This is a genomic window from Ferrimicrobium sp. (assembly GCF_027364955.1).
Classification (GTDB): domain Bacteria; phylum Actinomycetota; class Acidimicrobiia; order Acidimicrobiales; family Acidimicrobiaceae; genus Ferrimicrobium.
Genome location: NZ_DAHXOI010000006.1, coordinates 127,122 through 182,369, shown reverse-complemented (window position 1 = coordinate 182,369; position 55,248 = coordinate 127,122). Strand labels below are relative to the sequence as shown.

Genomic DNA, 55,248 nt, shown 5'->3' with positions numbered 1-55,248 from the left:
GGTTGCGGATCAGGGCGACTCTCGATGAGAACACCTACGCACCCGGAATCAAGGTCTCGGATGAGGAACTCGCCACGCTAGCGATAGAACGCAATGATTTCCACGGCGAATGGAACTACCGACTGAGACCGCGGAACCAGCAGCCTGCCCCATAACTGTTCAGGTTATTATTGCTTGCGTCCTAAGGTGCTGAAACAGTCGTAGGCAGCTCCCATGGATAGTCGCTATCACGAAACTGTCCCTCCAGCGACGGCGGAACCTTGAGAGGTCGTAGTTGTGACGTCAATGCGCGCAATGACCCATCTTGAGGTCTGTGTAGCAATATCTCCACAGGCGCCCCAAAAGTTACCCAACTTGGGGTCTGGTCAACAACGAGCACGCTCGGCATGCGAAGACCTTCACGTACAAACCAACGAAGACCCGTTGCCTCAAGACGATAGAGATCAATTGGGAGCACGATAACCGTTCCGGAGTGCCCAAGTACCCCTGCTCGCGCCGCCTCGTGAAGCGCGAAAGCTGGTCCGAGGCCTGCGTCGAGATACGCATCCCCGTGTGTCCACGTACCGCCCACTTCAATCACCCGAGGACCAACCACCTCCTTCACCAACAACGAGAGCCAGATCGCCTGTGTCGCGCAATCGCGATATAAGCCAGCCTTATCCTTCCCCATCCGACGCGAGTGTCCACCAGTCAGAAGGCATACAAGCGGCGTCATGTACCTAACCTCGAGGTTTCACCATTGCCCACTGTCACTACGCTACTAGAGTATGGATCCTCGAAAGCACTTGATAGATAGCTACGGTCGTGAGATTCGAGACCTTCGAATCTCTGTCACCGACCGGTGCAATTTCCGCTGCACGTATTGTTTGCCGGAGGAGGGGATCGAGTGGCTCCCGCGCAGTGAACTGTTGACCTTCGAGGAGATCACGGCGATCAGTCGAATTTTCGTAGAGCGCTTCTATATCGACTCCATCAGGCTCACTGGCGGGGAGCCAACGGTTCGAGCCCAGTTACCACGCCTTGTTGCAATGCTCGCTTCGTTAACCACCCACGAAGGGAACAAGGTCAACCTCTCCATGACGACCAATGGAGTGACGCTCCCGTTGGTCGCTGAACCGTTACGCGACGCCGGTCTTGACCGCATCAATATCTCCCTCGACACCCTTCGAGCGGATCGCTTTCTCCAAATCACCAAACGTCCCCAATTTGAACGAGTGCTCGAGGGGATCGAAGCCGCACAGTCTGCAGGCTTTCACCCACTGAAGGTCAATGTGGTCGCGATGAAGGGCATCAATGACGACGAGATCGTTGATTTCGCGGCCTTTGGTCGAGAACGCGACCTGCAAGTGCGATTTATTGAGTTCATGCCGCTCGACGGGGCAAATGCTTGGGAACGAACGGATGTGCTCTCTGCCGACGAGATTCTTGCCCAGATCGCGAGCGTCTACCCTGTCGATCCGATCGAGCGGACCCATGCTCCCGCTACAACCTACCGGTACAGAGATGGTAAGGGATCATTCGGAATCATTCCTTCCGTCACGAAACCCTTTTGCGGCGACTGCGACCGCGTGCGCTTAAGCGCTGAGGGAAAGATTCGAACCTGCCTCTTCGCCCTCGATGAGCACGATCTCCGAGGCCTTGTGCGAGAGAACGCCACCCCGGAACAACTCACCACCAAGATCGAGGCAATCATCGCCACCAAGTGGGCCGGACACTCCATTGGCAGGGTGAACTTCATCCGACCACAAAAATCCATGAGCCAAATCGGCGGGTAATCAAAAAACTGCCGCCACGCGGTGAGAGAGTCACCTAAAGTGTAGGGATGGCAGATCGAGAGTTCACCCACCTCGACCCACTGGGTCGGGCAAGAATGGTTGATGTCACCCCCAAAGAGCCAACACACCGGCGCGCACTTGCGCGCTGTAAGGTTTTTATGAAGCCAGAGACCACAGCGCTGGTGGCAAACAACGCCGTCAATAAAGGCGATGTGCTCGGAGCAGCTCGAATCGCCGGTATCCAGGCATCAAAACGCACGCCAGATCTCATACCGCTGTGTCATCCTCTTTTGATTGGATCGGTCTACATTAACTTCACCCTGGGGGACACCTTCGTTGAAGTCGAGGCCCAGGTTGAGACGGTGGATCGAACTGGTGTAGAGATGGAGGCTCTTACTGCAGCATCGATTGCCGCCTTAACGATCTACGATATGTGCAAGTCATACGATCGGTCGATGGTAATCGGTGAACTCGCACTGTGGGAGAAAACCGGCGGGAAGTCAGGTAGTTGGCGACGCGAAGAGGGGGAATGAGCGTATGCAGGCTGAAGTAGTGGCGATTCTCATCGTCGGTTGGTCCTTGGTGCTTATGCAACCTTTCTTCAGCGCTCGAAGGCGCAAAGACTATCTCCGGTCTATTGTGACCTTTCGCCAACAGCTGTGGGCGCTTGAGACCGGCATCCAGAGTCGGCCACTTGTTCAGCCAAGAAGCACGAATCGTCCGGCACGCTCCTCGACGGCAGCTTCATTGCCGCCGTACCGTCGCAGGCAGAGAACGCTTGCTTCTCTCGGTGGCTCACTACTCATTGGAATCTTGTTGATCGTCGTCGCAGCACCGATCGGGTTGCTGCTCACCACCATCAGCCTGGTTTCGATAACGGTTTTCCTCGCCCTTGCTCGAGCAAGCCACAATGCGACTCGTGCTCGTCCGACCTATGCCACGTCACGACAGGGCTTGGCGAGTTCTCGCGGCACCACATCAGAGCGAGCGATCGCCTGAGAACCGGATAGACTGGTTCACGCGGGGGTGTAGCTCAGCTGGTAGAGCGCTACGTTCGCAATGTAGAGGCCGAGGGTTCGAGTCCCTTCACCTCCACTCGTCGTGTCCGACCGAAATACTACGAGTAGCCCGCCTGCTTATCATCCTTTAGGCAAGATACGAACCTGCCGCCTGGTTGCATGCCACCGTTCTCGACACCGATTCTTTGCGCTCCGATTCGCCGCCGGCCAAGAGCAACCACCCCATAATGCCCGCGCAGGTGAGCCTAACGCCCGCCTGCATCGTCGTGGGGTCGGCGCCGACCGACTCAACGACGCGGCGGCCAACGTCGCTCTTTTGCCATGAAGGCACTTGCTAGGCAAACCTTTTCACCCATCACCGCACAATTGGAAACGTCGCCGGCATCACCCTCGCGAGGTCGTGGACCAGATCGTTCTGCTCACAAGTGGAGTGATCCACTGCTTTTCGAATACGTCGCCTTTTGGGACGTCAGTATTGTGGCACGAGATTCCCGCTCTGTTGCTGGTCTCGGGTCGCGGAATCGAACTCGCTGGTCTGTGGCTCGATTCCATGAATCCGGAAGAGATGATGGAGTTACAAGGACAGCCGCGCCTGATTCTCGAGTAAGGACGGTGGACCCGCAGTACCTACCATCGACCATCAGATTACTGGCGCAAACAGCGGCGAAGCTCAACGAGTGCCCGCACACCATCGACATCATGAGTTGTGAATTTGCCTCAGCGAAGTCGCAAGTAACAGGGTCCGAGCGAAGGAAGTTGTCCTGAATCAGGATAGGTCGTAGTCCTTTGCCTTAACGTCCTCACCGGATCGGTGAACCATCTCGGGTTTGTTACAGACTCCCACGGGGACGGGGTTGCTGTAGTACGGGCCAAACGCTAAAAACTTCACATCAGCTAGGCGCATGATAGAATCGTGCCTAGGTCAGTCAAACAATGGAAGTGATCTTCTTGGGAGGCCAACGGTGCGTACAAGCAATCAGGTAGACCGAGAGAAGCAGCTTGCAGCCGAGGCCGCCGCAGAGCTTGTCGAAGACGGCATGACCGTTGGTCTTGGGACGGGTTCAACCGTCGGCTTTCTCTTGCCGGCGCTTGCACGCCGCCATCGCAAAATCCGCTGCGTCGCTACCTCCCCTCATACCGCTGATCTCGCGCGACAGCTTGGTATCGATGTAGCGCCATTCACGAAGCTCGCCATCCTCGATCTAGCAATCGACGGCACCGATCAAATCACCCCAGATGGCTGGCTTATCAAAGGAGGAGGAGCCGCCCACACGCGCGAAAAACTCGTTGCCATCACTGCCAATCGCTTTATCGTGATCGCTGATTCGACGAAACCAGTTGCTGTGCTCAAAGGCCCAATCCCGATCGAGCTGCTCGCCTTTGGTCTTGGCTCGACTCTTCGCCGTTTAGGCGATGTCATCCTCAGAGCAGTGCCATCTAGCCCTGATGGCGGTATTATCGCCGATTACCATGGACCACTGATGAATCCAAGAGAGACAGCTGCTCGACTCTCTGGCACCCCTGGCCTCATCGAACACGGTCTCTTCCCCCCAGAGATGGTGACTACGGCGATCATCGGACGAGGAGACCAAGTTGAGGTGATCGATTACCAAGGCGGCAAGTGACCATCACAAGCCGTAGGGGACTTTTTAGCTAATCGAAGCAGTGTAAATCTGTTCAATCGCGATCTTGAGTTCCGCAGTAAACGCCTCGTCACTCATGTCGACGTGGAGGCCTTCGGTAAGTGCTCGTGAGAAACTCGCGATCATCTTGTGGTTGTGAACGAGTCGTTCGATCGCCTGTTGACGGGTGTACCCTCCAGAGAGCGCCACGACGCGCACCACCTTGGGATGCTCCATCAACGAGGCATAGTAATCATCACGCTCGGGTAGCGTAAGTTTGAGCATGACCAACTGATCATCATCCAATGCATCAAGTCCCTTGAGAAGGGCGTCTCGAAGCAGGCTCTCGGCAACTTGCTTGTCCGGGCTAGCGATATCGATCTCGGGTTCAAGAATGGGGATGAGGCCTTTGGCAAGGATGCTCCTGGCGATCTCGAATTGCTGGTCCACCACCGCCTGTACGCCAACGGGATCGGCTAGCTGGATAAAAGACCGCATCTTTGTACCGAAGACTCCCTTTGCGATCGCCTTGTCCAACAGGGCATCCAAGCCGGGCATCGGGTTCATGCAGCGGGCCCCGTTGGCCTCAGGGGCCAGACCCTTATCGACCTTCACGAAGGGAACCACCTGCTTGTGGCCCCACAGATAGGTCGCGGCATCGACCCCCGCAAACTGTCGATCGAGCGTGTCTTCAAAGAGGATAGCTCCGAGGACATGATCACCGCCAAAACTCGGATTGGTAACGATTCTCTCTCGCATGGCGTGCATCAGCGATAGCATCTGTTCGTCCGAATCGTAGGACTCGCGAGGAATACCATAGAGCTCGAGGGCGCCAGGTGTACTTCCACCACTTTGATCGAGCGCCGCAATAAAGCCAGCACCGCGGGTCATCTGTTCAAGCTGTTCCGTGTTCATACCTGTCTCCGATCTGATGAGATTCGTCAAGCTTGGATCCTTCCGCTAAGGCTAACACGGACCTAATTCAATCGATCCGCCCTCCCGTAATCGATCCCCTCACCGCATCAGCACAACGATCACAAGACACCTGGAATGAGCGCACTGATCGACCTCACCCATGGCTTGAGCCCACGTCACGGCACCGCAACGAGGTGACAACTGTGGGTGCAAGAGATTGCGGAGGAAAAGCCTGAGTGGCTTCGGACACTGCGAGCCATACATTTCTGACAGCACACTCCTTCCAGCACCGCCTTGGCTGATCTTGGGAGATGCGCGGTCGGACACCACCATTGACCACCCATGGTTCACGACAAGATCCATCTTGACCCCAGGATCTGAGTCCGCACCCATCTGGGACTCTCCCCAGCCATCTAGCACGAGCCTGTCAGGCATTGAGATGCTCCCATTTGGCGGCCCATGACACTGTCGTCTACAATCTGTTTGTCGCGACAATGACCGCTCTCTCTTGAGATACCCGAATAGACCGGTCTTGGCGATGGATCAACGAGTTGGCGAGGAGCGGACGTGACCACTGAAAGTAGAAGACGCATCACTGTGGCTCAGGGGGACGGAATCGGCCCCGAGATCATGGAGGCGACGCTGCGAATTCTCGCCGAGGCGGGGGCAGATCTCGAGATCGAACGGATCAAGGTTGGAGCACAGGTCTTTGACCAAGGGATTACCTCGGGAATCGAACCAAAGGCATGGGATTCGCTGCGGCGCACCAAGGTCCTCTTAAAGGCGCCGATCACAACTCCACAAGGTGGCGGATTCAAAAGCGTCAACGTCACCATTCGCAAAACTTTTGGCCTCTACGCCAACATTCGACCCTGTATCTCTTACTCTCCTTTCATACCCACCCAACACCCGGGGATGGATCTCGTCATCGTCCGTGAAAATGAAGAAGACCTCTATGGCGGCATCGAACATCGTCAGACCCAAGATGTGTTTCAAACCCTCAAACTTATCACCCGACCCGGCAGCGAACGCATCATTCGCTATGCCTTTGAATACGCACGCCGCTACCATCGCCACAAGGTGACAAGCTTCACCAAAGACAACATCATGAAACTCTCCGACGGCACCTTCCACAAGATCTTCGACGAGGTGGCGGCCGAGTATCCGGAGATAGAGGCCGAGCACTGGATCATCGATATTGGCACGGCGAAACTTGCCACCGCACCCGAGCAGTTCGATGTCCTCGTCCTGCCAAACCTCTACGGCGACATTTTATCTGACGTAGCCGCCGAGATCACCGGCTCCGTCGGGCTGGCCGGTAGCGCCAATATCGGCGATGAGATCGCCATGTTCGAGGCCATTCATGGCTCGGCACCCCCACTAGCTGGCCACAACATCGCCAACCCCTCTGGTCTCTTGATGGGCGCCGTCCTGATGCTGGTCCATCTGGGCCTCGGGTCGGTTGCGACTCGGGTCCATAACGCATGGCTCTGCACGATCGAAGACGGCATTCATACCCCTGACATCTATACCGATGGGGTATCAACAAAGAAGGTGGGCACCGACGCCTTCGCTGATGCCGTCATCGAGCGACTGGGCCGGACCCCGGAGCGACTCCTTGCTGCTCACTACCCAGCGTCAGAGGAGCCGATCATCGTCAAGCTCAAAGAACGTCCAATAGAGATCAAGACGCTTGAGGGAATCGATATCTTTCTCGAGTATCGGGGGGACGTGAACCAGCTTGGACAGCAGATCGAAGCGCACCTCAACCCGAACCTCACGTTGGTCATGATCAGCAATCGTGGGCAAAAAGTCTATCCAAATGGAGCTGCTGAGACGTTTTGCGTCGATCACTGGCGCTGCCGGTTCCAGGCACGTGTGCCTGGGGCTACTATCACTACTGCGGATCTGATCGACCAGCTGAATCGGCTCGACGCAGCAGGGCTCCCGTTCATCAAAACAGAGGGGCTCTACGCCTTTGACGGCGTACCTGGATATTCCCTGAGCCAAGGGCAATAGACACGCACAGGGCGTCGACTAGGAGGTCAGTGCTCGCGCACTCGTCAGATCGAAGCCAAGAGCACCGCCAGGAGACCCGTCAAGAAAATCCCATCGAAGGTCCCGGCACCGCCGATGGAGACGATGGATGCGCCGAGCGTCCTCGTCTTGTTGAGATTCGAGAGGTCAGCGCCGATGAGAACGCCCATCACACCGATGATGTAGGCCAGTGCTGCGAGGTAGTGAATCGTTAGCAACGAGGCCAGGATAACCGCCATCAGAGCCGGCAGGAGGATCGGCACTGCGATACCCACGCCACGGATAGGACGAGCAACCAATCGCACCACAACTGCTGCAATAACGACCCCGATGAGCGCCAGCAGCTCGAGGTGGTCGTGCACAGCTAAGTAGATTGAGAGAACCGTTGGGATCACCGCGCCGCCTACATTGACCGCAATCGAGGTCTCGCTTGGGCGAGGTGGGGTCGGGATAACATAGCGGATCCCAAGGAAACTGATCGAACGCTCCACCGGCTCCTCTATCGGGTTTTGCAGTCTCGCCACTGGAATGTTGATAAAACTCCCGACAATCGTCGCGACAAGAATGAGCAGCAACCAACCGGGCGCGATGCCAATCCGCTGATAGGCAAATCTGAGAAGATCGAGACCAAGGAGTGCGACTAGCACAACGAAGAGCAGAGCGAGGGCAAGATAGAACGGCCACGCCAAGGCCCAGTAGACGGATCGACGCATAACTTACAGTCCCTCCTCCCCCTTAACCTAACACCGTTACTGCACACACGCCTGGCATCGGTATCAAGTCTTCGAGATTTTGTGCCGAAGCACTACGGCAGACAGGCCCACCACAACCTCGAAGAACAAGTCCAGAACCCTTGAACGTGACGATCTCAGTCTAGAACGCGCTAAATTAGAGGGAGATCTACTCGACAAAGGAGTCGAAGTTGACACTTACAACGAAGAAGCTTGGGAAAAATCCGGTCTTTAGCGGATTGAAGGAACGTCTACGAGAACTTGAATCCCAATTGGGTTCGCCTGAGAAACGCAAAGCTTTTCTCGGATTCGCTCGTTCGTTCACCGCCCACATCGATCCCGAAGAAGAGACGGCCTTCTCTACCGATTTTGTTATCGCAGCCCTCACGGCCCAGCTCCACACCTTGGATACCGTTACGGCCGAGGACATGTGCGTGATGGAGATTGTCCGTGGGTCAGATGTCCTGCGCATACGCTGTCGACCCGAGGGTGTCTCTGAGCTCGAATCCGTCTTCTCAACGATGCGCGCCCCAGGCACCATGATCTCCATTGTCAGTAACGACATGGAGTTTCTTGTCGACACCTTCCTCCAGACCATCCGTGAGAAGTCGGATCGGCTTACCACGATTCACCCCATCCTCGAGCGCGCCGATCTCGCCCGTTGTGGGTGCAACGTTGCCTCAGCACAGTCAACCGAGCTCGTCTCATTTTTCGCCGCCCAGATCCCGATGACGGTAACCAAGGTCGAGGCCGAGCAACTCTTGCGCACGCTGGCCAAACGGTACCAACAACTCCACCACTTCAACAGAGACCGGGATCGTATGCTCTCTGATCTCCTTCACCTCATCGAGGAGCAGGAGTTTCCCATCAACGGCAAGACTGAGATTCCCATCAGCAGCTCTGCCTTTTCTCACTTTTTACCGTTTGCCGAGATTCGACGTCCAAAGAAAGGGCAACGGCTTGACCTCGGCATTACCCGTGAGGACGTCGCCATCGACCGGCACTGGCCACGTAATATTGGCACGAACTATCACATCCAGGTGCTTCCAGCACGATCCGAGATTCTTGACTTTTCGCAACTCCGTGCCGTCTCTTTCAAGGCACCTGAAGGAGAGGTTGACTTTGTCGGGATTTTCCGCCCCCAACGAACCGGGTCGATTGGACTCGCCGTCCCAGAGGTCGCCGATCGTCTCGAAACCGCCCGCAAGCGACTGAATCTACTCCCCACCAGTCACTCCTACCGTGTCCTGCAGGACTTTGTCACCTCGCTCAACATCGATACGGTGCTGGCGTTACCGATGAACGACTTTCTTGAACTCGCGCGAGCGGGCCTCTTGGTCGAAGAGGTCTCACGCACCCAGGTCTTTTTGAGCCAAACACCGACAGGTCCGCGCCGCCTTCTCGTCTTGGTTCCAGGTGACAGAGTCGAATTTGGCATTGAGGATCGAATCGACGACACACTCTCAAACTTCTGTGACGGTGTCCCGAAGCGAATTGGCCGGTTCTTCTCCGAACGCCGCCTCGTCTTAGAGTACATCCTTCTTGGCTCATTGACTCCCGAGGGGCTCGACAAGCTCGCCGAGGAGCTTGACCGTGTCACTACCCCGTGGAGAACAAGAATCCGCACGAAACTTCGCCAAGAGGTGGACCAAGACGTATTGCCACGCGTACTTGGTGCGTTAGACCTGGTCGCTGAATCCGTTGAGGAGAGCTATCAACAGGAAGAGAACGACGATTTCATCATCTCCGACCTCACCGCCATCGCTGAACTCTTAGAGTCCGATCGCCGACTGTCAACACGTCTCCTCGTCGATGTCAATGGAGAGCTACGACTCCATTTAATTCTGATCGGGAGTCGACTCTCGCTGTCGCAGATATTGCCGGTAATCGAGAATTTCGGGCTGAAGGTCTCGGATGAACAGCCGTACCGAGGCAGAACCGGGAACCGAGAGCTCTGGATCATCGACCTAGGTCTTGTCGTCGACGGCGATGAGGCGCTGCAACGTCTTGGTCATGGACGGGTCCGCGAGCGGGTAGAGCAGTCGTTGGCTGCTATTTGGCGCGGCGATGAGGAGAACGATCAGCTCAATCAGCTTGCCATTACCGCTGAACTCAAACCAGACGAGATCGCGGTCACAAGGGCGCTTGCGAGCTATATGAGGCTTACCAACTTGGGATATTCCGAAGCCTACTGCCAGCAGGCTTTGGTGAATCAACCAACGCTTGCTCGCACATTGGTGCGTCTGTTCTACACCCGCTTTGACCCCGAGATCTCCGAGCTTGACCGCGACGAGTCCACTGAACGTTTGATCGCATCACTAGAGGAAGAATTGAGCAATGTGAGTTCGCTCGATCAGGACAAAGTGCTACGGGGCATGGAGGAACTCATTCGTGCGATGCTTCGCACTAACCTCTTCCAAGCAGACCGCAAAGCGGTGGCCTTCAAGATCGACCCTCGAAACCTCAGCTTCCTTCCTGATCCAAAGCCACGCTACGAAATCTATCTACGGAACGAGACCACCGAGGCCGTTCACCTGCGCGGTGGCCCGGTCGCACGAGGCGGTATCAGATTTTCTGACCGGATGGAGGACTTTAGGACCGAGATTTTGGGCCTCATGAAGGCACAAACGGTAAAGAACGCCGTCATCGTGCCAGTCGGCTCCAAGGGTGGCTTTATCGTGAAAGACCTCGACCCGAAGAGTCGCAATGCGGCCAAAATCGAGCGTTCGTATCGCATCTTCATGGAGACGTTGCTTTCACTGACCGACAACCTCGTGGCCGGCAAAATCGTTCCTCCCCAGGACACGGTTTGCCACGATGGCCCTGATCACTACCTCGTCGTCGCTGCCGACAAGGGAACGGCGACCTTCTCCGATATCGCGAACGAAATCGCCGTAGCTCATGGTTACTGGCTTGGAGATGCCTTTGCCTCGGGAGGTTCCCATGGCTTTGACCACAAAGAGATGGGCATCACCGCCAAGGGCGCCTGGGTCTCGGTGGAGCATCTCTTTGACGCCGTCGGCATCGACATCGCACGGACTCCGATTCGAGTTGTAGGAATTGGCGATCTCTCTGGTGATGTCTTTGGCAACGGTACGTTACGATCCCACCAACTCAAACTCATCGCGGCATTCGACCACCGCCATATCTTCCTCGACCCGGATCCAGAGCCAGAGGTCTCGTGGCAGGCACGGTCCGCTATCTTTTCACGCGGGGCAGGCACAACGTGGGAGGACTACCCCGAATCTGCCATCTCCGCCGGTGGTGGTGTCTATCCGCGCAACGTCAAGGGTATCAAAATATCGTCCCAGGCTGCAGAGGCCCTTGGAATACCGGTAGCCATCTACGAGCCCAATCAGCTCATCAGGCATATTCTCCAAGCGCCGGTCGATCTCCTGTTTAACGGAGGCATCGGCACCTACGTCAAGGCCACATCGGAGGCCAATGTAGAGGTCGCTGACAAGGCCAATGATGCGGTTCGGGTCAACGGCAACGAGGTCCGTGCTCGAGTCATCGGTGAAGGCGGCAACCTCGGGATGACCCAGCTCGGTCGCATCGAATACTGTCTAAGCGGCGGCCGGTGCAACACCGACTCCATCGACAACTCCGCTGGCGTCGATACCTCCGACCACGAGGTAAATATCAAGATCGCTCTAGATGCGCTCGTGCATGAGGGTGCGCTCACCGTCGACCAGCGCAACGAGATACTAACCCAATGTGTCTCCGAAGTTGAGACACAGGTGCTTGCCGACAACGTCTATCAGAACTGGGCACTCTCGGCTGCGGAGGCGCGCTACGACCACTCGTGGGGAGAGATCACCCGGCTACTTGGCCATCTTGTACAGTACGCAGGCCTTGCCCCAGCCGTTGAACACTTACCCGATCCTTCAGTCGCCGCGGCCCATCCACCGGCGAGGAAGTTGACAAGGGCCGAGTTATCCATCATCATCTCGTACGTAAAGTTGGACCTCAATCAGCAACTCATGGAGAGTTCCCTGTTGGACCACCCGTTAACCGATGGGCTCTATGAGGAGTATTTCCCATTGCCGGTTCGCCAGCGTATCAAGCAGCTGTCACTTGGGCACCCGCTGCGCCGCGAACTGATCGCCACCACGATCGCTAACGTCATCGTCAACCATGTCGGAGTCTTTGGCGTCCAAGCCATCGCCGCGGCTGCAAACATCTCGATCGTAGAAGCCGCCGAATACGTCTACTTGGCACTCCTGCTCACGGATGCTCGTACGAGCGTACGCCGGCTACTTTGGTCCGCGGGGACCTCCTTTGACGCACGGATGTCCGCCTATCTCGGTTTCCAGGATCTGGTTTGCACCTCTGCCCTCGAACTACGACTCGTCATCGGCGAGCCAGAAGGTCTCTTGGATACCGATAATCTCAGTTCACTGGTCAGCAATGTCAAAACGGTCGCACACCAGTTAAGCCTGCGTGATGACCTGCCTACGAGTTGGCAAGAGCGAAGAGCGCGGATGTCCGAGGCGGAACTCGACACCCAAGCGGCCGATCTCCTTGTTCCTGGAAGGGCGCTGGCACTCTACCTCTCGCTGCTCGTGGACCAGGAACACAGGGTGGAGGACCTTGAGGAGTTCACCGATCGGCTGTATCGCCTTGAGCTCGAAAGTGGGATCATCAATACCCGCGAATTGCTCTCCGATATTGCTACCTCTGACCTCGCTTCTGTACTCGCGCAACAACAAGTACAAGATCGCTTGAACAACCTGTCGCGCAGTATTTTTCTGGGGCAGGCGCTCGATGCAACCATTACGGAGGCGGTGGCGCATGTCGCCGAGAACCTTGAGCGAGGGGAGATGCTTCAGGCCCTCTTGGAGAGTCTGAAGTTCTAACAGCCATGATGCCGTCATCGGTATCGCTGAGTGAATGATGGCTACGTCGATGGTACGAGCGTGCCCTTCGAACCATTTGCGTGTCAGTCGCCCCCATCTCGGGGTACCGCGGCAATACGTTCAGCACCTGACTGGCTGCCAAATCGATCGACATGCACGTAGGGCAAAAGGGGGCGCCGCGCCTGCCAATCCAGCCTCTCTAGGTCGGGGACCTGTTCAAAGTGCGTGACCGGACCAATACAGAGCCAAGCGATTGGCCGCACGCCGACAGGAAGCCCCACAAGATCGGCGAGAAACTCCTCGCGATAGAAGGAGACCCACCCGACGCCGATCTCCTCCGCGGTTGCAGCGAGCCAAAGGTTCTCAATCGCTAAGCACACGGAATAGAGTCCCGCATCAGCGATCGCATGACGACCAAGGACGTGAGGAGAGCCACGCTCTGGATCGTAGGTTACCACGATGCCGAGGCTGGCATCGAGGATTCCCTCGATCTTGATTCCACGGAAACGCGCTCGCGACTCGTCATCCAGACTGGCCGCGAAAACGGCTCGTTCATGCTCGACATGAGCATGGAAAGCTCGGCGGGTCTCACCCGCCTCGACCAAGACAAAATCCCAGGGTTGGGACATCCCAACGCTCGGTGCGCTATGGGCTGCCGTCAAGATCCGCCCGAGCACCTTGGGATCCATCGCCCCGCCATTGAATTGACCCCGGACGTCCCGACGCCCGAAGACTACTTCATAGAAGCTGTCCTTGTCCATGGATATCCCTTCTCTTCACAAACCTCGCTCAAGGCTACTAGCCTTTTTGGTGTGCAGACAATCAGACAACGCCAGTGAATACGATGCGCGGCCTTCGGAACAGGACTTCAAATCCTGTTTCAGTGAAGGACATCGACAGCAGAACACTCGGTCGAGCCTGGCAGGTGACCAAGGAGTTTCGCTTTGGTATCGTCGCCTACCTTGTGGCGATTTTGCTCGGAGCACTCTTCGGTTCCCTCACTCCTCTGCTCTTTAAGGACCTCATCAACAATGCCATTCCGCGAGGTTCACTTCACCTGTTGATCATCTACACGGTCATCCTCGGCATCCTCACGCTCGCCCAGACCGGAGTCGGTGTGTTCAGCCGCTACCTTCAGTCCGTAATCGGAGAGGGGATCATTTACCGGCTACGAATCCGTCTCTTTGAACACATGCAAACCCTCTCCCTCAGCTTCTTCACCCATTCGCAGACTGGCTCGATCATCTCGCGAGTCAACAACGATGTCGTTGCCTCGCAGCAGGTCGTTGGAACGCTCGGCTCGCTGGTCTCAGACGTCGCCACCCTCGTGTTTACGCTCTTTTTCATGTTCGAACTCTCCCCAGAGGTGACCGCTCTCGCATTGCTGATCGTGCCGGTACTGATCATCCTCGATCGCCTGCTCGGCAAGCGTCTTACCCAGTACGCTCGGGTCCAGATGCAGGCGAATGCGGAGATGACCGCCTTCGAACAGGAACGCTTCAACGTCTCTGGATCGTTGCTGGTCTCGTTGTTCGGCAACAGGAACCGGGAATCTCAGCAATTTCGAACCCAGGCAGCCGATGTCCGAGAGGCTGGCATCCGTTTTGCACTTTTTGGACGACTGTACTATAGCGCCTTGGCACTCATGGGTGGCATCGGGACGATAGCGGTGTACGCCATCGGTGGAGACGAGGCGCTCCACCACGCGCTCACACTTGGTGCCCTGGTAGCCCTGGCACAGTACGTGACGAAGCTCTTCGCGCCCCTCACCGATCTCTCCTCGGCCCGTGTCAACCTTCTTCAAGCTCTTGTGAGCTTCGACCGGGTCTACGAGGTGCTCGACCTCACGCCCGAGGTGCAGAACCCGACCCATCCCATCCACCTTGCCCATCCAAGGGGACGCATCGTCTTCGACCATGTCAGTTTTCGTTACCCAAGCGCAACCCCGTTGGCGAGTCTTGCCAAGAACCCGACACTGACCAAGGCTCCCACGGAGGAGTATGCGCTGTCTGACATCACCATCACCTTGGCCGAAGGGACGATGACAGCGCTCGTGGGACATTCAGGCGCTGGCAAAACCACCGTGACGAACCTGATCACTCGCCTCTATGACCCAATCGATGGGTCGATCACCCTCGACGGTGTTGATCTACGCCAGCTCGATCTGGAGGAGTTACGAGCACTCGTCGGTGTCGTCTCTCAGGATCCCTTTCTCTTCCATGACACCGTGAGGTCTAACCTCCTATATGCCAACATCCACGCGACCACCCAAGACCTCCTCCACGCGGTCGAAGCGAGTCAACTAGCCGAACTCATCGACCGCCTTCCCCAAGGGCTCGACACGCTGGTAGGCGAACGGGGTTACCGACTCTCAGGTGGTGAGAAGCAACGCCTGTCGATCGCCCGAGTCCTGTTGAAGGACCCGAGAGTCGTCGTCCTCGATGAAGCCACCTCGAGCTTGGACTCCACTAACGAGGCGCTCATCCAGGGGGCAATTCAACGTACCCTGCGAGGCCGGACGTCGCTCGTCATCGCCCACCGACTCTCCACGGTTTTGGACGCCGATACGATCGTGGTCCTCGATCACGGCCAGGTCGCTGAGGTCGGTTCGCACCAGGACTTGCTGATTCAGCAGGGACTCTACGCAAGCGTCTTCGAACGGCAGTTTCGATCACCAGGGGCTACCGACTTACCGGCACCTACCCCCGAAACGATCGACTAACGCCGATGAGCGCTGCTGACCTCTGCTGCAGCGCCTGGCATCTCGACCCGTAGCGGAGCTCATCGACGTGGAAACGTCACAAATTTAACAAAAATGTCGACCTGTCCCTGCGAATGGTACTAGGTTTAGCACAATCGAAGTCCACAATGGCTTCGACGGCTAATGACAAGGCCAGAGACAACAAAATGGGAAGTCAGGGGGACCTACTCAATGCAGATAAACAAAACTACCGAAGGGGGGCGCTTACGACGCGAGATGTCGTATATCGACCTCAGCTTCGCGGGCCTCGGTGCGATCATCGGGTCTGGGTGGCTCTTCGGTGTGCTCTACGCAGCAAACTACGCTGGTCCAGCCGCCATCTTGGCATGGATCATCGCAGCGATCATCGTCACCTTCATCGCGCTCGTCTACGCCGAGCTCTCCGGCATGTTGCCCGAGGCCGGTGGAATCACAAGATTTCCGCACTTCTCCCACGGTTCGCTCGTCGGCTTCATCATGAGCTGGGGTGCATTCCTGGGATACGCGGCAGTACCAGCTATCGAGGCAGAAGCGGTCGTCCAGTACGCCGAGCACTACATCACCTCGTTCCAGAACAACAAGACCTTAGACTTTGTGGTCGAGGCCATCATTCTCCTCATCTTCTACGCGATCAATATCTACGGGGTCAAGGTCTTTGCCAAGATCAACAGTGTGGTGACGTTCCTCAAGTTCGTCACGCCGACACTGACGATCATCGTGATTCTCTTCGTCGCCAAGCACTGGGGTAACTACACAGCGACCACGGCCCATGGATCGGGCTTCATGCCCTATGGCACCGCTGGCGTCTTCATTGCCATCTCCTCAGGAGGTATCATCTTCTCCTTGCTCGGCTTCCGGCAGGCGGTCGATATGGCTGGTGAGGCGAAGAACCCACAGCGCGATGTACCACGGGCCATCCTCACCGCGATCCTTCTTGGAGCGTTGGTCTACACCCTGGTTCAGGTCGTCTTCATCGCTGCGCTTCCACCAAATGCGATCGCCAAGGGTTGGGCTGCGTTGGCCTATACCTCACCATTCGCCCAAGTAGCGACCATCATCGGCCTAGGTTGGCTTGCATCGATCCTCTACGCCGATGCCGTCCTCTCGCCGTCAGGCACCGGACTGGTTTACCTCTCCTCTGGTGGGCGCGTCGTACTCGGCTCAGCTCGTAACAACTATCTCGGGAACAAGTTCCGGAGCGTCTCCGAACGTTTCGGCGTTCCAATCTGGGCCATGTCCATCACCGTGCTTTTCGCCATTATCTTCTTGCTCCCCTTCCCGAGCTGGCAGAGCCTAGTGGGGGTCATCTCCTCGGCGACGGCCTTCACCTATGTGATGGGTCCAGTCTCGCTCGCCGTCTTCCGCAAGTACCACAATGACAAGCACCGTCCCTTCCGGTTGGGTGGAGCCAAAGCCTTTGGCTTGCTGGCCTTCATCGGTGGCACGCTCATCATCTACTGGTCAGGTTGGGGAGTTGACTGGAAGCTCGTTGTCGGCATTCTCGGTGGAACCGCTATTTACCTCATCGCCTCTATGGCGGGAGCGCCTGTCGAAAAAATCACACGTGAGGACTGGAAGTCCGGCATCTGGCTACCGGTCTATCTCCTCTCCATGCTCGCCATCGCCTACTTTGGTGCGGCACGGTTTGGCGCTCCGTTCAACCATAACAAGGGGTTCATCCACTACCCCTATGACATCGTCGTCGATATCATCGTGGCCATTGTCTTCTACACCTGGGCCGTTGCCTCGGGTCGTAATAGTGAGGACACTGAGCAGGCCTTCGCCCGGGCAGCTGAGCTCCGTCGCGGAATCCAAAATGGTGAGGCAAGTCTCGCCGACTAGCCGGTCGGTAGGAGTCCTTGGCCTCCCAACGGGCCAAGGGCTTCGCGCCCACAACTGATCATGAGAAGAGGGCGGTGCTGTTGCACCGCCCTCTTCTACGTTCTTGTTCTCGCGAAAACCGTCCCGGTGCTTTTAGGCTTTACTGACCGAGGTAGTACTCGCTTAAGTACTTCTCACCCTCATCGCAGAGGACTGTGACGATCGTTCCAAACTCGGGATGGCGCTCCTTCAAGCGTCTGGCCGCCACTAGATTGGCACCAGAACTCGGACCAACCAAATAACCCCGCTGCGCAAGTGCATACATCTCCGTGATGGCATCCAAACTGGTCACCGCCACCAACTCGTTCACCTCATCATGGTGGCGCGCAAAGATGCCAGGAATAAAACCATCGGCGATACCCTCGATCTTGTGGTGATGAACCTCACCACAGAGGATTGTGCACGACTCATCGGGCTCCATGCCGACCACCCAACAGGATGGATTGGCGGCATGCAGGCATTGCCCGACTCCGATCAGGGTGCCACCCGTGCCAACACCCATGACAAAAGCGTCCGGTAGACGCCCATCACCGAGATCAGCAAGGATCTCAGGTCCAAAAACCTCCCGGTTCTCCTCTACATTGAGCTCAGAGTCGAACTGACCTGGGCAATAAAAACCCGGTTGTGCTCCAAGCAGTCGCGCCTCCTCGAGCGCATTGTTGACATGGAAATCCCCTATCTCACGGACCTGCGCTCCAAAAGCCCTGGATATCGCCACTCGTTCACTGCTGAGACCCTCTGGCATGATCACCAGCATCTTGTAGCCTTTGACCGCCGCCACCATACTGAGCGCGTTACCGGTATTCCCGCTCGAAGCCTCGACGATGGTCATCCCGGGTTCCAACAGGCCCTGTTCCTCTGCCCGCTCGATCATGTACTTCGCGATGCGCGCCTTGATCGAGCCCGATGGATTGAGATACTCGAGCTTGGCAAAAATTCCCTCCTCTACCTGCACCAGTGGAGTCGATCCAATGTGAGCGAGAAGATCAGAACCGAGTTGTGTCGCCATTGACCCTTACCCCCTTGTAATTACGCAGTCTTTACCAGAAAGAATAGCTCCGCCAAACGCCCATCCGCGAGACCCGCGGCAGCGGCTCCCATGGCGAGCCAGCCTCGAACCATCGTACGCATTCCCTCAGGATCGGGTAGTTGACTCTTGTGTTGTTCAATTGCCTCAAGCTTGGCATCAAAGGTATCGGTCACATCCACGTAGTGCGTCGGGTCAGGGTACGCCATCAGCGCCACATCGAGCACCGTATGCGCCTCAAGACCCTGTTCTAAGAGGTCGCGATGGGTAAAGGGATTGCGAGCATCCGGATAGACCGCGCAGAGCGCTGCTTCACCAGCCGCGAGATGATCGGGGTGCGACGAACCGATACGAGCAAAATTGCGCGTCGGAGATTGGCAGAGCACACGTTCGGGCCGGAACCGTCGGATCATCGCGGTGATATCGTGTCGCAACGGCATCGACACCTCGAGTGATCCATCGTGATAGCCGAGAAATTCAACCGTATCGACGCCGACCACCTTCGCGGCAGCCCGCTGTTCACGTCGACGAATCGCGGGTATCTCGGAACGCGCGATGCTCGGGTCGAAGCCACCCGCATCACCGTCGGTGACGATGCAGTAGGCAACCTCCGTGCCTTGCTTGCGCCATGCGGCAATCGTACCAGCGATGCCGAAATCCACATCGTCTGGATGGGCAGTGATGACCAATACCGACTTCGCCGGCTCAAGTAGCGTCAGGGACATAGCTAACCTCCGTTTGTTCTCCCTCTAGCCTACCTCCAGGGTGGAGGCTCCCCTGATCGAGGTGGGCTACCCACAGAGCCCCGACGAAGGCACTCGCTGGTGTGGGAGAAAAAAGTAGACGCGCCCGCGTGAGGTCAGCTACTCACCATCACGCCTGTTACGCGGTGAACAGACCTCCGACACCCATGCAGCTCGCGCGGCCGCCTGCAGTCATCGTGTCACGCCCTCGACGAGTACTCATCTGTTGCGCAACGCAAGCGCATACTCGTAGGATCTGATCAGCTTTGGCACTCTTCCTCTCGCGACCCCCGGAGAACTACGCCGACGCAACTGATGCCACGCCCACCGCCCGAGCACCCAAAGATAGGAGAACAACAGGCCCGCCAGCGGGCCGACGATCGCTAGCGTTCGGTCGCCATTGGATCCAGACAATACCAACATGAAGCCTAGCATTTCGACCCCAAGGACGACCATCATCACCGGCTGCATTCGCCGCAAAGACTCCAGTCGCATCTTCTCCGCGAGGAGAAAGGTTGTCGGCACTTCATCGATCGTCAACCCTGGCTGCGGCAGCGGCGCTGCATCGAGAACACCCTGGCGATGCAGTTCCTTCACCGTTTTGCGCCATCGACGTTGTTGAGCGGGGGGATACTCGCGCAAGACTTGGGCATAGCTCGTTCTCTTACGACGATTATCGATGACCAGGATCACAGCGAGGGCGAGCCCCACCATCACCATGCCGCTCACCCAGGAGACGAAGACCATGCTCGCGAGTATAACAGATTCTGACGAACGATGGACCAAGTACGGCATTGTGCACCTCGGTCAGTCGACATCGCTCATCTGCCTCACCGGATTACGAGACGCGTCACCACACCCGGCCCCCGACTACCGGAGTGGCTCGATATGCGCTAGCCTGGAGGGATGACCGACTCCGTGAGACTTGCCTCGGGCGACAAGGCACCGTCATTTTGCCTACCAAACCAGTACTCAACACAGCGATGCCTTGAGTCACTCGCTGGTAAGGTCAGCATCGTCTACTTTTACCCGAAGGACATGACGCCCGGATGCACGCTTGAGGCCACTGACCTCAATGAGATGGGTGATCGGCTGAGGGAGCTCAACATTGAGCTCGTCGGCATCTCTCCCGACACCGTTGAGAGCCACTTGAACTTTGCCGAACGCTTTCATCTAGGGTTTGATCTTCTTTCCGACCCCAGCAAGGGCGTCATGGCCGCTTGGGGTGCCTACGGAGAAAAGATGAACTACGGTCGCAAGGTCGTTGGCGTCATTCGATCCACCTTTATCCTCAACCCAGATCTTACGATCGCTCATGCCCTCTATGCGGTCAAGGCCACCGGGCATGCCACACGCATCCTGCGCCTCTGCGAGGCGATGGCCCCATCACGCTAGCTCCACGACGCCGATGACGATGGCTGCAACAGGCGTTTGCTACATCGGGGTCACTTTGGAGGTAGCCACCTAGCGTTGTACGTCAAAACAATCACCCAAAGGAGAATCGAAAATGTCAGAAGCCGTCATTGTTGCCGCTGTACGTACCCCTATTGGCAGGGCCTTTAAAGGTTCGTTGATCAACGAACGACCCGATGACCTCTCGGGTCTCGTGATCGCCGAGCTGATGCGAAGACTGCCATCACTTGATCCAAGTCGCATCGACGACGTAATCTGGGGCGCCGCCCTCCAACACGGAGAACAGAGCATGAACCTAGGACGCAACGTCGCCGGGCTTGGGGGTCTGCCCGAGAGCGTTCCAGGAACCACCGTCAACCGGTTCTGCGCCTCCTCGCTCCAGGCGATCCGGATGGCCTTCCACGCGATCAAAGCCGGGGAGGGAGACGTTTTTGTCGCCGGTGGTGTCGAGAGTACGACCCGGTGCTCACTCAAAGGGTTCGATCCCGAGGACATGAACCCGCGCTTCACCGATACGACCCGCGCCGACTACATCGACGAGATGTACATCCCCATGGGCCTCACCGCCGAGAACGTCGCAAAGCAATTTGGAGTCACTCGTGAGGCGATGGATGCGTACGCTAAGCTCTCTCAGGATCGCGCGAGTGCCGCCATCAACTCCGGCTTTTTCGCAAGAGAGATCCTACCGGTCACGCGAGCGGATCAGAGCGTGATCAGCCAGGACGACGGGCCACGACCGAATACGACCATCGAAAAACTCGCCGAACTCAAGCCCGTCTTCCTGCCAGAGGGAACCGTCACTGCCGGCAACTCGTGTCCCCTTAACGACGGCGCTGCCGGCGTGGTGGTGATGTCAGACCGACTCGCCAATGAGCTCGGGCTCACTCCGCTTGCTCGCATCGTTGGGAGTGCGGTAACGGGAATCGCACCCGAGATCATGGGTGTTGGACCCATCGAGGCCATCAACAAAGTCCTCGCGCTCACCGGTCTCACGATCGAGCAGATGGACATCGTCGAACTGAACGAGGCCTTCGCCGCCCAGGTGCTGCCGGTGGCGCGCGAGACCCATATCTCGATTGAGGATCAACTCAACCCACACGGTGGGGCGATCGCGCTCGGTCACCCATTCGGCATGACCGGCGCTCGCATCATGACGACCCTCCTGAATGGCCTCGCCAGCACGAAGGGCCGCTATGGCCTCGAGACCATGTGCGTCGGAGGCGGGCAGGGCATGGCGATGATCGTCGAAAGGCTCTAGGAACCTGGCTACCACCCCCACTCGACTCATTCTGGTCCGCCACGGCACCACCCCGACCACCGGCAAAATCCTCCCCGGCAGGGCCGAGGGTCTCCACCTGTCCACGCGCGGGCTCCAACAGGCAACGGCGGTCGGCGAACAACTCGGCCCAAGGTACGGAACGGTTGATGTCGTTCTCGCATCACCACTCGAACGAGCTCGCGAGACGGCAGAACCACTGATCAGACGCCTCGACCAACCACTCGTCGTCGAGGAACGGCTGATCGAATGCGACTTCGGCGAGTGGACGGGAGCGACGCTGACCAAGCTCTACCGCAAACCCGCCTGGCGTGACCTCATGGCCCAAGCCGGGAACTTTCGCTTCCCCGGCGGCGAATCCATCCGGGAGGTCCTCGACCGCATGCTCGATCTCGTGAACGAGATCCGCCACCAACACAGCGGAGAGACCGTGGTTGGATTCACCCATGCGGATCCCATCAAGATTTTGGCCACAGAGGCCTTGGGCATCCATCTCGACCAGATGCATCGCATCTCCGTCGCTACCGCATCAATGACGGTCTTTGTTATCGGTGAATCGGGCATAAACTTGGACTCTCTCAACACCGGAGTGATGATTGGAGGAGCACCAGTTTGAGCGAATTGATCGATTTTGGTTCAGTGACCCACTTCACTGTCGGAACCCAAGGTGAGCCCGGCCATCGCGTCTTCCTCCTACAGGTCGGCTCAGGCCTCTTCCTGCTGACGGTCAAGGTCGAGAAGACGCAGGTGCTCGCGCTTGTTCAAGGGCTCACCACCGCGCTTGAGGAGCTCTCGCGTCCCCACGAACTCAGTGGTGACCAGTCACTCCTGGGCGACCTGACCCCAGCGTGGGCCGTCGGTTCCATCGAGATCGAGGTCGATGCGACCACCGAGCTGATCGAGATCGAGCTGCAAGAGCTCGCCGCCGAAGGCGCCGAGTCCGCGTCGGCACGTTTCATCATCACCCGAGAACAAGCGGCACAGTTCGCGATCACCGCCACCAGGCTGGTGGAGCAGGGACGCCCACCATGTCCACTGTGCGGTTACCCACTCGATCCACAAGGACACGCATGCCCGAGAACCAACGGCCATCGAGCTCCGAGCCTCTAGCAACCGAAGCGGAACTCACAACCGGCGAGGTAACCATCCTCGGAAGAATCGAGGCGAGTTCGAATGGAGCGCTCCTCGTCGAACTCGAGAGCGGCCACCTTGGGGTCTACAAACCTGCATCCCTAGAGCGACCGCTGTGGGACTTCACCGCTGGGCTTTTTCGACGAGAACGAGCAAGTTATGTGCTCGCTCGCCAGCTCGGGCTCGATTTCATTCCACCGATTGTCATCCGCGATGATCTCCCACTCGGGAGAGGATCGCTCCAGAGTTTCATCGATGCCAATTTTGACCTGCACTACTTTGAGCTCTACGGCGAGCCTGACCTACGTGACCGGTTCATCGAGATCGCCGCCTTTGACCTCGTCGCCAACAACGCTGATCGCAAGGCTGGCCATCTTCTACTTGATCAAGGTCGACACCTCTGGGGCATCGACAACGCCCTCTGCTTCCATGCTGAGCCCAAGCTGCGGACCGTGATTTGGGAGTTTGGTGGCGCTCCAATCACCCAGGAACTGCTCGATGCCATGACCCATGCAGCAGACAACCTGAACTCCGAGTTCACCCAGCTCCTCAGCCAGCGCGAGCGAAGAACGCTGGTTCATCGGCTACGCGTCGTGGCATCGATGCGCGAACTCATCGATCTCGACGTCGACGAACGCCCCTACCCATGGCCACTGATCTGAAAACCGTGACGGCATCTCATGAGCGATCTCATCCGTTGACCCCCCAGAATGCCACGGGTATCGTCTCATAGTCGCCGGACCGGCGGGTTTCGGTTACCCTACCGGCGTTGCGACGACGGCGGTCCCGTAGGCGCAGATCTCCGTCCAATCACCACCCATCTCCGAGGTGTCAAATCGGAAGGCAACCACGGCATTCGCTCCCAGTTCGGTAGCTCTCTCCTGCATTCGCTCAATAACCTGCGCTCGTGAGTTCTCAAGGTTCTTTGTCATGCCTTTGAGTTCACCACCAAACATTGCCTTGAGTCCCGCGCCAGCCTGGGAAAAGGCATTCCTCGATCGGACGGTCAGGCCAAAAACTGGCCCAACCACCCGATCGATACGATAACCGGGCAGCTCGCACGTGGTCGATACGATCATCACAACTCCTTGTCTTCGTTGCTGTTGCGATCCTATCACCATGTCACCGACTCTGTCGGACACGATCTTCGAAAACTCCGATGGCGGCCGATCTTCTGTGTTAGGCGCCGACCCTTTGGCGAATCGCCTCGATCAATCGCGGCAACAACTTCTGCGCATCACCGACCACGCCAAGATCGGCGATCTGGAGGATAGGAGCGTCCTTATCCTTGTTGATAGCGATGATGTTTTTTGCCCCCTTCATGCCGACCATATGCTGGGTCGCGCCTGAGATACCGATGGCAAGATAGAGGTTAGGCTTCACCGTCTTGCCGGTCTGCCCTACCTGATAGGCATACGGAACCCAGCCCGCGTCGACGATCGCGCGAGAGGCTCCAGTCGCTCCGTGCAACAATCCCGCCAGCTCCTCCACATAGCGGTAGTTCTCCGCGCTTCCAAGCCCCCTGCCGCCGGAGACCACTATCTCGGCTTCGTCTAGCTTCGGTCCCTGTCGCTCCTCCACATGGCTCGACACGATCACGGCCCGGTTTGCCTTGGTGTTCGAGCTAACCGATGCGTCGGTGACGGCTGGATTAGCGGGCACCGCAGCCGCCTCGCTGGCGATACTCTTGGGGCGAATCGCTAGCAACTGAACCGGGGCAGTGATCTTCGAAGATACCACCTTTTCGCCACCAAAGACCAGGTTATCCGCGACGACAGCACCATCGACCTCCCGGACCATCACCGCGTTGGTGAGCACCGGAGCGTCGAGCAGGACCGAAAGCCTGGCGAGGACGTCTCGTCCTGTGTACGATTGGGCGACCAAAACCGCCTGGGCGCCCACGGTGCTGACCACCTCACGCATCGCATCAGCGACAGGGACGCCAGGCAGATGCGAATCGGTGGATCCGAGTGAGATGATCGCGGTGACCCCGTAGGATCCAAGCGTCTTCGCAGCCTCCTGAGCGTCGACGTCATAGATGACCGCCGTCACCTGCTCAGACAGGCTCCGGGCCAAGGTGGCGAGCTCAAGAGCAACCGGCGCTACTGCCCCTCCTTGGGGCTCAGCGAGAATCACGCAGTTTGTTAACATTTCTTCTCCTTAGAGTACTTTGATCTGAGCAAGGTAATTGATAATCTCGGTCTCAGCGGATCCGTCGTCTTCGACAATTTGGCCAGCAGCGCGAGCCTCTGCGTCCTCGACGGCCACTACCTGTTCGCGGATCTCCACCGAGAGGCCTAAATCGGCGAGTGTGAGCTGTTCAACGGGCTTTGATTTCGCACTCATAATTCCCTTAAACGATGGGTACCGAGGCTCGACAACCCCTGCCGTCACACTCACCACTGCAGGAAGATCCGCCTCCACCACGTCGTAGCCATCTTCGGTCTGGCGCTGGATCGATACCGCTGCCCCGCGCAGCTCGATCTGCTTGGCAAAGGTCAATGCTGGCCAATCGAGGAGAGCAGCGATCTGAGCGGGAACGGTACCCGTATACCCATCCGTCGACTCAGTTGCCGCGATCACCAGATCGGCACCGACGCGCTGTGCCGCCGAAGCGAGCACCTTCGCCGTCGTCAACGCATCCGCACCCGCAAGTGCTGGGTCGCTGATCACAACGGCACTCGTCGCTCCCATGGCGAGCCCGGTCCTGACCCCCTGGACCTCCTGATTGGGTGCCATTGAGACCAGGATCACCTCCGCACCTCCAGCCGCCTCCGCGAGTCGTAACGCAATCTCAACGCCATAGGCGTCAGAATCGTCCAAAATTGCCTTGGCAGCCCGAGTCAGGCGCATCGAAGCCGGATCGATCCTCTGTGGCTCCGACGGATCTGAAATCTGCTTAACGCACACCGCAACCTTCATGCGCGTACCTACCCTTCTGCAACGCACTTTTCCAACGCTTACAAGGTACTAGCCTATCGCTCGTTCGCAGATTGGTGGAATCAGGAACGGGAGTTTGTCAACACCGGTATACGAAGACGAACGAGCGCACCACCCCGTCGTGAATGATCGAAGGTGATCGTACCATCAAGCTGGGTGGTGACAAGGTCGCGAACGATGGCAAGCCCGAGCGACTTTGCGCTCGCCCCAACGAGATCCTCCGGGAAACCGACGCCATCATCACTGATCTCCACCCACAGATCCTTTGGGTGCCGTTCGAGGATTACTCGAACGCTGAGTGCCTTTCGATCATCGCCATAGCCATGCTCAAGCGAGTTCTGAATCAACTCCGCGAGCACGATCGCCAACGGCGTTACCCGCTGGGCATCGATCCGTTCGGCCGAACCCTCCAGGACAACATCGAGTTCTCGCCCTGGCAACTTCGACTCACGCGCGAGCCGAATCAGCGCCTCAATCACCTCATCGATCTCCACCTCTTCGGAGATGTCCCGCGAAAGAAACTCATGCACCACAGCAATGGACCGGATGCGGCGTTCCGCCTCGCCAAGCGCCGTTTTGGCCTCGTTATTGGTGAGGCGCCGAGCTTGAAGACTGAGGAGGCTCGAGATGGTCTGCAGGTTATTCTTCACGCGGTGATGTACTTCGCGAATCGTCGCATCCTTCGAAGCCAAAAGGCGATCACGTTGACGGAGGTCGGTCACATCGCGCAATAGCAGTACATACCCATTTCCGACGTCACCGCGATACAGCGGGAGACAGTAGAAGGTGACCGTCACCCCGCGAGACTTTTCGACCTCCTCAAAGACTGGTGCTCCAAGTATGTCGGCGCGCTGCAGCGCCTGAATACGGAGTCCTAGTTCCTCGAGATTCATTCCTACCCGCACACTTGGACACCCGAGTCGGTGCAGCGCGCTCAGCGCGTTCGGTGAGAGGAACCGGATCCGTTCATGCGCATCGAGCACGCACACCCCATCACCAACCCGGGGGGCCTCCTCAACCTCGCTCGGTGGGTAAGGGAATCGACCATTGATCAACATCGCCATGAACTGATCGAACAGGTTCAGGTAGGTCGATTCCAGCTCTCCTGGATTGCGATGTCGCTCACTGAGTTGGTCGCGGATCATCACACCGAAGACCTCGCCATCTTGAAGTAAGGGGATGAACCACGAGGTGATGTGACGTCCACTTCGCGGATCGGAGCGCGTCTCATGAACGATCTCGCTTCGATGAAAGCAGCGATAGATTGGAGATCCTTCGGTAAGGTCAAACTGCATCCCGATCAGATCCCCAGGATGGGCCGTCTGCGAGGTGGCAGGACGCACCTGAGAGACGATGGTGTAGCGCGCGCGCCGACCCTCTTGGTTCTCGATGGGAAGTGCGATGCTCAGATCGCTGAAACCAAGATCAGCAAGAAATCCCCAAAAGCGCAAGAGCTCGCCAAGATAGGTACGCCGCGAGTCGATCAGCGAAGCCGCATCCCTCTCGAGCATGGCTAGAGCGCCACCTCGGCGCCGACTCGACCCTCAAAACGACGTAACGTAGTCACTCCATGCGCCACCAGCAACTCTTTTATCTCAGGCGCACGATCAGCGACATCACCAAGACCGTGGGCATCTGATGCAGTGGTGAGCGGCACCCCGAGCTCAAGAAACCGCCGCAGAAGCTCGGGAGCGGGATAGAACTCTCTCACCGGTTTGCGCATACCCGCCGAGGAGACCTCCGCGGCCACGCCCGCCGCGGCCGCAGCCTCGGCCATGCGATCGAAGTACTCCTGGGGCACCTCTGGTCGATGACCGGCCACCTTCACAAGATCAGGATGTGCGAGTACATCCACGGTATCGGTCGCCGCCAGTTCCTCGAGTGCTCGCGTATAGGCCGCCCAAGCCGGCTCCACACCGACGCGCTCCCACTCCGCCATCACCACCGGGTCATCGATATGATCAAAGGGCCAGGTCTCAATCCAGTGGACGGAACCAAGCAAGACATCAAAGGGGTATCCGAGCAGCATCGCTTGTACCCGGTGCATCGCCTCGGGATAGTAATCCACCTCAAGACCCATCACGACAGGGAGGCCCGCAGCCTTTGCCTCCAGTGCAACAGCAACATATTGATCGAGATCGGCAGTCGCGTTTTGCTCCCAGTACTGCTCCATGAGATCACGCATCGGGCTCTCTGGATAGCGTCGGAAGTAGCCAGACAGAATCGACCGCGCCTGCGAGAAGCGGTAAAAATGCTCCGTCACCGCGATCTCCGACACCCCCTGCGCGGCCGCATGTTCACAGTACGCTGCCAGCTGTTCGAGTACGACCGGCTTGTCTTTTGAGCCATGAGACCAGAGGTGGAGATGGTAGTCGATCATGGCGTCCAGCCTAGCTCCCGGCCTCTGGCCATCACTGACTCCCGTGTCGAAACCACTGAGATGCTATCTCTTCGAAGGGACTCCTACCAACCAGTGGTCGTGCGCAGGCGTGCCTTTAGCACACACAACCCACCGCTCATGATCCGACAACGGAGGCGATGGTCCGCTTCAAGAGGAGTCCTTCAACCACCCGCTGACTCATCCACCGTCGTCGAACGGACCAGTTCCGCCAACGCAATGGGCGAGTCCAACGCCAGTTCAGAGATAGGAACTTCAAAAAGATCGATACCCACATCTTGGAGGGCATCAACAAGCTCACGAGCGCGGGCATTAGTGAGTTGCTGGTGCGTGAAGGCCAATTCGGAGGTCGCACGCAGAATGGCGCCGGCCACCACCGGTTTCCCCACAAAACGAGTCGCCAGGACATCAGGTGCCTCCTGCTCGAGCCACGCGCGCGCCTGCTCTGCTTCCGGGGTAAAGAGCCGTCCAGGCAGAGAGCGATTCACGATGAAGGCAAGCGCATGCAAATGACGCGTTTCGAGTGCCCGCAGGAGGCGATGTGCCTCATCGACAGAAGGGCCGTAAGGAGATGCAATCGCAATAAACCCGGTTGCCGGCGACGTGAGTAGCTCCGAAAACGACCTACTCTGTTCCACCAACCCAGGGCCGAGTTTGGCAAAGTCCGCGAAAAAATCCGTCAGATCCGTCAAGAAGGCCGAACCAAGCACCATGTCGGCAACGATATAGAAGGGACGGGTGGCAGCAGAAAAAAGGCGCGTTCGTCTCGGAAGGGTCAAGAGCGCAAGCAACGGAGAGGAGAAAAACTCACGGAGTCGCGCCGGTGCGTCCAAGAAATCAAGGGCGTTGCGCGACGGAGGAGTGTCGACGATGACCAGATCATAGCGATCATCCGCCGTGAGCGCCGCGAGGACCTGCACGGCGGCATAGTCATACGAGCCGATGAACTTCGCCGAAAGGTTGTGATAGATGGGACTCGCTAGGATCCTCTCTGACGTCGCGCGGTCTGGGGAGAACTGGTGCACAAGATCATCCCAAGCGCTTTTCATATCGACTGAGGCCGCCCACAACCTTCCTTTGGGAGCGAGTCCCGGGAGTTCAACCTCACGAGGCGCATTGGCAAGGGCTGCCACCCCGAGGGTGCCCGCCAGCCGCTTCGCTGGGTCGACGGTCACGACCAAGACATTGAGCTCTTGCTCAAGCGCCGCGGTGATCGCTAGCGACGCCGCGAGCGTCGTCTTGCCAACGCCGCCGCTCCCAACGACAAAAACCCGCTCCCTGGTCATCAAGCTCTCTAGAAGCCTTGTTACCATAGCTCCACCTCAAGCACCTCTGCAACTTCGTCGACAAGGTCGCGTGCCTCGAGGGTGCCAAAGTATTCCCCTACGGTTGCCACCCGTAACGAGGGCCCCAATTGATCGACAAAACCTCGGAGGTTACGATCATGCCGATCGCTGATCCTCGCAAAAAGGTCAGAGGCGGCGAGCACCTCATTCAGGCCAGCGATCGAGTCGCCAAACGTGCGGATCTCCTCGACTACCTCAGTTTCAACGCCAGCCATCGGACCGACAAATCGCCGATTGACGACGGCGCCTTCGAGATGCACCGGCGTCTCAGCTCGCAACCGTCCAGCGAGATCGAGTGCCTCTTCGATCGGGGTCTCCTCCGGTGTTGCCACCAGCAGCGCCACCGACCGTTCTGAGTCAGCCAAAATCTCCAGCATCCACTCGGTCTGATTCTTCACGAGTCCAAGCTGGATCAGCTGACCAACGTCACCGGCCACTCCGAGCTGTGAGATAACGTGTCCGCTGGCAGGAGGATCGACGACGATCAGATCGTAGGTATCCTGTCGCACCTCGTAGCAGAGTTTCCCAATCACCAGAATCTCGCGCACCCCAGGAGCCGCCGTGGAGACGAAGTCAAAGATCTTGCCGAGTCCAGGAAACTTTGAGATGAAGGGCACCTTGACGTAGATACGTAGATACTCTGCCAGGGCTGCTTCGGTATCCATCTCCATGACCCAAAGATTCTCTGCGGCGCGCTGTGGCGTGAACGAGGTCTCGGTCAGGCCCAACATCGATCCAACGTCGCCCTTGCCATCCACCTCAACGATCAACACCCTCAGGCCTCGGCGTGCGCCTAAGGACCCAAGCGCGGCCGCGATGGTGCTCTTACCAACACCACCCTTGCCGGTCACGAAGATCAATCTCTTATGAAGCAACTCCTCAATCATGCGCTAGGCGCTAAAGCCAACCTTGCGCTGTTCCTTGTTTGGACCAACTTCGATAAAGAGGATCTTGTTGACCGGTACCCCGACCTTCTTACCTTTACGGTCCGTCAACCACCAGAGTGACTCGCTCCCCGATTGCGCCTTCGCGAACTCCTCGATCACCTTGGCCTGGTCGGTTCCATCGTCCATCTCTAATTCAATCTCACGCATGGCATCACCGAGCCCAATACGAATCTCCACTAGTACCTCCTACTTCGCTTGGACCTTGAGATCACTTCGATACCGTCTCACTGGACCTAGACTCTCTAGCCTATCAACGAGTTCGCGCAAACTTTCGCTCGCAAGGTCAGAAGCCGCCCCAATCACCGCTGGAATCCCTTGATCCCCGCCCTCGCGAAGTGCCATCGTCAAAGGCACCTCTCCGAGCAGCTCCACCCCGAGGTCTCCAGCAAGTCGCGCACCGCCGCCAGAACCAAAGATCGCATAGCGCTCACCCTCTGGTGTCACAAACGCCGACATGTTCTCGATGACGCCGCGTACCGGCAGCTTGAGCTTTTTGGCAGCCAGCGCTGACCGCTGCGCGACACGAACCGCCGCCGACTGCGGGGTGGTGACCACAAAGATCTCGGACCTCGGAAGAAACTGCTGGAGACTGAGGGCGACATCACCGGTCCCGGGCGGCATGTCGACCAACAGGTAATCAAGCTCCCCCCAGAGTACGTCGACAAGAAACTGCTCAATCGTCTTATGAAGCATCGGGCCGCGCCAGATGACAGGCGTATCCTCCTCGACAAAGAACCCCAACGACATCACCTTCACCCCAAAGGCCTTTGGTGGCAAAATGAGATCATCGATCACCCGAGGCATGCTGGTGAGCCCAAGGAGCTTTGGAATCGAAAAACCATAGACATCAGCGTCCAAGATGCCAACGCGACGCCCTCTTCGTGCGAGTTCAGCCGCCATATTCGCCGTCACTGAGGATTTCCCAACGCCACCCTTCCCCGACGAAACGCCGATGACGCGCGCCGTCGAACCAGGCAACGAAAAGACGGGCGTCCGAGTAGTTCGTGCCTCAAGCATCATCGGCGTCATGAGCCGTTCACGGAGCTGTGCCTGGCCGGAAGGATCCAACGGTAGCAGTTCCACCGAGACGGAACCGAGTTCGGCAACCGCAGCGTCGGCCTCCGCCTGTAGCCGTTCGGCGATTTCAGGAGCTCCACCCACATAGTAAAGTTGTGCACTGACCCGTCGGAGCCGCGAACTCACTGGCCCCACGAGACCGAGCTCTTGGAAACTCGCCCCCAGCTCATCATCGATGAGCGATCCCAAACGCTCTAGGACTTGTTCCTGGATATCCTTGGCCATCATTCTCTCCTACCTTGTACCCCAGCACCTCGCACTGAACCTCTCATGACTAAACTAGTGGAACAATACCGCTACCGTCTTGGTGGAGGGGAAGGCGTCCATGGAAACGACAACACAGTCGACGAAACAAACACCATCATCCACACGTCCACTGGCAAACGCAGATCGGACCGGACCGACAACGGGACGACCGCTGCGCGATGACAAGCCGGATCGCGGTCACCGAGAGGCCAAGGACCCGCTCTCGAGCTCCTTTACGGGCGCGGTACAGGCCCTCTCCCAGGCGCTTGGGGACCCCACTCGACGCGAAATCTACCTCTACGTACGCGAGCACGGGTCGGTGACTGCCCAGGAGATCGGTCGCCAATTCCAACTCCACCCTAACGTTGCTCGACATCACCTTGACCGACTCGCCGCAAGCGGCTACGTCGAGGCGGGGGTTGACCGCGATGCGACACCGCAAGTCGGGAGGCCCTCGAAACGCTACCGAAGCACTGGAGCTCCGCTGCTGGTTGACGGCATCGGGGAGCAGGCCGCGCTCCTTGGAAGACTACTCGCGCGTGCACTGGAGATGCTGGATAACCAAAGTGTCGAACGGCTCGCCTACGAAGTAGGCTTCGATTACGGTCATGAGATCGGCCTACAGATGAATGGTCAGGCCGCCACCAAGAGCATCGCCGCAAGTCTGAAGTTGGTCGCCGATGCGCTCACCAGAAATGGGTTCTCCTCAAGCGAAGACTCCCGCGACGACTCACTCGGGCTCAAAAATAGATCCTGCCCCTTCGGCAGCCTGGTCGCCGACCATCCTGTCCTCTGCGTCACCGAGAGCGGCATCATCGAGGGGTTGCTCGAGAGCCTCGCCATCGATGGAGACCTCGCTCGCGCAGAGCCCGTCCGAGGGGGCATGAGAGGCTGCGAAGTGCGCATCTACCCGACAACGGAGACCATTGTCAGTATTCAACCGCGTCCGGAGCGGACACCGCCCGGCTAACTCCCCCAGTAGCGCTGCTCCTGCCATGGATCGCCATAGTTATGGTAGCCATTTCGCTCCCAGAATCCAGGGGCATCAGCATCCCGGAACTCAAGACCGCGGAGCCACTTCGCCGACTTCCAGAAGTACAGATGAGGCAACAGAAATCGGACCGGATACCCGTGCTCGGGCTCGAGCGGCTCACCGTCGAAGGCAAGCGCCAACATGCAGATGGGGTCGTCTAACACATCCTGGTACGGGACATTGGTAGTAAAACCATATTCCGCATGGGCGATGAGGTGGGTGACGGATGACTGAGGTTGCACCAGATCGATGATCTTGGTGATCGGGATGCCGCGCCAAACGGTGTCAAACTTCGACCATTTGGTCACACAGTGGATATCCGTCGTGCGTTCCTCTACTCCAAGGTCGACCAGCTGATCGTAGCTAAGCTCGACTGGATGCTCAACCAATCCGAAGACACGCAAGGACCATTGGCTCAAATCCGAGTACTGAGGAACCTCTCCAGCGTGCAACACCGGAAATCGGTCGGTCATGTACTGTCCGGGCGGGAGACGATCCGGTGCGATTCCCCGTCGTTCCAGCTCTTTCCGATTGCGATCAAAAAAACTCAAGCGTACCACTCCTCATCAAGATCTAGAGAGTTCAACCTAAAAGGTATTGGGAATCTTCCGATGCGCTGCGAGGTAGGCGGGTTTAGCGAGGCGATAGGCCTGCACAACCAGTGATTTGCTCGGGTGTGTCGCTAGAAAACGGTTGAGATGATCCACCGCAGCACGCGGCTTGTCCTCCCCGTAGTACAACGCCAAACCATAATAGAGCTGTGCACTGGCATCGTAGGCACCAAGCGTTGCCGCGTGAGCAAGCACGCTGATCGCCTCCGCTTTGGTGCTCTTGGTTTTGGCCAGGTTGAAGTCGATCCATCCCACATAGGCCAGTGCGGTCGGATCGGAGGGATAGGTGGCGAGTACATGATCGAACTCCGCACGGGCCTGCTTGACGGCTCCCAGGCCTGCCAGCGTCTCCCCAGATGCGAGTTCTTGGGTGAGACTCGGTGCCGATGTGGAGTTCGATCGCGTCAGCAACAACGTTCCAAGGGCACCGACCCCCACCAGGATCAGCGCTGCCCCAATTTGGGCGAGCCGACGGGAGAAGAATGGCTTGTCCGTCGCCACCGGCACAGAGGTCGCCGTGGCCTCCGCCGCCATCGCCCCCTCCGCTGGCAGGGACTTGGCTGGTGGAGTGTCCTCTCCTACTGCAGTGTCCATGGCCGCTGCATTCGTAGCCGCTGTCTCACGAGTGGTCACCGCATCGCTCATCGGCTCCGTCGGAGCCGTGTGAGCCTCCGACGATACCGTGCCCGTTGCGGTAGCAATCGCTAACGCTCGTGTTCGATGTTCCGCTCTTCTCGATCGCGATGAGAGGCTGCGATACACCTCGTAGGCCAGGACCAAACCGACAACAATCGGCAACAGCCACAAGAACAGACCTACACCATTGGTGGGTGGAGCCATCAGGATCGTGTCGCCATAGCTCGCGACGAGCGAATCGACAATCTCCTGATTCGAGGCACCGGCGTGGACTTCGTGTTGGATATAGTCCGCTATCGAATACGACGAGGCGCTCTTTGAGTTATAGACGGCCAGGTTGCCACAGGAGGGACAGCGGACCTCCTTCTCGAGCGTCACAATGCGTCCCTGCGCAGTGGTGGAGGGGGTGTTGACCACCGCGTAACCGATGGAGACCATCGCAACGATGATGAGCGTGACCCAGACCAGAAGAATCTGCCGGGAGCGATGGGGACGTGTGATCATCAGTATCCCTTCTCCTTCGCTAACGTGACGAGTGCATCAATGATCCGCACCGTCGTAGGCCCAACGACCTTGGCCAACACCACACCGTTGGGCGCCACCAAGAAGCTCTCTGGGGGGGCGGAGACACCCCACCGTAGCGAGTTCGTCCCAGAGGGATCCTGCAACACCGGGAAGTGGGCGTGGTACAGAGAGAGAAAATGTCGGGCAGGCCCGGGGCTATCGTCATAATCGACACCAAGCACCTGTACGGTCGATGTATGAGCGAGTGCAGCGATCTGACTCTCCTCAGTAGCGCAGCTCGAACACCAGCTTGCGAAGTAGTTGACAAGCACAAAGTGCCCGCGGAACTGACTGAGCGACAGGGTCTTCGTTGAGTACAGCGACTCTCCACTCAGCGCTGGCGCCTGTCGGTAGAGCAACGGGGACGGAGATACTTGATCGACAGCTGGTTTGGTCTGCGCCGCGATCACCGCAAAGTAGGCGACAATGGCGAGGATCAGTACGCCGACGGTCGCCAAAACAGGTCGTTGGCGGATAGCACCTGACACACTCCTCACACCGTGACCCCGACCGGGTGGTCGTCAGCGGATGACGTTGCCTCCTGGCGTCTCCGATTCTGCTCCCGAATGCCAACAACGCTGAGTAAGCCACCGAGCACCATCACCCCAGCGCCGGCCCAGAGCCAGAAGATCAACGGCTGGACGACGATTCCCAAGGTGATCGCACCCTTGTCGGTGGTGGGCGCTGCATCGATGGTGAGGTAGACATCTCGTGTGAGTCCGACATTCACCGCCGGTGTCCCTACCGCACTGGCGTAGGTTCCAAACTGCGTAATCGCTGGATGGTAGGTTTTCCCACCGTTGACGATCACATTGGCCTCGAAGGAGGTCTTGGCGGGAGTAACGACCGTCTCAACACCCTCATAGGTCAGCGTCTGACCGTAGACATGGACGGTCTGACCCGGGACCATCTTCACGGAACCCTGGTGGCCAAAGGTCGTCGCAGACGCCATGCCGATAGCGATGATCGCTAACCCGATATGCGACAACATGCCCGCCGAGGAACGCGATACGATCGCGGAAATTCGCCGACCCGACGCACGGGAAAGATTCCCATAGATAATCACCACCGACGACACGATCACAAAGGTAGCCAAAGCATAGGCTCCGAGTGTCGCGAGGGCGGTCACACCAGCGAAGGCAGAGATGGCGAGGACAACGACAGCAGCCACGCCGGGCAGGAAGAGACGCTGTCCTACCAACTCTGGTGGGGTCTTGCGCCAATTGAGCCACGGACCAATCGCCATCACCGCAAGCAACGCGAGGCAAAGGGGTATCACGAAAGCATTAAAAAAGGGTGCACCCACGTCGACCGTCTGATGCTGAAAATAATGAGCAAAGAGTGGGTAAACCGTGCCAGCCAAAATAATCAGCGTCAACAGTCCAAAGATAGCGTTGTTGATCAGGAGCGAACCGGGTCGCGAAAGCAGTGGAAACCGTGGCTGGCCCATCAGTCGGTCAGCCGCAAAGATCGAAAGCCCAATCTCAAAGACCACAATCACCACAAAGAAGAGGATGAGCACCGTGCCAAGACTCGAGTCCGAAAACGCATGAACCGATTGGAGCACCCCGGATCTGGTGAAGTAGGTGCCGAGGATGGTGAGGGCAAAAGCGGCCGCCACCAACGCATAGCTCGCAATACCCATCCGTTTACGTCGCCGATCGATGAGGACGGAGTGGATGAAGGCGAGACCACACAGCCACGGCAACAGCGCCGAGTTCTCGACTGGATCCCAAGCCCAATACCCCCCCCAACCGAGCACCTGATACGACCACCATGCCCCCAAGACGATCCCGATTGTCAAGAAGACCCAGGTGATGAGCGACCAGTTACGAACTCGAAGGATCCAATCGTTGTTGAGACGGCCAGTGATGAGCGCTGCCGACAACAGCGCGAAGGGGACACTCATGCCAACGAAGCCCATGTAGAGCATCGGAGGATGGATCGCGACAAGCGGATAGTCCTGGAGCAGCGGGTTCGGTCCGCGTCCATCAGCGGGAATCGCTCCAACGGTCGTCAAGAAAGGACTCGCCGCAAATAACAGGACCCCTGAGAAATAGGTGAAGATCACCCCGAGGATACCGAGGGCAACAGAGCCGGTCCGCCGATCGGTTTCATGCCGCATCGCGAAGGTAAGGAGCGCGATGTAGAGCCCTTGCACGATCGCCCACAACAACAGGGATCCTTGCAACGCCGACCACATACCAGTGATCGAGAACAGCAGCGGCGTCTCCTTCGAGTTGTTCGCGACCACATAGGCGAGCGAGAAGTCATGGGTGATGAGTGCCTGCTCCATGGCGATTGTGGAGACGATTGTTCCGAAAAAACCAATCAGCAATAGTGTCCGAGAACCCGACATCAGTCGGTCGTTTCGTCGGTAAGCGCCATAGAAGGACGCGAGCGTTCCGATCAGACCAAAAAGGAAGGCGAGGACGAGTCCGGCGGACCCGAGTGCTGCATCAAACATCAGCCCTGCGTCCCCCCTGCGTCCTTGATGCGAGTCGGGTGTTCCGCCACGTAGTTCGAGCTGTGCTTGACCTCGATCAGGCTTGAGACGAAGACGTTCCCTTGGAAATGACCCTGGATCACCACCGGGATACTGGGCTGAAAGAGCTCTGGTGGATTACCGATCTCCGTCACGCGGTCCTCGGCGTGATTGTAGCGAATCGTAAAATCCACCCCGGCAGGAGTTGGATCGACTGAGCCTGGCACCACGACACCCTCCATGCGAAAACTTTGATCGCCAAGTTTGGCCCGCGCAGCATTCGCCTGCTGTACCGTAAGAAAGTACTCAAGAGAGTTCGTGGCACCCTTGAAGAGTACAAAACCCAACGCCACCAAAATCACGGCCAACACCACCAAGGATCGTATCAGCTTGGCTCGGGATCGTCCTGGACCATCAACCGTCTTCCACTGGGAAAAGTCCTCATCCGCTAAGGTCATTCAACGTCCTCCATCGGCGTACTCGCGTGCAACTCACTGGCTTTGAGCTGTGCTAAGCGAAGTTTTACCTGACGTGACCTAAGGCCCAGGTAAAGCGCATAACCGCCAAGCGAACAGGTGACCGCGGTGTAACCAGCCTCGACATAGGGGTTCATATCCTCACCTCTTCGACGGCAAGGCGCTCACGAATAGCCTGTTCCACCTCAAGGTCAGCGAGTTGCGCTTGACGCTTCGCTGTCTCAAAACGCGTCCAAACCATCCACACGTAGGCAAGCGTGAAGGCGAGAAAGCCGAGCAACAGCGTCCACGCCATGGAACCATGCACCTCAACATTCATACTCGGGTTCAAGACCGAGGGGGTCTGATGAAGTGTCTTCCACCAGTAGACCGACTCATGCACGATCGGTACGTCGATAAAGGCCACAAGCGCTGCAATAGCCGAGCGCACTCCCCGCTTCGTCTCGGACATGGGGACCTGTCTGAGCGCTAGATAACCGAGGTACAACAGGAACAGAACGGCTGTGGAGGTCAACAGCGCATCCCAGGTCCACCAAACACCCCACGCTGGACGTCCCCAGATGGATCCGGTGAGTATGGTCAAACCCGTGAAGAAGACACCCGCCTCAGCGGAGGCGGCGGCGATCAGATCCCACTCCCGCCGACGTGTTCGCTTCCAAAGGTACAGCAAGCTCGCCGCCGTCGTGATCCCGTAGGCGAGGTAGGCAATCCATGCCATCGGAGGATGGATGTAGAGCATCCTGACCAGATTGCCCATCACCTCTGCTGGCGGAGTGACATACAACCCCAGCCAAAACGTTAATGCGATCATGACCAGCGCGACAATACCAATGCCCCGCTTCAACTTTGCATTCGTACTCATCAACCCTCCAAAACGACACCATAGACCATAATGCCAAGAACCAGATAAATAAGTGAAAACCCGATTAACAGCTCACTCCAAGGAAGCGCCTTGGCTGGCGACTGGTCTAACCCATACTGCCACACCTTGGTCGCAGATAACAACACCGGCGAGACCACCGGGAAGAGCAGCAACGGCAGCAGACTCCCGCCAAGCCCCTCAGTCACACCCGCCAATACAATCCCCACCGTTGCGACGCCGATGTCGGCGAGAAAGGCACTACCAGCGAGCAATGCCACCTCGTGGAGCGGAGCATTGAACAACACTGCGATACCGGCGCTCAAGACGACTTCGAGCAGCAAAATCTCGAGGACAATAGCAGCGACTTTACCGAGGAAGATTCCCCGCGGATTGACACCCATCATCACCAGGCCCACTTGTGCCTGATTCTCGCCCTCGATCCCCATGGCACGCGTCACCGCCAACTCCAACGCAAAAAAAGTCGTGACCCAGAACAGGCCGGGTGTCACCTGGGTAAGAATCTCGACCTTAGCGTCAAAGCCGAAGGCGAAAAGGACGATCACGACAAAGACGAACGGCAGGACTTGATTGAGCAACACGCGTGCTCGCCACTCCAATCGAAGGTCCTTCTTCGCCATCGCATATGCCGTTCGCCACATCAGGCACCTGCAATAAGCGTGGCTGCACCGTTAGACATCCGATACGTTCGTGTGGCCAAACGAGAGATGCGGTCGAGCTCGTGCGAGGCAACAATGATCGTCTTTCCCTCCTTCGCCAACGCGGTCAACCCCTGGTCAAGAGTCGCCTTGGTGGCCTGATCGAGAAGCGCATGCGGCTCGTCGATGAGAAGGAGTTCAGTGCGGCGCGATAGGGCGATCGCGGCGGAGATCTTCTTGCGTTGGCCAGCCGAGAGTACCCGGAATCGCGCATTGAGATCCCGCGCGATGAGTCCAAGACGGTATGCCCACTCCATTGCACCCTCGAGATCGCAACCCGCAGCGATCGCAAAGAACTCCAGATTTTCGCGTCCGGAGAGCTCTTCATACATCTGGTACGCATGAGCGAGGTAGCTCACTTCGCGCCGAATGGCACGCGCCTCCGTCTTGGGATCACGGCCAAAAACGAAAACGGTACCACTCATCGCCTCGACCAACCCGCCGAGTAAGCGCAACAACGTCGTCTTGCCCGATCCATTCGGCCCCTGTACAAAGACCACCTCGCCCTCATAGGCGTCGAAGTCACAACGGACAAGAGCGGGGAACCTATCAAGCAACACGGTCACCTCTCGGAGGCGAGCAACTAAACGACCCGTCGACGAATCCGTCACACGCTCACCTCATGGGGCGCCAAGCAACGCCAAATCAGCCTTGACCATCGATGTAATCAGATCCTCAAAACTGACTATCGGACGCCAGGAGAGTTGCGTATGCGCCTTTGCAGCGTCACCGATGAGCAAATCAACCTCTGCGGGGCGCATGAAGCGCTGATCGATCTCGACGTACTTCTCCCAATCAAGGTCCACGACCGAGAAGGCGCACTCACAAAGCTCTCGTACCGTGTGTGTCTCGCCGGTGGCGATCACGTAATCGGAGGGCGTGTCCTGCTGCAGCATCAGCCACATGGCCCTTACGTAATCACCAGCGAAGCCCCAATCACGCTGCGCCTCAAGATTGCCGAGCGTGACGCTCGTGGCGAGACCGAGGGCAATCCGTGCGACCGCATGGGTTACCTTCCGCGTGACGAACTCAAACCCTCGCCGAGGGGACTCATGATTGAAAAGAATGCCCGATGAGGCATGCATTCCGTAACTTTCGCGATAATTGATCGTGATCCAATGACCATATACCTTTGCGACGCCATAGGGAGAGCGGGGGTAGAATGGCGTGGACTCCGACTGAGGCACCTGTTGGGCTTTGCCGAACATCTCGGAGGTCGATGCCTGATAAAAACGGATCTGCGGGTCGACCATCCGAATCGCGTCGAGGAGGCGTGTGACCCCCAGCGCGGTCGTCTCCCCGGTGAGCACCGGCTGACCAAAGGAGGTCTGCACAAAGGATTGCGCGGCAAGGTTGTAAACCTCTGAGGGTCGATACGTCCGAAGCACTCGCATCAGGGACACCTCATCCAACAGATCCCCGGGTTCAAGGATGAGCCGATCCTGAATATGGTGAATACGTTCAAAATTGAGGGTGCTCGAGCGACGGTGCATGCCAACCACGCTGTAACCTTTGTCGAGCAACAACTCCGCCAGATACGAGCCGTCTTGGCCAGTAATACCGGTGATGAGCGCGACGGGTTGAGCCATGAGATCGTAGCCTAGTGGCCGAGAAACCGAGGTTGTCTGTGCTCGCGACGAGCAAGCAGTCCCTCCTTGGCATCGTCGAACTGGTTGACAAGGGTGAGCAATGTTGCAAGGTAGTCAAAATGTTCATGGTCCATCGAGCCAGATACCTGATAGAAGGAGCGCTTCCCAAAGCCGGTCGCTGCACTCGAGAGTCCGGCAAGATCGGCGGCAAACGCCTCAACCGTCGCATCTAACTGCTCCTCGGGTACCACTCGGTTGATCAGCCCATGGGCCAAAGCCTCAGCAGCGTCCATCCGGCGTGCCGTTAACATCAGCTCCAGAGCAATGCGGGGTGGCGCAAAGCGCAGCAGGGGGACGGTGATCTGGAACGGCCAAAGACCTACCTCGGCCTCTGGGGTGCCAAAGACTGCCGACTCCGATGCGATTACCACATCGGCAGCCATCGCCAAACCAAAGCCTCCGGCGAGCGCATAACCACGCACCTTTGCGATGATGGGTTGCGGTGCTGCCCACATCGCCTGGATCACCGCCGCCACTTTGGCCCGCGAATCATGCAACACTCGCTGCGAGGTGCCCTCGCCCATACCGGCAAGATCAACACCACTCGAGAATGCTCGATCACCTTGACCCGTGAGTATGATCGCTCGAACCCCCTTGTCGGCAGCGAGCTCCTCAATAGAGGAGTGCAACAGCGTTAACGTACTCCAGTCAAGTGCGTTTCGACGTTCCGGCCGATTGATAACCAATTGAACGACTGATTCACGCCGTTCTACGATGACTTGATCAGAATCCATATATCGTAGATGCTAGCCCTCTACCTTCTTCGGAGACCAAATCTGTCATGCCATCGTCAACTCGTACAGCAAGGCTCTCGGCAGCCGATCGCCGCGAGGTCATCATCACGGCGGCCATCGAGCAGTTTGCCATTCACGGTTTCGATGCCGCCTCCATGGACGAGATCGCCGCCGGTGCGTCGGTGACAAAACCGATCATCTACCGCCACTTCCACTCAAAGCGGAGCCTCTACCTTGAGCTCCTGAGAGAGGTCGGTGACCGGCTCACCTCCGCGATTGCGACCGCGACCGCGACCGTAGAACCACCACACGAGCGCTTGCGGGCTGGCGTTGATGCGTTTTTCCAATTCGTACAGCACCATCGACTGGCCTACCTTCTCATCTTCGACGGTCGAGGTCAACAAGATGTTGAGTTTCAACGCGTGATCGATGAGATACAACTGACCATCGCCGAACTGGTTGCCAGCAGGGTCAGTGGCGTCGAAGATGACACCTACCGTGCGTTCGTCTCGTTTGCACTCATCGGATTGGCGCAGGGGGCTGCACGCTCCTACCTGCTCGATATCGATCACCATGAGAGCGAGCGCTTCCGCGCTCGTCTTGCTACAAAACGGGCAGCGCAGACCACCGAACTACTTTGGTCCGGGATGCGCAATCTGTCGACGTAGCCGATTCTCGATCGTCGCCGTTGGTTCGATTCCAAGCGCCTCGTATGCAGGCTCGTGACCCAACACCACGACCTCAGGGAGGAGACCGACTAGCTCCACGGAGCGTACCGGCTCCATCGCTGCCACCTTGGCTACCGCCATCAGAGGGGTAACGACAAGCGGATCGATCAGGTTCATCGAGACTTGCACCCGATCGCCAGCGAGCAGTGCGAGTGTCCGAAGGTTCGTGGATCGCAGGGTGCGCGCTACGTAGCGGGCGCGTTCGAAGGAACAATCTAGATTGACGTTCAGGGCCACAAGAAGATCCCGAGCCCCCACACACGTCGCCCCCATGATCGGTTCCGGCCAGCGGTTACCATAGGTCGGCGATACCGTCGTGAAGGCACCCTTGCGAACCTCGGGAAGCGAGGCCTCATCACCGTAGATGAAGACCGGCAGGCCAAACTCCTCCGCCAACCACGCCCCAAATTGATCGCGATGATGCAAAGCGATCTCGCGGGTCATGTCGCCGAGGGGCACAAAGGGTACTACGTCCAGGGCTCCGAGCGCTGGATGGACCCCGCGGTAGCCACGAAAATCGATGAGTTCGAGTGTACGACGGGCGAGGCGAGCCACATCAATGAGGAGATCCGGTCCTGCCAACGTGAGCACCGATCGGTCATAGTCCGCGTCTGAGTGTACGTCAAGCAACGACCGGCCACCACTCGACGCAAGTTCGTCGATGACGCCCTGGTCACGACCTTGGGACACATTTACGACACATTCGAGCACCTAAACGATGTTAGCCGTCTGATGCTGAACGGGCTCAGGCCACGATACAGCTACGGCAAACAGCCCCCACCATTGGAGGACCCTTCGAAGCCACGCCTATCCACGAACAGCGAGCCCTTCTGACGACGCGTTACCGATGGATAAGCTGCGAACGCTGCAACCGCTTACGCTCGCGTTCCGATGAACCTCCCCACACTCCATGCTCAATGCGATACTTCAGGGCATATGCCAAGCAATCGTCGATCACCGCACACGTCACGCAGATCTTGCGTGCACCAATCACTCCTGAGCCATCGGACGGGAAAAAGATCGCAGGGTCCAACCCCCTGCAGGCTCCAGCCGCCATCCACGGCTCGCTCACCCACACGATCTCATCAGCTTCGTCAGTTGCCAAGGTTCCCTCCCCCTTTGAGTAATCCATTGACAACAACAATATTACCGCAGAGTAACATTTGCCAGCCAGCGCTTGACTGCGTCATCCTTTTGGATGACACCTCGTGCTAAGCTGCAACGCCGTGCATGGGGGCAACGACAGGGTAGGCTGCTAGAGATGAGTGAGACGGAACAGCCAGTTGAAATTCGCGCCAGGATCAGAATTGCCTACCTGGGACCGGTTGCACCACATTGGGAGGTGCGCTGGCTCTCCGGTGATCGCACGGTCGTCGACGAGTTCACCCAACGGGTCAGCGCTCGACTCATGATGTTACCCCCCCACGATCCGCAGTTTCGACGGAATCGCGAGCGTGTGATGCGCGACGCAGAACGCGAAGGGATCTACGTCACCTGGGACATCGATGAAGAGTAGGGCATGAGGCGTAGAGTGCGATGTTAGTGGAACGCCGCGTTCCTGCTACCGTTTCGGTCTAGAACCGCTTTTTCTTCTTAAAGATCTTTCGCTTTGCGACGACATCGTCGTCAGTCCTGTTCCAGCCAAGTTTGTCCGCCGCTCGATCCAGATCAGTATCGATCTCGCCTGTATGCTCAAAGGCTCTGTTCTTGCGCGCCAATGAGCTCATGAACTCCTCGGTCCCCGGTATCACCGCGGCATGGGCGCCGAACTCATACATTGGACCTAGACCTCCAGAGATTGGTTGGGTAGCAACGGGTTCCACTGCCTCCAACGATGAACCCGTAGGACCTGGCTCAACATGCGTCGGGCCGGTCACCGTAGCGACATGATGCTCGCGTTGCTCAGCCTGTGCTCGTTGGACCTGGAGCTGTTGGACTGACTGCTGTTGGAGAGGGTCCTGTTGGACCTGACCCTGCTCCAGCTCGCTCTCGACGGTCGAGGAGTTGGTAACTCCGCCATCCTCGGCCGCGGTCGCCTCGTTGATGGCCAGATCCTTCTCGATAACACCTTCGACCCCATGAACCGACACCGGTACTTCGGTAGCCTCGACATCCCCAAGTAAGCCGCGAATATGTTCATAGACTTCCCGAGGAAGCTGCGAGTCGCTCTCGACCACTCGCGTATCACCGGGACCAGAAGGGGACACATCGGGAACGAGGTCGACCAACTCTGGAAGCTTGACTTCCTGCTTCGGTTCTGCAAGCGCCGCTGTCCGCTCCAGGACCTCCCAGAAAGCGGCGCGCTCTGTGGTCGTCTGACACTGTTCCTGTTTCGGATACATAGCGGTTATATCGTCACCTCTCTGCGAAACATAACCTCACAATGGCAACATTACTAGGTTCCCACAACACCTGTAGCATGATCGATGTATCCACGGCAACAGGAGCATTGAGATGAACCAGAGCGATAGGCCAGATCGCGACGCTTACCTTGAGGAGATTGAGGAGGGTCTGCGTTCGATGATTCGTTGGAGCCGTCGGCACTCGTCACAGTTGGCTCACGACCTCTATCAGGGTCTTGACCTCACTGCGCTCACCATACTGGCAGCCCTTGCCGACCACCCGGGGTCTCGATTAACCAGTCTTGCAGAGTCACTCAAACTTGACCTGCCTAACGCCAGTCGTCAGACCTCGCTCCTCGAGGCTGCCAAGCTCGTTGAAAAAGCCACGGACCCAAATGATCGACGTTCGACCCTCCTATCCATTAGCCCCCAGGGCCAGAAAGTTCTCGATCAGGCACGCCATGACTCAACCGACTTCATGCACCGTATCTACCAGGATTGGGATACCTCAGAACTTGCACACTTCGCCACGATGATCACGAGGACGATTGAGGCAATCGATTCGGTCAAAGGTCCGCTCGCAGATCACCGCTCCTAAGAGCTCATCGACGGTCACCTCCCACCTGCCCCAAGCATGGCAACCAAAGTGATGTGATCTTGTCAGTAACTTCGACCAAAAATGGAGGACGGGTGTCATATGACACCCGTCCTCTCCGTCGTGAGACAAACCGTCTCGGAACTCAGTCTTGCTGTGGAGCGAGGCGATCGGCCGCCTCCCGTACGATTTGCTCAGCATGACGTGCGATGTCATCCTCGCCAGAGACATCCTCCATGGACCGATTTGCTGGCTCTGGAAGCACGAGCGTGATCAAGAATCCGACCAACGCCATTCCGAAAGAGAAGTCGAGCGCACCCGACACTCCCAAGTGGCTCTTGATAATCGGGAAGAGGTAGACACCCAAGAAGGCGCCGAACTTCGCGATACCCGCTGAGAGACCGTGACCAGTAGAGCGTACGCTTGTCGGGTAGACCTCGCCTGACAGGACAAAGGTCGTCTCGTTTGGTCCAAACTCGGCGAAGAAGTAACTCACACCAAAGAGCAGGAGGAACGGAAGAATGAGCGTGGTGATATTAGGAATAACCCCGATCGCCAGGAAGGCGAGCCCCATGAAGAAGAAGCCGATAAGCTGCAGTCGCTTATGCCCGATCCTATCCATGAACATGGCCGCCAGATAGTATCCCGGTACCGCTGCGACGCTAAAGACGATCAGCTGGAGTGCAATCGCCTCGGTGAGTACGTGCGCCCCGGTGCCGCCAAGGACACTCTTGACAATCAAGGGAGCCGAAACCGAGTTCCCATAGTAGGCATAGTCGAAGACAAACCAGGAACCAGCGGTACCCAACAGGTAGAGCAGGTAACGCCGATTCGACAGGAACGCCCCAAGGCTCATACGCGCCGGCTTATCATTCGCCCGAGACACCACGAGCTCTCCGCCTGAGAATGAGGCCAGATCCCTCGCCGCAGTGGCGTTATCTCCAACCACCCGCGAGCTATAGCGGGGGGACTCGGGCATCTTGCGTCGCAGGTAGACAACAGCAAGTGCCGGAACTGCGCCTAACCCGAGCATCAGTCTCCATGCGATATCGGCATTCACGTTCGCCGAGAGCAACGCAAGTGCCACTACGTAACCGGCCACGGTTCCAAGCGCCTGCATGGCGAACACCAAGCCAACCAACTTGCCTCGCGATTTCGTATTCGAGTACTCGCTCATCAATACTGCCGACATCGGATAGTCACCGCCAACACCGATTCCGAGAATAAATCGGAAGATCAGGAGCCAGATAAAACTTGGTGAGAAGGCAGAGAGTACGGCGCCAACGACCATAAGGCCAGCCTCTAGGCCATAGACCTTCTTGCGACCTAGCTTGTCGGAGAGTCGCCCGAAGATGATCGCACCAAAGAACGCCGACAACAGGGTGATCGAGTTGATCAGCCCCGTCTCAGAGGCGCTCAGACCCCATTGCTTCGCAATGAGCGTCGTGGCGGTGCCGATGATAAAGAGGTCATAGGCATCCGTGAAGAATCCCATGCCTGCGACGAAAATTGCTCGTGTGTGAAACCTTGATAGAGGAGCATTGTTCAACGCATCGGAGATGGATTGATTACCGTCGCTCATCGCATACCTTTCTGTCTAAACCAACCCCCGCGGCATTCGAGCCGGAGTTAATACCATTGTGCCCGCCCTCAGTTGACGCCACACGACGAATGCGTAACCGAGAAGCGAACTTTGGGTAAACACTGCGTAAATACCGTTTGGATGAGTCAGCAGAAAGACGATCAGCGATTTCTCACAGAACATCATGACGATTCGACGGCGCGCAACCTGCTGAAAAACTCGAGCGTCACCTGGGCGTTGTTCATCGAGAATAGGTGAATGCCCCGGACTCCGTCGGCGATTGCCATTTGGGCGATCGTGATCGCCGTCTCGAGGGCCTGTGACTGAAACACTGCAAGGTCGTCGACACCGGCACCAAGTACCGCGGCCGCCGCGTCAGGGGATGCAATCCCCGCCATCTCTACCATCCGCTGCAGCTGCTTTGGTGAGGATGGGACCATAAGACCGGGCACGACCGGAGTCCTCACCCCCCGCTCAAGCATCGCGGCACGAAGTTGAGCGAAGGAGGTATACGCAAAGAAGAACTGCGTCAGCCCTAGGTCGGCATGAGCCAGCTTTTGCGCTGCAAATACGCGATCGCTCAACAGATCGTTGGCATCGGGATGGCCATCTGGATGCAACGCTACCGCGACTGGTAGGTCACTCTCCTGACGGATCAGCTCAACGAGTTCACTCGCGTACTGGAGTTCACCTTGGGGCGGCCCAGCTTCGCCCTCAAGCGGTGGGTCACCGCGTAAGGCAAGGATGCCACAGGCACCGAGAGCAACGTACCGGTGGATGAGCTCCACCAGCTCATCTCGGGTATTTCCAAGACAAGCCAGGTGGGCGACGACAGCAAACCCCTCATCAACAAGTTCTTCGATCAGTGCAATTGTGCGCTCTCGGGATGAGCCCATGGCACCATAAGTGACGGTGACAAAATCTGGTCGTACCATCTTTAAGACGAGGAGAAGTTCCCGAAGTCGAGCCCGCTGGGTCTCACTCCGCGCTGGCCATACCTCGATCGAGTGAATCAGACTCCCACGACTCGCAAAACGCTCAGCCTTGACCAAGTGTTGCCTCTGCCGCACCCACCGCGTTAGCGAGGAGCATCGCCCGTGTCATTGGCCCTACTCCACCAAGACGTGGCGTTATCCAGCCTGCTACCTCTCCAACCTTCGCATCCACATCTGAGAGCAGCTTACGTCCCTCGAAGGTGGTACCCGCACCCACCACCACCGCTCCGGGGCGAACCATCTCCGCGGTGATGATACCCGGAGAGCCAGCCGCTGCGATAACGACATCGGCCTGCTTCGTGTAGGTCGTCAGGGAGCCCACTCGTGAATGGACCACCGTCACCGCCGCATTGAGACCGGGCCGGTTCAGGGTCAAGAGAAGGGCGAGTGGTCGCCCGATGGTGATCCCCCTCCCCACGATCACCACATGCTTACCGGTCAGGTCAAGACCGTGAAGTCGCAAGAGTTCGACGATACCCGCAGGAGTGCAGGCGACCACACTGGGCTTACCGAGGGCCAAAAGGCCGAGGTTGAACGGATGCAAGCCATCGACATCCTTCGCTGGAGCAACGGCCGCCAGTACCGCCTCCTGGTCGAGATGCGAGGGGAGTGGCAGTTGGATAAGGTACGAATGGACACGATGATCCCTGTTGAGTTCCTCGATTTTTGCAAGCAGCTCCTCCATCGTGGCACCGGCATCCAGGCGGTGATCGTAGGAGGTGATACCGAGTTCCTCACAGTCGGCGTGCTTCATGGCGACATACCTCGCACTCGGCGCATCGTCACCAACAAGAACAGTGGCTAAGCCAACGGTTACTCCGTGTCTCCCGAGCACCCCAATACGGTCGCGGAGACCTTCTTTTACCTTCTCAGAGGCCCAATTACCATCCAATATCCTTGCTGCCATCGGTGTTCCTTTGCTCACAATGTCTTCAATTCTCTTATCGACGATACTGATGCAGACGTCCTAGTGTCGAAAATGACGACGCGGTGCAAAGTAAAAAGCGATCCCTGCTCGCTCGGCGATCGCAGCGATCTCGTCATCCTTGACCGAACCCGATGGGGCAACGATCGTCGTCACTCCCGCGTCGATTAGCGTCTCAAGTCCGTCAGGAAAGGGAAAAAACGCATCGGAGGCGGCTGCCCCACCACGGGCTTTGCTGCCCGCCTTTGTGACGGCAATCTTGCTGGCGTCGACCCGGGATGGCTGACCCTGGCCCACTCCCACTGCCGACTGATCCTTCACAACGGCAACCGTGTTCGAGGCACCGGCTTGTCCAACGGCGATGGCCAACCATGCATCCGCGAGCTCCGAGGAGGACGCCTGCTTGGACGTGACCAGCCTGAGCTCATCCACTGATTCCAATTCGTCAGCGGGCTGGACCAAGTACCCCCCAGCCACAGACCGGATCCCCAGTGCCGAGGGTGCTCCCGGAAAGAGAGCGATGCGACTTCGACGTCGTTTGGCGAGGATCACCTCTTCCGCATGATCGAGGACGCCAGGTGCGACGAGTACATCAAACTTTGGACGCTCCAACATCGTCTGGGCGAGCTCCCTGGTCAGTGGACGGTTAATGGCGACCACTCCACCAAATGCCGACAGAGGATCACCCTTAAAAGCCTCGATGTAGGCATCAACAATAGTCGCACGACGCGCCACGCCACAAGGACCTCCGTGTTTAACGATCACACAGGCAGGCTCAGCACCGAGACGGTCGAGCAAACGTTGGGCTCCATCTGCATCGAAGATGTTGAGGTACGAAGGGGCTTCGGTCCCCAACCATTCGGCGTTTGCCCAACCGGTCTGATCACCTTCTTCCACATAGAACGCTCCTGGTTGATGTGGGTTCTCGCCATAACGGAGCTCCCTTGCTCGTCGCAGATGAAGCACCTTGTGTACTGGCAAGGTCGAGGTATCATCCTCGAGCCAGTTGGCGACTCGAGCGTCATAGGTTGCGACATAGGAGAACGCCTTTGCCGCGAGTCTCCGGCGATCATCAAGGGTCGTCCCTGTCGCCAAGCGATCGAGCAGCCAGCCATAGTCATCGGGATCAACAATAACCGTCACGGATGCGAAATTCTTTGCTCCGGCCCTCACAAGTGCGGGGCCTCCAATATCGATGAGTTCGACACTTGGATCTGAGTCGAAGGGGTAGAGGTTGACGACCACAAGGTCAATGGGCGACCATCCCTGCGTCTGCAGCTCGTCGAGGTGCTGAGTCTTAGAACGATCCGCCAGGATCGGCCCATGAATGGCGGGGTGCAGGGTCTTGACACGCCCGCCGAAGAGCGAAGGGAAACCGGTGAGATCTTCAACCTTGGTGTGTTCGATGCCGAGCTGTCTCAGCGCTTCGGCAGTACCTCCACTCGCAATGATCGAGTAACCAGCCTCCAGCAGCGCTGGAGCCAGCTCCTCAATGCCGGTCTTGTCATAGAGTGAGATTAAGGCTTGCATCGCTGCACCTCCTGTTCGAGTTCGTTACGAAAACCATGCTGGAGCCACCACGCGGTCCTTGGAAGCGCCCAGCGTTGCGCGGCCACCACCACCGAGGGGTACAACCATCGTTCTACTGACTTAATGCGATCATGGAGCGAGGCAAGGTCGTCCTCTGGCTGGATGCGCACGGGCTCTTGGGCGAGGATCGGTCCCGCATCTACCTCTGGCACCACCAGATGCACTGTCGTGCCCGTCACCTTTACGCCAGTCGCCAGTGCCTGCTCGACCGCGTGCCAACCCGGGAAACTCGGCAACAACGATGGATGGGTGTTCAGAATTGCACCTTCGAATTGTTCAAGGACTGCTCCACTAAGAATCGTTCCAAATCCCGCCAGCACGACCAGGTCGATGCCAGACCCACTCAACGAGGCTTCCAGTGCATCGCTATAGTGCTCGCGGGCAAACCCACCATCGTCGCCAACAAAGTCCTTCCTGTCCAGCAACAGCGCCTCTACCCCAGCCGATTCAGCCACCCCAAGGCCACGACAGGAGCGGTCAGCGAGCACGAGTGCTGGCGTAACCCCCCGCTGGAGGATCGCCTCCATGATCGAACCTACACCAGAGACAAGTACCGCAACACGCACGCCGACAGGCTACCAGATACGGATGCTAGAGTCCTTCAACAATCTCGACCATTCGGTCACCGGCCTCAGTCGGGTTTACCGCAACGACAACTCCCGCCTCTCGAAGCGCATCCATCTTGCCCTGCGCGGTACCATGGCCACCAGAGACGATGGCTCCCGCATGGCCCATCTTACGGCCGGGAGGGGCGGTTACTCCTGCGACGTAGGCGACGACCGGTTTGGTGACGTGTTCCTTGATGAACGCCGCCGCCTTCTCCTCCTCCTCGCCGCCGATCTCGCCGATCATCAGGACCGCCTTGGTCTCAGGATCGGCCTCGAAGGCGGCAAGACAGTCGATGAAGTTGGTGCCCGGAACTGGGTCGCCACCGATACCTACACAGGTCGTCTGGCCGACCCCTTTTTGACTGAGCTCGTAGAGTGCCTGGTAGGTCAGTGTTCCTGAACGGGAAACAATTCCCACCGGTCCTCCGGGTAGAGCAATGTCTCCAGAGGTGATCCCAATATTACAGCGTCCGGGCGAGATAATACCCGGGCAGTTTGGCCCTAGAAGCCGTGTTCCCGGGTAGTTGCGCCGCAACACGCTCGCCACCATCGCTTCGTCTTTTGCCGGAATGAACTCGGTGATGCACACGACGAAAGCGATGCCTGCGGCGGCGGCCTCAATGATGGCATCAGCCGCGAAGCGAGGAGGTACCACAATAAAGCTTGCAGTAGCTCCAGTTGCAGCTGCCGCCTCCTTCACTGAATCAAAGATCGGGATCCCATCCACGTCCGTCCCAGCCTTGCCCGGCGTCACTCCAGCGACTACCTTGGTGCCATAATCGCGGTTACGTAAACCATGAAAGCGGCCCTGGTTACCCGTCAAGCCTTGCACAATCACCTTGGTGTTTTCATCGACAAAAATGCTCATCGTTTGCCCTTCTTTGCAAGCTCAACCGCGATAGCGGCCGCTCCAACCATCGTCTCTTCTACGCGAATTTGATCCGACAGAAGTGTCCGGAGAATCTCATGGCCTTCTCGCGCATTCGTCCCATCCAGCCTGATCACCATTGGAAAGGTGAGGTTCACGCGACCGAGAGCCTCCTGAATCCCCTTGGCCACCTCATCACAACGCGTAATACCCCCGAAAATATTGACGAACACCGCTTGCACGTTCTCATCGGTGTTGATCACCTCGAGTGCGTTCGCCATGGCGTCAGCACCCGCACCACCCCCGAGGTCAAGAAAGTTTGCCGCACGCCCACCCGCTTGACTCACGACATCCAAGGTTGCCATCGCGAGTCCAGCACCGTTCGCGATGATGCCGACGGTGCCATCGAGGCCAATGTAGTTCAGGCCCTTCGAGCGTGCAAGCGCCTCCCGGCCGTCGAGCTCCATATCCGCACGATAGGCCTCCCACTCTGGATGACGATAGCTCGCACTATCGTCAAGGGTGACTTTTGCATCGAGCGCATGGACCTTTCCGTCGGTCTTGATGATCAGCGGATTGACTTCGACAAGATCTGCATCGCCCTCGACAAAGGCCTGGTACAGCTGCAGTAACACCTTGGCAACCCCTGGACGAGATGGTTCGTCGATGCTAGCATCCGCAACAACACGAGCAGCCTCTGCGTCGGTCAAACCCTCAAGCGGGTCAATATGTACCCGCGCAATCGCGTCTGGATTGGTCTTGGCTACCTCTTCGATCTCCACCCCACCCTCTGAGGAGAGCAGACAGAGATACTGCTTGACCCCGCGATCAAGCGTGAAGCTAACGTAATACTCCTTTGCGATATCTGAGGCATGCTCGACCCACACCTTGTGTACGATATGGCCCTTGATATCCATGCCTAGAATCGCCGTCGCCACGTCACGCGCCTCGGCCTCGTCACGAACCAGCTTCACGCCACCAGCCTTGCCACGACCACCCACTTGGACTTGTGCCTTGACCACTGCGGGGAAACCAACCTTGCGAGCGGCATCGACCGCCGCTTCGGGATCCCTCACAAGAACTCCTGAGGACGTTGGCACACCGTAGCGTGCAAAGAAATCTTTACCCTGATATTCGAATAGATCCACTAGCCCCTACTTCCACTTGTCATCTCATCCCAACTTTCTCATCTTCATGCCAGCCACGACACCCAGTTCCATCAGGGGCGAGCGCCCACATCGGCCCTTTGTGCGCGGTTTAGACAGATAGCTCCCTTGCGTCAAGCGTCGACTCAAGCCAATCGCAGATAGCCGTCAAGGAGGACCCAGGAGTAAAAACTTGTGCCACCCCCATCTCGTGCAATACAGGGATGTCGCTATCGGGGATGATGCCGCCGACAACGAGCAACACTCCATCTCGGCCGCGCTCTCGTAGGCCGTCGATCAACTTCGGAACGAGGGTGAGATGGGCGCCCGACAGCAGCGAGACACCAACCGCATCGGCATCCTCTTGGACCACGGTCTCCACGATCTGTTCGACCGTCTGATGCAAGCCGGTATAGATCACCTCAAAGCCAGCGTCTCGCAACGCGCGCGCGACAACTTTGGCACCACGATCATGCCCGTCTAAACCTGGTTTTGCAACAACAACTCGATAGGGTCTCTCCACTAGGCGAATCTTACCGTAGTTCTTGCTTGTCCGCTAACCAGGCAGCTCAAAGAGCATGAGCCGTCACTCTGCCGACGTCCACGACACCGCCACCATGACCCTATCACCATGCTCGCAAGCGAGGCACCGTCACCAGCCAACGGAACACGTCGATCCGCGCCCATCTGCCTTTTGGTAAGGCAGATTTCTCACCAGAGCGCTACCAAGTGCGGGCTTGCGTTAGGCGAGGAGACGCGACTCCCGCTCACTCACAAAACCACACCGATCGAGATAACCGAGTCGCTCCTCGAGAGCTTGGAGCCAAGCGGACTTATCCCGCTCGAACTTTGTTCGATCGCCCTCCTCAAAGTCATGCTCCATCTCGCTAAAGGCCAAATCCTCAGCATCGAGCAGGCGACGATAGCGGACCAATAGGTTATCATCAATGCAGTGTTCGATCACGACTCCCCCTTCGAGATTCGGATGAGCCTACGATAGCACAGCTCGCTGCGCTGAAGGGGTAAAAACCGCACAATCCTTCACCCCGATGGCATTGGCCGACTGATCCACCGCACGCATGGAACTCAACACCGAGGTACGGTGATCCTGGTGGCCGCGCAGGTACTTAGACCAGGCAATAGCAAGATCGGACCAACGAGCAGCAACGGTATTGGCGAGAGGGACGTTCGTGGTCTCTGAGGCAAGCACACTAAAGGCAGAGGCACCTTGACTCAGCTTGGTATTCATCAATCTTCCGGCGTTCTTCTCGAGACTCACGACACTGACGCCATCGAAGACACTCTCGCACACGTGATCTGCAGCGTGTCGATAGCTGGCAAGGCTCTGGATCTTAGGGCTGGAAGAGCTTGCCACGCTAAAGATAATGAGTTGAGCGATAATGCCACCGAGCAGGAGCGCAACGATCAGGAGGCTCACCACTCTAACGAGGCGTCGATGCTGGTGAACTGGCTGGAGGAAGGCGACCTCAGGAGTCGGCAACTCTCTGACAAAGTTGGTAAAACTCGGTCGCTGACGGACTGACGTCGTCCAAGCTTGACCGTCAAAGTAGCGGAGCCGACCTTCTCCTTGTGGATACCATCCAGGTCGCATGGGCGGACGGATCTCCCGGCGGCTACCCAGCATAACTTACCGTTGCATCTAAGTGATTAATAGTGAGTCCACTCATAATGACGCACCTTTTACAAGGTTCTCATGCTCACTTGTCCGAGAGTTGTTCTTGCCTCTCTGAGTACGGCCAGTATTGCTACTGGTCTTGCGTGCTCTCTCCAGGTGATAAGTCAACCCATCATCTGAACTGTCGCCTGTAGCCGATAAGGGCCTGGGAACGACCAGGATGGTCCCAACTTTTGGATCGCTCAATAAAGACAAGAACTTGCGTCTGTGTCCGTTAAGAGTGGAGCCTACCTCGGTTACTACGCGATCCACCGAATACCCATGTTCACTAGCCCAAGCCAACAC

The 55,248-nt window shown here is 57.8% G+C and carries 60 protein-coding genes, 1 tRNA gene and 1 pseudogene (1 of these 62 cut by a window edge); 20 read left to right on the top strand and 42 right to left on the bottom strand.

Annotation, left to right across the window (positions count from 1 at the left end; genetic code table 11):
* Positions 1-155: pseudogene (locus tag M7Q83_RS06355) on the top strand (ISAzo13 family transposase); the annotation flags it as partial.
* A 26-nt stretch (positions 156-181) separates the two neighbouring features.
* Here the strand turns inward: M7Q83_RS06355 and M7Q83_RS06350 are convergent.
* Positions 182-715: a hypothetical protein gene (locus M7Q83_RS06350; protein ID WP_298336520.1), complete on the bottom strand. Its 534-nt coding sequence runs from the start codon at positions 713-715 to the stop codon at positions 182-184.
* Positions 716-767: 52 nt separating this feature from the next.
* Between M7Q83_RS06350 and moaA the strand changes: the two genes are divergently transcribed.
* From moaA to M7Q83_RS06330, 4 genes are all read left to right on the top strand, one after another.
* Positions 768-1,775 (top strand): GTP 3',8-cyclase MoaA, encoded by a 1,008-nt coding sequence (gene moaA / locus M7Q83_RS06345; protein ID WP_298336518.1) that lies wholly within the window; start codon positions 768-770, stop codon positions 1,773-1,775.
* A gap of 47 nt (positions 1,776-1,822) precedes the next feature.
* A complete protein-coding gene (gene moaC, locus M7Q83_RS06340; protein WP_298209769.1) occupies positions 1,823-2,308 on the top strand; it encodes a cyclic pyranopterin monophosphate synthase MoaC in 486 nt (161 codons plus the stop codon).
* Between the two features lie 4 nt (positions 2,309-2,312).
* Complete coding sequence (locus tag M7Q83_RS06335; protein ID WP_298336513.1) at positions 2,313-2,774, top strand: hypothetical protein; 462 nt, start codon at positions 2,313-2,315, stop codon at positions 2,772-2,774.
* A gap of 23 nt (positions 2,775-2,797) precedes the next feature.
* Positions 2,798-2,870, top strand: a tRNA-Ala gene (locus tag M7Q83_RS06330).
* A gap of 51 nt (positions 2,871-2,921) precedes the next feature.
* Here M7Q83_RS06330 and M7Q83_RS06325 read toward each other — a convergent pair.
* The gene (locus tag M7Q83_RS06325) at positions 2,922-3,125 is read right to left on the bottom strand and encodes a hypothetical protein (RefSeq protein WP_298336511.1); all 204 of its coding nucleotides are present in this window, start codon (positions 3,123-3,125) and stop codon (positions 2,922-2,924) included.
* A 69-nt stretch (positions 3,126-3,194) separates the two neighbouring features.
* On the opposite strand from M7Q83_RS06325, the gene M7Q83_RS06320 reads away from it, so the two are divergent.
* Both M7Q83_RS06320 and rpiA read left to right on the top strand, forming a co-directional pair.
* A complete protein-coding gene (locus M7Q83_RS06320) occupies positions 3,195-3,401 on the top strand; it encodes a hypothetical protein (protein WP_298336509.1) in 207 nt (68 codons plus the stop codon).
* Positions 3,402-3,756: 355 nt separating this feature from the next.
* Complete coding sequence (gene rpiA, locus M7Q83_RS06315) at positions 3,757-4,419, top strand: ribose 5-phosphate isomerase A (RefSeq protein ID WP_298336507.1); 663 nt, start codon at positions 3,757-3,759, stop codon at positions 4,417-4,419.
* Between the two features lie 24 nt (positions 4,420-4,443).
* Here rpiA and M7Q83_RS06310 read toward each other — a convergent pair whose 3' ends face one another.
* Positions 4,444-5,331 (bottom strand): fructose bisphosphate aldolase, encoded by an 888-nt coding sequence (locus tag M7Q83_RS06310; protein ID WP_366526380.1) that lies wholly within the window; start codon positions 5,329-5,331, stop codon positions 4,444-4,446.
* 567 nt (positions 5,332-5,898) lie between these two features.
* Between M7Q83_RS06310 and M7Q83_RS06305 the strand changes: the two genes are divergently transcribed.
* A complete protein-coding gene (locus M7Q83_RS06305) occupies positions 5,899-7,350 on the top strand; it encodes an NADP-dependent isocitrate dehydrogenase (protein ID WP_298336503.1) in 1,452 nt (483 codons plus the stop codon).
* A 44-nt stretch (positions 7,351-7,394) separates the two neighbouring features.
* Here the strand turns inward: M7Q83_RS06305 and M7Q83_RS06300 are convergent, their stop codons facing one another.
* Positions 7,395-8,081 carry a DUF1614 domain-containing protein gene (locus M7Q83_RS06300; protein WP_298336501.1) on the bottom strand — a complete coding sequence of 229 codons (687 nt, stop codon included), beginning with the start codon at positions 8,079-8,081 and terminating at the stop codon, positions 7,395-7,397.
* A gap of 209 nt (positions 8,082-8,290) precedes the next feature.
* On the opposite strand from M7Q83_RS06300, the gene M7Q83_RS06295 reads away from it, so the two are divergent.
* Complete coding sequence (locus M7Q83_RS06295; RefSeq protein WP_298336499.1) at positions 8,291-12,958, top strand: NAD-glutamate dehydrogenase domain-containing protein; 4,668 nt, start codon at positions 8,291-8,293, stop codon at positions 12,956-12,958.
* Positions 12,959-13,041: 83 nt separating this feature from the next.
* On the opposite strand, the gene bluB is transcribed toward M7Q83_RS06295, so the two are convergent.
* Positions 13,042-13,719, bottom strand: a complete 678-nt coding sequence (bluB, locus tag M7Q83_RS06290; RefSeq protein WP_298336498.1) for a 5,6-dimethylbenzimidazole synthase — start codon at positions 13,717-13,719, stop codon at positions 13,042-13,044.
* 164 nt (positions 13,720-13,883) lie between these two features.
* Between bluB and M7Q83_RS06285 the strand changes: the two genes are divergently transcribed.
* Positions 13,884-15,680 (top strand): ABC transporter ATP-binding protein, encoded by a 1,797-nt coding sequence (locus M7Q83_RS06285; protein WP_298336496.1) that lies wholly within the window; start codon positions 13,884-13,886, stop codon positions 15,678-15,680.
* Positions 15,681-15,890: 210 nt separating this feature from the next.
* Complete coding sequence (locus tag M7Q83_RS06280; RefSeq protein ID WP_298336494.1) at positions 15,891-17,540, top strand: APC family permease; 1,650 nt, start codon at positions 15,891-15,893, stop codon at positions 17,538-17,540.
* A gap of 139 nt (positions 17,541-17,679) precedes the next feature.
* On the opposite strand, the gene M7Q83_RS06275 is transcribed toward M7Q83_RS06280, so the two are convergent.
* The 3 genes from M7Q83_RS06275 to M7Q83_RS06265 all read right to left on the bottom strand — a co-directional run bounded on the left by M7Q83_RS06275 (position 17,680) and on the right by M7Q83_RS06265 (position 20,144).
* Complete coding sequence (locus M7Q83_RS06275) at positions 17,680-18,588, bottom strand: cysteine synthase family protein (protein WP_298336492.1); 909 nt, start codon at positions 18,586-18,588, stop codon at positions 17,680-17,682.
* 20 nt (positions 18,589-18,608) lie between these two features.
* Positions 18,609-19,331, bottom strand: coding sequence for a PIG-L deacetylase family protein (locus M7Q83_RS06270; RefSeq protein WP_298336490.1), 723 nt, complete (start codon positions 19,329-19,331; stop codon positions 18,609-18,611).
* A gap of 237 nt (positions 19,332-19,568) precedes the next feature.
* Positions 19,569-20,144, bottom strand: a complete 576-nt coding sequence (locus M7Q83_RS06265) for a hypothetical protein (RefSeq protein WP_298336488.1) — start codon at positions 20,142-20,144, stop codon at positions 19,569-19,571.
* Between the two features lie 111 nt (positions 20,145-20,255).
* On the opposite strand from M7Q83_RS06265, the gene M7Q83_RS06260 reads away from it, so the two are divergent.
* The 5 genes from M7Q83_RS06260 to M7Q83_RS06240 all read left to right on the top strand — a co-directional run bounded on the left by M7Q83_RS06260 (position 20,256) and on the right by M7Q83_RS06240 (position 23,831).
* Positions 20,256-20,744 carry a peroxiredoxin gene (locus M7Q83_RS06260; RefSeq protein WP_298336486.1) on the top strand — a complete coding sequence of 163 codons (489 nt, stop codon included), beginning with the start codon at positions 20,256-20,258 and terminating at the stop codon, positions 20,742-20,744.
* A gap of 112 nt (positions 20,745-20,856) precedes the next feature.
* Positions 20,857-22,020 (top strand): acetyl-CoA C-acyltransferase, encoded by a 1,164-nt coding sequence (locus M7Q83_RS06255; protein WP_298336484.1) that lies wholly within the window; start codon positions 20,857-20,859, stop codon positions 22,018-22,020.
* A 4-nt stretch (positions 22,021-22,024) separates the two neighbouring features.
* Positions 22,025-22,654 carry a histidine phosphatase family protein gene (locus M7Q83_RS14225; protein ID WP_366526379.1) on the top strand — a complete coding sequence of 210 codons (630 nt, stop codon included), beginning with the start codon at positions 22,025-22,027 and terminating at the stop codon, positions 22,652-22,654.
* Positions 22,651-23,148 carry a DUF3090 family protein gene (locus M7Q83_RS06245; RefSeq protein WP_298336480.1) on the top strand — a complete coding sequence of 166 codons (498 nt, stop codon included), beginning with the start codon at positions 22,651-22,653 and terminating at the stop codon, positions 23,146-23,148. The genes M7Q83_RS14225 and M7Q83_RS06245 overlap by 4 nt, the downstream gene beginning before the upstream one ends.
* Complete coding sequence (locus tag M7Q83_RS06240) at positions 23,109-23,831, top strand: SCO1664 family protein (protein ID WP_298336478.1); 723 nt, start codon at positions 23,109-23,111, stop codon at positions 23,829-23,831. Before M7Q83_RS06245 ends, M7Q83_RS06240 begins: the two co-directional genes overlap by 40 nt.
* 93 nt (positions 23,832-23,924) lie before the next feature.
* On the opposite strand, the gene M7Q83_RS06235 is transcribed toward M7Q83_RS06240, so the two are convergent.
* The 9 genes from M7Q83_RS06235 to M7Q83_RS06195 all read right to left on the bottom strand — a co-directional run bounded on the left by M7Q83_RS06235 (position 23,925) and on the right by M7Q83_RS06195 (position 32,102).
* Positions 23,925-24,248, bottom strand: a complete 324-nt coding sequence (locus tag M7Q83_RS06235; protein ID WP_298336476.1) for a YbjQ family protein — start codon at positions 24,246-24,248, stop codon at positions 23,925-23,927.
* 100 nt (positions 24,249-24,348) lie between these two features.
* Positions 24,349-25,320: an electron transfer flavoprotein subunit alpha/FixB family protein gene (locus M7Q83_RS06230; protein ID WP_298336473.1), complete on the bottom strand. Its 972-nt coding sequence runs from the start codon at positions 25,318-25,320 to the stop codon at positions 24,349-24,351.
* A 9-nt stretch (positions 25,321-25,329) separates the two neighbouring features.
* Entirely contained in the window at positions 25,330-26,022 is a 693-nt protein-coding gene (locus M7Q83_RS06225) for an electron transfer flavoprotein subunit beta/FixA family protein (protein ID WP_298336471.1), read from the bottom strand.
* Between the two features lie 149 nt (positions 26,023-26,171).
* Positions 26,172-27,620, bottom strand: coding sequence for a sensor histidine kinase (locus M7Q83_RS06220; protein ID WP_298336469.1), 1,449 nt, complete (start codon positions 27,618-27,620; stop codon positions 26,172-26,174).
* A gap of 2 nt (positions 27,621-27,622) precedes the next feature.
* Positions 27,623-28,489 (bottom strand): PHP domain-containing protein, encoded by an 867-nt coding sequence (locus tag M7Q83_RS06215; RefSeq protein WP_298336467.1) that lies wholly within the window; start codon positions 28,487-28,489, stop codon positions 27,623-27,625.
* A 182-nt stretch (positions 28,490-28,671) separates the two neighbouring features.
* A complete protein-coding gene (locus M7Q83_RS06210) occupies positions 28,672-29,820 on the bottom strand; it encodes an ArsA-related P-loop ATPase (protein WP_298336465.1) in 1,149 nt (382 codons plus the stop codon).
* The gene (locus M7Q83_RS06205) at positions 29,814-30,740 is read right to left on the bottom strand and encodes an ArsA family ATPase (protein ID WP_298336463.1); all 927 of its coding nucleotides are present in this window, start codon (positions 30,738-30,740) and stop codon (positions 29,814-29,816) included. Before M7Q83_RS06205 ends, M7Q83_RS06210 begins: the two co-directional genes overlap by 7 nt.
* A 3-nt stretch (positions 30,741-30,743) precedes the next feature.
* Positions 30,744-30,977, bottom strand: coding sequence for a DUF3107 domain-containing protein (locus M7Q83_RS06200; protein WP_298336461.1), 234 nt, complete (start codon positions 30,975-30,977; stop codon positions 30,744-30,746).
* A 9-nt stretch (positions 30,978-30,986) separates the two neighbouring features.
* Positions 30,987-32,102 (bottom strand): Mrp/NBP35 family ATP-binding protein, encoded by a 1,116-nt coding sequence (locus tag M7Q83_RS06195; RefSeq protein WP_298336459.1) that lies wholly within the window; start codon positions 32,100-32,102, stop codon positions 30,987-30,989.
* A gap of 100 nt (positions 32,103-32,202) precedes the next feature.
* Between M7Q83_RS06195 and M7Q83_RS06190 the strand changes: the two genes are divergently transcribed.
* Positions 32,203-33,093 carry a helix-turn-helix domain-containing protein gene (locus tag M7Q83_RS06190; RefSeq protein ID WP_298336457.1) on the top strand — a complete coding sequence of 297 codons (891 nt, stop codon included), beginning with the start codon at positions 32,203-32,205 and terminating at the stop codon, positions 33,091-33,093.
* Here the strand turns inward: M7Q83_RS06190 and M7Q83_RS06185 are convergent.
* Genes M7Q83_RS06185 through M7Q83_RS06135 form a run of 11 tightly spaced genes read right to left on the bottom strand, consistent with a single transcriptional unit; the run spans position 33,090 to position 41,889 of the window.
* Positions 33,090-33,707, bottom strand: coding sequence for a sulfite oxidase-like oxidoreductase (locus M7Q83_RS06185; RefSeq protein WP_298336455.1), 618 nt, complete (start codon positions 33,705-33,707; stop codon positions 33,090-33,092). The genes M7Q83_RS06190 and M7Q83_RS06185 overlap by 4 nt on opposite strands.
* A 36-nt stretch (positions 33,708-33,743) precedes the next feature.
* A complete protein-coding gene (locus M7Q83_RS06180) occupies positions 33,744-34,907 on the bottom strand; it encodes a cytochrome c-type biogenesis protein CcmH (protein ID WP_298336453.1) in 1,164 nt (387 codons plus the stop codon).
* On the bottom strand, positions 34,907-35,464 hold the full coding sequence (locus M7Q83_RS06175; RefSeq protein ID WP_298336451.1) for a redoxin domain-containing protein: 558 nt from the start codon (positions 35,462-35,464) through the stop codon (positions 34,907-34,909). Before M7Q83_RS06175 ends, M7Q83_RS06180 begins: the two co-directional genes overlap by 1 nt.
* On the bottom strand, positions 35,461-37,434 hold the full coding sequence (locus M7Q83_RS06170) for a heme lyase CcmF/NrfE family subunit (protein WP_298336449.1): 1,974 nt from the start codon (positions 37,432-37,434) through the stop codon (positions 35,461-35,463). Before M7Q83_RS06170 ends, M7Q83_RS06175 begins: the two co-directional genes overlap by 4 nt.
* Positions 37,434-37,910 carry a cytochrome c maturation protein CcmE gene (locus M7Q83_RS06165; protein ID WP_298336447.1) on the bottom strand — a complete coding sequence of 159 codons (477 nt, stop codon included), beginning with the start codon at positions 37,908-37,910 and terminating at the stop codon, positions 37,434-37,436. The genes M7Q83_RS06170 and M7Q83_RS06165 overlap by 1 nt, the downstream gene beginning before the upstream one ends.
* Positions 37,907-38,065 (bottom strand): hypothetical protein, encoded by a 159-nt coding sequence (locus M7Q83_RS06160; RefSeq protein WP_298336445.1) that lies wholly within the window; start codon positions 38,063-38,065, stop codon positions 37,907-37,909. Before M7Q83_RS06160 ends, M7Q83_RS06165 begins: the two co-directional genes overlap by 4 nt.
* Positions 38,062-38,790 carry a cytochrome c biogenesis protein CcsA gene (gene ccsA / locus M7Q83_RS06155; protein WP_298336443.1) on the bottom strand — a complete coding sequence of 243 codons (729 nt, stop codon included), beginning with the start codon at positions 38,788-38,790 and terminating at the stop codon, positions 38,062-38,064. Before ccsA ends, M7Q83_RS06160 begins: the two co-directional genes overlap by 4 nt.
* Positions 38,790-39,449 carry a heme exporter protein CcmB gene (locus M7Q83_RS06150; protein WP_298336441.1) on the bottom strand — a complete coding sequence of 220 codons (660 nt, stop codon included), beginning with the start codon at positions 39,447-39,449 and terminating at the stop codon, positions 38,790-38,792. Before M7Q83_RS06150 ends, ccsA begins: the two co-directional genes overlap by 1 nt.
* Positions 39,449-40,117, bottom strand: a complete 669-nt coding sequence (locus M7Q83_RS06145; RefSeq protein ID WP_298336439.1) for an ATP-binding cassette domain-containing protein — start codon at positions 40,115-40,117, stop codon at positions 39,449-39,451. Before M7Q83_RS06145 ends, M7Q83_RS06150 begins: the two co-directional genes overlap by 1 nt.
* A gap of 9 nt (positions 40,118-40,126) precedes the next feature.
* Positions 40,127-41,095, bottom strand: coding sequence for a GDP-mannose 4,6-dehydratase (gene gmd, locus M7Q83_RS06140; protein WP_298336437.1), 969 nt, complete (start codon positions 41,093-41,095; stop codon positions 40,127-40,129).
* A gap of 11 nt (positions 41,096-41,106) precedes the next feature.
* Positions 41,107-41,889: an enoyl-CoA hydratase/isomerase family protein gene (locus M7Q83_RS06135; RefSeq protein ID WP_298336435.1), complete on the bottom strand. Its 783-nt coding sequence runs from the start codon at positions 41,887-41,889 to the stop codon at positions 41,107-41,109.
* 47 nt (positions 41,890-41,936) lie between these two features.
* Here M7Q83_RS06135 and M7Q83_RS06130 point away from each other — a divergent pair, with 47 nt between their 5' ends.
* Positions 41,937-42,557 (top strand): TetR/AcrR family transcriptional regulator, encoded by a 621-nt coding sequence (locus tag M7Q83_RS06130; protein WP_298336433.1) that lies wholly within the window; start codon positions 41,937-41,939, stop codon positions 42,555-42,557.
* Here M7Q83_RS06130 and M7Q83_RS06125 read toward each other — a convergent pair.
* Positions 42,522-43,328, bottom strand: a complete 807-nt coding sequence (locus M7Q83_RS06125) for a hypothetical protein (RefSeq protein ID WP_298336431.1) — start codon at positions 43,326-43,328, stop codon at positions 42,522-42,524. The two genes, M7Q83_RS06130 and M7Q83_RS06125, sit on opposite strands and share 36 nt — an antisense overlap.
* Positions 43,329-43,458: 130 nt before the next feature.
* Positions 43,459-43,722 (bottom strand): WhiB family transcriptional regulator, encoded by a 264-nt coding sequence (locus M7Q83_RS06120; RefSeq protein WP_298336429.1) that lies wholly within the window; start codon positions 43,720-43,722, stop codon positions 43,459-43,461.
* Positions 43,723-43,878: 156 nt separating this feature from the next.
* Here M7Q83_RS06120 and M7Q83_RS06115 point away from each other — a divergent pair, with 156 nt between their 5' ends.
* Positions 43,879-44,133, top strand: a complete 255-nt coding sequence (locus tag M7Q83_RS06115) for a hypothetical protein (RefSeq protein ID WP_298336427.1) — start codon at positions 43,879-43,881, stop codon at positions 44,131-44,133.
* A 58-nt stretch (positions 44,134-44,191) separates the two neighbouring features.
* Here the strand turns inward: M7Q83_RS06115 and M7Q83_RS06110 are convergent, their stop codons facing one another.
* On the bottom strand, positions 44,192-44,959 hold the full coding sequence (locus tag M7Q83_RS06110; protein ID WP_298336424.1) for a hypothetical protein: 768 nt from the start codon (positions 44,957-44,959) through the stop codon (positions 44,192-44,194).
* Between the two features lie 112 nt (positions 44,960-45,071).
* On the opposite strand from M7Q83_RS06110, the gene M7Q83_RS06105 reads away from it, so the two are divergent.
* On the top strand, positions 45,072-45,557 hold the full coding sequence (locus tag M7Q83_RS06105; protein WP_298336422.1) for a MarR family transcriptional regulator: 486 nt from the start codon (positions 45,072-45,074) through the stop codon (positions 45,555-45,557).
* Between the two features lie 142 nt (positions 45,558-45,699).
* On the opposite strand, the gene M7Q83_RS06100 is transcribed toward M7Q83_RS06105, so the two are convergent.
* The 11 genes from M7Q83_RS06100 to M7Q83_RS14220 form a co-directional block, all read right to left on the bottom strand.
* Positions 45,700-47,136: an MFS transporter gene (locus M7Q83_RS06100; protein ID WP_298336420.1), complete on the bottom strand. Its 1,437-nt coding sequence runs from the start codon at positions 47,134-47,136 to the stop codon at positions 45,700-45,702.
* A 182-nt stretch (positions 47,137-47,318) separates the two neighbouring features.
* On the bottom strand, positions 47,319-48,206 hold the full coding sequence (locus M7Q83_RS06095; protein ID WP_298336418.1) for a methylenetetrahydrofolate reductase: 888 nt from the start codon (positions 48,204-48,206) through the stop codon (positions 47,319-47,321).
* Entirely contained in the window at positions 48,175-49,038 is an 864-nt protein-coding gene (locus M7Q83_RS06090; RefSeq protein ID WP_298336416.1) for a tetrahydrofolate dehydrogenase/cyclohydrolase catalytic domain-containing protein, read from the bottom strand. Before M7Q83_RS06090 ends, M7Q83_RS06095 begins: the two co-directional genes overlap by 32 nt.
* Before the next feature lie 60 nt (positions 49,039-49,098).
* Positions 49,099-50,586, bottom strand: a complete 1,488-nt coding sequence (purH, locus tag M7Q83_RS06085) for a bifunctional phosphoribosylaminoimidazolecarboxamide formyltransferase/IMP cyclohydrolase (protein ID WP_298336414.1) — start codon at positions 50,584-50,586, stop codon at positions 49,099-49,101.
* The gene (gene purN / locus M7Q83_RS06080) at positions 50,574-51,212 is read right to left on the bottom strand and encodes a phosphoribosylglycinamide formyltransferase (RefSeq protein WP_298336412.1); all 639 of its coding nucleotides are present in this window, start codon (positions 51,210-51,212) and stop codon (positions 50,574-50,576) included. The genes purH and purN overlap by 13 nt, the downstream gene beginning before the upstream one ends.
* A gap of 25 nt (positions 51,213-51,237) precedes the next feature.
* Positions 51,238-52,122: a succinate--CoA ligase subunit alpha gene (sucD, locus tag M7Q83_RS06075; RefSeq protein ID WP_298336410.1), complete on the bottom strand. Its 885-nt coding sequence runs from the start codon at positions 52,120-52,122 to the stop codon at positions 51,238-51,240.
* Positions 52,119-53,270, bottom strand: coding sequence for an ADP-forming succinate--CoA ligase subunit beta (gene sucC, locus M7Q83_RS06070; protein WP_298336408.1), 1,152 nt, complete (start codon positions 53,268-53,270; stop codon positions 52,119-52,121). The genes sucD and sucC overlap by 4 nt, the downstream gene beginning before the upstream one ends.
* 109 nt (positions 53,271-53,379) lie before the next feature.
* Positions 53,380-53,790: a cobalamin B12-binding domain-containing protein gene (locus M7Q83_RS06065; RefSeq protein WP_298336406.1), complete on the bottom strand. Its 411-nt coding sequence runs from the start codon at positions 53,788-53,790 to the stop codon at positions 53,380-53,382.
* Positions 53,791-54,009: 219 nt separating this feature from the next.
* Positions 54,010-54,231: a hypothetical protein gene (locus M7Q83_RS06060; protein WP_298336404.1), complete on the bottom strand. Its 222-nt coding sequence runs from the start codon at positions 54,229-54,231 to the stop codon at positions 54,010-54,012.
* A gap of 27 nt (positions 54,232-54,258) precedes the next feature.
* Positions 54,259-54,912, bottom strand: a complete 654-nt coding sequence (locus tag M7Q83_RS06055) for a DUF2510 domain-containing protein (RefSeq protein ID WP_298336402.1) — start codon at positions 54,910-54,912, stop codon at positions 54,259-54,261.
* Positions 54,913-54,951: 39 nt separating this feature from the next.
* A protein-coding gene (locus tag M7Q83_RS14220; RefSeq protein ID WP_366526378.1) for a recombinase family protein crosses the window boundary here: on the bottom strand, positions 54,952-55,248 show its 3' portion. Its footprint extends 144 nt past the window's final position; 297 of the gene's 441 nt are visible here — the last part of the coding sequence; its start codon lies off the right edge, out of view — the gene reads right to left on this strand; the stop codon is at positions 54,952-54,954.

What these genes read in the sequence shown, in the direction of transcription:
- M7Q83_RS06350 (WP_298336520.1), bottom strand. Translation starts at nt 715, where the DNA reads ATGACGCCGCTTGTATGCCTTCTGACTGGTGGACACTCGCGTCGGATG.
- moaA (WP_298336518.1), top strand. Translation starts at nt 768, where the DNA reads ATGGATCCTCGAAAGCACTTGATAGATAGCTACGGTCGTGAGATTCGA.
- moaC (WP_298209769.1), top strand. Translation starts at nt 1,823, where the DNA reads ATGGCAGATCGAGAGTTCACCCACCTCGACCCACTGGGTCGGGCAAGA.
- M7Q83_RS06335 (WP_298336513.1), top strand. Translation starts at nt 2,313, where the DNA reads ATGCAGGCTGAAGTAGTGGCGATTCTCATCGTCGGTTGGTCCTTGGTG.
- M7Q83_RS06310 (WP_366526380.1), bottom strand. Translation starts at nt 5,331, where the DNA reads ATGAACACGGAACAGCTTGAACAGATGACCCGCGGTGCTGGCTTTATT.
- M7Q83_RS06300 (WP_298336501.1), bottom strand. Translation starts at nt 8,081, where the DNA reads ATGCGTCGATCCGTCTACTGGGCCTTGGCGTGGCCGTTCTATCTTGCC.
- bluB (WP_298336498.1), bottom strand. Translation starts at nt 13,719, where the DNA reads ATGGACAAGGACAGCTTCTATGAAGTAGTCTTCGGGCGTCGGGACGTC.
- M7Q83_RS06280 (WP_298336494.1), top strand. Translation starts at nt 15,891, where the DNA reads ATGCAGATAAACAAAACTACCGAAGGGGGGCGCTTACGACGCGAGATG.
- M7Q83_RS06275 (WP_298336492.1), bottom strand. Translation starts at nt 18,588, where the DNA reads ATGGCGACACAACTCGGTTCTGATCTTCTCGCTCACATTGGATCGACT.
- M7Q83_RS06270 (WP_298336490.1), bottom strand. Translation starts at nt 19,331, where the DNA reads ATGTCCCTGACGCTACTTGAGCCGGCGAAGTCGGTATTGGTCATCACT.
- M7Q83_RS06265 (WP_298336488.1), bottom strand. Translation starts at nt 20,144, where the DNA reads ATGCCGTACTTGGTCCATCGTTCGTCAGAATCTGTTATACTCGCGAGC.
- M7Q83_RS06260 (WP_298336486.1), top strand. Translation starts at nt 20,256, where the DNA reads ATGACCGACTCCGTGAGACTTGCCTCGGGCGACAAGGCACCGTCATTT.
- M7Q83_RS06255 (WP_298336484.1), top strand. Translation starts at nt 20,857, where the DNA reads ATGTCAGAAGCCGTCATTGTTGCCGCTGTACGTACCCCTATTGGCAGG.
- M7Q83_RS06240 (WP_298336478.1), top strand. Translation starts at nt 23,109, where the DNA reads ATGCCCGAGAACCAACGGCCATCGAGCTCCGAGCCTCTAGCAACCGAA.
- M7Q83_RS06235 (WP_298336476.1), bottom strand. Translation starts at nt 24,248, where the DNA reads ATGATCGTATCGACCACGTGCGAGCTGCCCGGTTATCGTATCGATCGG.
- M7Q83_RS06230 (WP_298336473.1), bottom strand. Translation starts at nt 25,320, where the DNA reads ATGTTAACAAACTGCGTGATTCTCGCTGAGCCCCAAGGAGGGGCAGTA.
- M7Q83_RS06225 (WP_298336471.1), bottom strand. Translation starts at nt 26,022, where the DNA reads ATGCGCCTGACTCGGGCTGCCAAGGCAATTTTGGACGATTCTGACGCC.
- M7Q83_RS06220 (WP_298336469.1), bottom strand. Translation starts at nt 27,620, where the DNA reads ATGCTCGAGAGGGATGCGGCTTCGCTGATCGACTCGCGGCGTACCTAT.
- M7Q83_RS06215 (WP_298336467.1), bottom strand. Translation starts at nt 28,489, where the DNA reads ATGATCGACTACCATCTCCACCTCTGGTCTCATGGCTCAAAAGACAAG.
- M7Q83_RS06210 (WP_298336465.1), bottom strand. Translation starts at nt 29,820, where the DNA reads ATGGTAACAAGGCTTCTAGAGAGCTTGATGACCAGGGAGCGGGTTTTT.
- M7Q83_RS06205 (WP_298336463.1), bottom strand. Translation starts at nt 30,740, where the DNA reads ATGATTGAGGAGTTGCTTCATAAGAGATTGATCTTCGTGACCGGCAAG.
- M7Q83_RS06195 (WP_298336459.1), bottom strand. Translation starts at nt 32,102, where the DNA reads ATGGCCAAGGATATCCAGGAACAAGTCCTAGAGCGTTTGGGATCGCTC.
- M7Q83_RS06190 (WP_298336457.1), top strand. Translation starts at nt 32,203, where the DNA reads ATGGAAACGACAACACAGTCGACGAAACAAACACCATCATCCACACGT.
- M7Q83_RS06180 (WP_298336453.1), bottom strand. Translation starts at nt 34,907, where the DNA reads ATGATCACACGTCCCCATCGCTCCCGGCAGATTCTTCTGGTCTGGGTC.
- M7Q83_RS06170 (WP_298336449.1), bottom strand. Translation starts at nt 37,434, where the DNA reads ATGTTTGATGCAGCACTCGGGTCCGCCGGACTCGTCCTCGCCTTCCTT.
- M7Q83_RS06165 (WP_298336447.1), bottom strand. Translation starts at nt 37,910, where the DNA reads ATGACCTTAGCGGATGAGGACTTTTCCCAGTGGAAGACGGTTGATGGT.
- M7Q83_RS06160 (WP_298336445.1), bottom strand. Translation starts at nt 38,065, where the DNA reads ATGAACCCCTATGTCGAGGCTGGTTACACCGCGGTCACCTGTTCGCTT.
- ccsA (WP_298336443.1), bottom strand. Translation starts at nt 38,790, where the DNA reads ATGAGTACGAATGCAAAGTTGAAGCGGGGCATTGGTATTGTCGCGCTG.
- M7Q83_RS06150 (WP_298336441.1), bottom strand. Translation starts at nt 39,449, where the DNA reads ATGTGGCGAACGGCATATGCGATGGCGAAGAAGGACCTTCGATTGGAG.
- gmd (WP_298336437.1), bottom strand. Translation starts at nt 41,095, where the DNA reads ATGGCTCAACCCGTCGCGCTCATCACCGGTATTACTGGCCAAGACGGC.
- M7Q83_RS06135 (WP_298336435.1), bottom strand. Translation starts at nt 41,889, where the DNA reads ATGGATTCTGATCAAGTCATCGTAGAACGGCGTGAATCAGTCGTTCAA.
- M7Q83_RS06130 (WP_298336433.1), top strand. Translation starts at nt 41,937, where the DNA reads ATGCCATCGTCAACTCGTACAGCAAGGCTCTCGGCAGCCGATCGCCGC.
- M7Q83_RS06115 (WP_298336427.1), top strand. Translation starts at nt 43,879, where the DNA reads ATGAGTGAGACGGAACAGCCAGTTGAAATTCGCGCCAGGATCAGAATT.
- M7Q83_RS06110 (WP_298336424.1), bottom strand. Translation starts at nt 44,959, where the DNA reads ATGTATCCGAAACAGGAACAGTGTCAGACGACCACAGAGCGCGCCGCT.
- M7Q83_RS06105 (WP_298336422.1), top strand. Translation starts at nt 45,072, where the DNA reads ATGAACCAGAGCGATAGGCCAGATCGCGACGCTTACCTTGAGGAGATT.
- M7Q83_RS06100 (WP_298336420.1), bottom strand. Translation starts at nt 47,136, where the DNA reads ATGAGCGACGGTAATCAATCCATCTCCGATGCGTTGAACAATGCTCCT.
- M7Q83_RS06090 (WP_298336416.1), bottom strand. Translation starts at nt 49,038, where the DNA reads ATGGCAGCAAGGATATTGGATGGTAATTGGGCCTCTGAGAAGGTAAAA.
- purH (WP_298336414.1), bottom strand. Translation starts at nt 50,586, where the DNA reads ATGCAAGCCTTAATCTCACTCTATGACAAGACCGGCATTGAGGAGCTG.
- sucD (WP_298336410.1), bottom strand. Translation starts at nt 52,122, where the DNA reads ATGAGCATTTTTGTCGATGAAAACACCAAGGTGATTGTGCAAGGCTTG.
- M7Q83_RS06055 (WP_298336402.1), bottom strand. Translation starts at nt 54,912, where the DNA reads ATGCTGGGTAGCCGCCGGGAGATCCGTCCGCCCATGCGACCTGGATGG.